Annotated in this window: 52 protein-coding genes (1 of these 52 running past the window's edge); 15 read left to right on the forward strand and 37 right to left on the reverse strand. The window is 54.9% G+C overall.

Annotation, left to right across the window (positions count from 1 at the left end):
- Nucleotides 1-453, forward strand: a 453-nt coding sequence (locus AC07O2_RS11260; protein WP_495075829.1) for a transposase, incomplete at its 5' end; no start/stop codon positions are given.
- A gap of 212 nt (nucleotides 454-665) precedes the next feature.
- Here AC07O2_RS11260 and ispH read toward each other — a convergent pair.
- A complete protein-coding gene (gene ispH / locus AC07O2_RS11265) occupies nucleotides 666-1607 on the reverse strand; it encodes a 4-hydroxy-3-methylbut-2-enyl diphosphate reductase (protein ID WP_495075830.1) in 942 nt (313 codons plus the stop codon).
- A complete protein-coding gene (locus AC07O2_RS11270; protein ID WP_495075831.1) occupies nucleotides 1604-2071 on the reverse strand; it encodes an FKBP-type peptidyl-prolyl cis-trans isomerase in 468 nt (155 codons plus the stop codon). The genes ispH and AC07O2_RS11270 overlap by 4 nt, the downstream gene beginning before the upstream one ends.
- Before the next feature lie 40 nt (nucleotides 2072-2111).
- On the opposite strand from AC07O2_RS11270, the gene radC reads away from it, so the two are divergent.
- A complete protein-coding gene (gene radC, locus AC07O2_RS11275) occupies nucleotides 2112-2807 on the forward strand; it encodes a RadC family protein (RefSeq protein WP_495075832.1) in 696 nt (231 codons plus the stop codon).
- A complete protein-coding gene (locus AC07O2_RS11280; protein WP_495075833.1) occupies nucleotides 2807-3457 on the forward strand; it encodes a Smr/MutS family protein in 651 nt (216 codons plus the stop codon). The genes radC and AC07O2_RS11280 overlap by 1 nt, the downstream gene beginning before the upstream one ends.
- 87 nt (nucleotides 3458-3544) lie before the next feature.
- Here AC07O2_RS11280 and AC07O2_RS11285 read toward each other — a convergent pair whose 3' ends face one another.
- The 5 genes from AC07O2_RS11285 to AC07O2_RS11305 form a co-directional block, all read right to left on the reverse strand.
- Complete coding sequence (locus tag AC07O2_RS11285) at nucleotides 3545-4441, reverse strand: dioxygenase family protein (RefSeq protein ID WP_495075834.1); 897 nt, start codon at nucleotides 4439-4441, stop codon at nucleotides 3545-3547.
- Nucleotides 4442-4463: 22 nt separating this feature from the next.
- Nucleotides 4464-6014 (reverse strand): hypothetical protein, encoded by a 1551-nt coding sequence (locus tag AC07O2_RS11290; RefSeq protein ID WP_495075835.1) that lies wholly within the window; start codon nucleotides 6012-6014, stop codon nucleotides 4464-4466.
- Nucleotides 6007-6861 carry a DUF6502 family protein gene (locus AC07O2_RS11295; RefSeq protein WP_495075836.1) on the reverse strand — a complete coding sequence of 285 codons (855 nt, stop codon included), beginning with the start codon at nucleotides 6859-6861 and terminating at the stop codon, nucleotides 6007-6009. Before AC07O2_RS11295 ends, AC07O2_RS11290 begins: the two co-directional genes overlap by 8 nt.
- Nucleotides 6862-7010: 149 nt before the next feature.
- Nucleotides 7011-7811, reverse strand: coding sequence for an NUDIX hydrolase (locus tag AC07O2_RS11300; RefSeq protein WP_495075837.1), 801 nt, complete (start codon nucleotides 7809-7811; stop codon nucleotides 7011-7013).
- On the reverse strand, nucleotides 7808-8800 hold the full coding sequence (locus AC07O2_RS11305) for a quinone oxidoreductase family protein (protein WP_495075838.1): 993 nt from the start codon (nucleotides 8798-8800) through the stop codon (nucleotides 7808-7810). Before AC07O2_RS11305 ends, AC07O2_RS11300 begins: the two co-directional genes overlap by 4 nt.
- Before the next feature lie 63 nt (nucleotides 8801-8863).
- Here AC07O2_RS11305 and AC07O2_RS11310 point away from each other — a divergent pair, with 63 nt between their 5' ends.
- On the forward strand, nucleotides 8864-9763 hold the full coding sequence (locus AC07O2_RS11310) for a DMT family transporter (protein ID WP_495075839.1): 900 nt from the start codon (nucleotides 8864-8866) through the stop codon (nucleotides 9761-9763).
- Nucleotides 9764-9782: 19 nt separating this feature from the next.
- On the opposite strand, the gene AC07O2_RS11315 is transcribed toward AC07O2_RS11310, so the two are convergent.
- The 19 genes from AC07O2_RS11315 to AC07O2_RS11405 form a co-directional block, all read right to left on the reverse strand.
- A complete protein-coding gene (locus AC07O2_RS11315) occupies nucleotides 9783-10748 on the reverse strand; it encodes a polysaccharide deacetylase family protein (RefSeq protein WP_495075840.1) in 966 nt (321 codons plus the stop codon).
- A gap of 3 nt (nucleotides 10749-10751) precedes the next feature.
- Complete coding sequence (locus tag AC07O2_RS11320) at nucleotides 10752-12056, reverse strand: putative O-glycosylation ligase, exosortase A system-associated (protein WP_495075841.1); 1305 nt, start codon at nucleotides 12054-12056, stop codon at nucleotides 10752-10754.
- A 17-nt stretch (nucleotides 12057-12073) separates the two neighbouring features.
- Nucleotides 12074-13420: a phenylacetate--CoA ligase family protein gene (locus tag AC07O2_RS11325; protein WP_495075842.1), complete on the reverse strand. Its 1347-nt coding sequence runs from the start codon at nucleotides 13418-13420 to the stop codon at nucleotides 12074-12076.
- 27 nt (nucleotides 13421-13447) lie between these two features.
- Complete coding sequence (locus AC07O2_RS11330; protein ID WP_495075843.1) at nucleotides 13448-14533, reverse strand: glycosyltransferase family 4 protein; 1086 nt, start codon at nucleotides 14531-14533, stop codon at nucleotides 13448-13450.
- Nucleotides 14530-15747: a TIGR04063 family PEP-CTERM/XrtA system glycosyltransferase gene (locus AC07O2_RS11335; protein ID WP_495075844.1), complete on the reverse strand. Its 1218-nt coding sequence runs from the start codon at nucleotides 15745-15747 to the stop codon at nucleotides 14530-14532. The genes AC07O2_RS11330 and AC07O2_RS11335 overlap by 4 nt, the downstream gene beginning before the upstream one ends.
- On the reverse strand, nucleotides 15744-17678 hold the full coding sequence (locus tag AC07O2_RS11340) for an XrtA/PEP-CTERM system amidotransferase (RefSeq protein WP_495075845.1): 1935 nt from the start codon (nucleotides 17676-17678) through the stop codon (nucleotides 15744-15746). The genes AC07O2_RS11335 and AC07O2_RS11340 overlap by 4 nt, the downstream gene beginning before the upstream one ends.
- A 5-nt stretch (nucleotides 17679-17683) precedes the next feature.
- Nucleotides 17684-18874, reverse strand: a complete 1191-nt coding sequence (locus AC07O2_RS11345) for a TIGR03088 family PEP-CTERM/XrtA system glycosyltransferase (RefSeq protein ID WP_495075846.1) — start codon at nucleotides 18872-18874, stop codon at nucleotides 17684-17686.
- Entirely contained in the window at nucleotides 18862-20142 is a 1281-nt protein-coding gene (locus tag AC07O2_RS11350) for a nucleotide sugar dehydrogenase (RefSeq protein WP_495075847.1), read from the reverse strand. Before AC07O2_RS11350 ends, AC07O2_RS11345 begins: the two co-directional genes overlap by 13 nt.
- Nucleotides 20143-20176: 34 nt before the next feature.
- Nucleotides 20177-21727, reverse strand: a complete 1551-nt coding sequence (gene xrtA / locus AC07O2_RS11355) for an exosortase A (RefSeq protein ID WP_495075848.1) — start codon at nucleotides 21725-21727, stop codon at nucleotides 20177-20179.
- Entirely contained in the window at nucleotides 21720-22952 is a 1233-nt protein-coding gene (locus AC07O2_RS11360) for a TIGR03087 family PEP-CTERM/XrtA system glycosyltransferase (protein WP_495075849.1), read from the reverse strand. Before AC07O2_RS11360 ends, xrtA begins: the two co-directional genes overlap by 8 nt.
- A 4-nt stretch (nucleotides 22953-22956) precedes the next feature.
- On the reverse strand, nucleotides 22957-24015 hold the full coding sequence (locus tag AC07O2_RS11365) for a FemAB family XrtA/PEP-CTERM system-associated protein (RefSeq protein WP_495075850.1): 1059 nt from the start codon (nucleotides 24013-24015) through the stop codon (nucleotides 22957-22959).
- 13 nt (nucleotides 24016-24028) lie between these two features.
- Nucleotides 24029-24868, reverse strand: coding sequence for an XrtA system polysaccharide deacetylase (locus tag AC07O2_RS11370; RefSeq protein ID WP_495075851.1), 840 nt, complete (start codon nucleotides 24866-24868; stop codon nucleotides 24029-24031).
- A gap of 8 nt (nucleotides 24869-24876) precedes the next feature.
- Nucleotides 24877-26028, reverse strand: a complete 1152-nt coding sequence (gene wecB / locus AC07O2_RS11375; RefSeq protein ID WP_495075852.1) for a non-hydrolyzing UDP-N-acetylglucosamine 2-epimerase — start codon at nucleotides 26026-26028, stop codon at nucleotides 24877-24879.
- The gene (locus AC07O2_RS11380; RefSeq protein WP_495075853.1) at nucleotides 26028-27110 is read right to left on the reverse strand and encodes an XrtA/PEP-CTERM system-associated ATPase; all 1083 of its coding nucleotides are present in this window, start codon (nucleotides 27108-27110) and stop codon (nucleotides 26028-26030) included. The genes wecB and AC07O2_RS11380 overlap by 1 nt, the downstream gene beginning before the upstream one ends.
- A gap of 3 nt (nucleotides 27111-27113) precedes the next feature.
- Entirely contained in the window at nucleotides 27114-28646 is a 1533-nt protein-coding gene (locus AC07O2_RS11385) for a TIGR03016 family PEP-CTERM system-associated outer membrane protein (RefSeq protein WP_495075854.1), read from the reverse strand.
- 36 nt (nucleotides 28647-28682) lie between these two features.
- The gene (locus AC07O2_RS11390) at nucleotides 28683-29606 is read right to left on the reverse strand and encodes an XrtA-associated tyrosine autokinase (protein WP_495075855.1); all 924 of its coding nucleotides are present in this window, start codon (nucleotides 29604-29606) and stop codon (nucleotides 28683-28685) included.
- Between the two features lie 3 nt (nucleotides 29607-29609).
- Nucleotides 29610-31193: an XrtA system polysaccharide chain length determinant gene (locus AC07O2_RS11395; protein WP_495075856.1), complete on the reverse strand. Its 1584-nt coding sequence runs from the start codon at nucleotides 31191-31193 to the stop codon at nucleotides 29610-29612.
- A 52-nt stretch (nucleotides 31194-31245) separates the two neighbouring features.
- A complete protein-coding gene (locus AC07O2_RS11400; RefSeq protein ID WP_495076085.1) occupies nucleotides 31246-31761 on the reverse strand; it encodes an XrtA/PEP-CTERM system exopolysaccharide export protein in 516 nt (171 codons plus the stop codon).
- A 731-nt stretch (nucleotides 31762-32492) separates the two neighbouring features.
- Nucleotides 32493-33359 carry a ThiF family adenylyltransferase gene (locus tag AC07O2_RS11405; protein ID WP_495075857.1) on the reverse strand — a complete coding sequence of 289 codons (867 nt, stop codon included), beginning with the start codon at nucleotides 33357-33359 and terminating at the stop codon, nucleotides 32493-32495.
- 60 nt (nucleotides 33360-33419) lie between these two features.
- On the opposite strand from AC07O2_RS11405, the gene AC07O2_RS11410 reads away from it, so the two are divergent.
- A complete protein-coding gene (locus tag AC07O2_RS11410; protein WP_495075858.1) occupies nucleotides 33420-34493 on the forward strand; it encodes a hypothetical protein in 1074 nt (357 codons plus the stop codon).
- A gap of 103 nt (nucleotides 34494-34596) precedes the next feature.
- On the opposite strand, the gene pepA is transcribed toward AC07O2_RS11410, so the two are convergent.
- The 5 genes from pepA to AC07O2_RS11435 form a co-directional block, all read right to left on the reverse strand.
- Entirely contained in the window at nucleotides 34597-35463 is an 867-nt protein-coding gene (pepA, locus tag AC07O2_RS11415) for a flocculation-associated PEP-CTERM protein PepA (protein WP_495075859.1), read from the reverse strand.
- A gap of 191 nt (nucleotides 35464-35654) precedes the next feature.
- Complete coding sequence (locus AC07O2_RS11420; RefSeq protein WP_495075860.1) at nucleotides 35655-36932, reverse strand: hypothetical protein; 1278 nt, start codon at nucleotides 36930-36932, stop codon at nucleotides 35655-35657.
- A gap of 4 nt (nucleotides 36933-36936) precedes the next feature.
- On the reverse strand, nucleotides 36937-37707 hold the full coding sequence (locus tag AC07O2_RS11425) for an outer membrane lipoprotein-sorting protein (protein ID WP_495075861.1): 771 nt from the start codon (nucleotides 37705-37707) through the stop codon (nucleotides 36937-36939).
- Between the two features lie 19 nt (nucleotides 37708-37726).
- Nucleotides 37727-39127, reverse strand: a complete 1401-nt coding sequence (locus AC07O2_RS11430) for an ABC transporter permease (RefSeq protein ID WP_495075862.1) — start codon at nucleotides 39125-39127, stop codon at nucleotides 37727-37729.
- Nucleotides 39124-39849, reverse strand: coding sequence for an ABC transporter ATP-binding protein (locus tag AC07O2_RS11435; protein WP_495075863.1), 726 nt, complete (start codon nucleotides 39847-39849; stop codon nucleotides 39124-39126). Before AC07O2_RS11435 ends, AC07O2_RS11430 begins: the two co-directional genes overlap by 4 nt.
- Before the next feature lie 324 nt (nucleotides 39850-40173).
- Here AC07O2_RS11435 and AC07O2_RS11440 point away from each other — a divergent pair, with 324 nt between their 5' ends.
- On the forward strand, nucleotides 40174-40647 hold the full coding sequence (locus tag AC07O2_RS11440) for a low molecular weight protein-tyrosine-phosphatase (protein WP_495075864.1): 474 nt from the start codon (nucleotides 40174-40176) through the stop codon (nucleotides 40645-40647).
- A 3-nt stretch (nucleotides 40648-40650) separates the two neighbouring features.
- Here AC07O2_RS11440 and AC07O2_RS11445 read toward each other — a convergent pair whose 3' ends face one another.
- Nucleotides 40651-41658: an NAD-dependent epimerase gene (locus AC07O2_RS11445; protein ID WP_495075865.1), complete on the reverse strand. Its 1008-nt coding sequence runs from the start codon at nucleotides 41656-41658 to the stop codon at nucleotides 40651-40653.
- Between the two features lie 183 nt (nucleotides 41659-41841).
- On the opposite strand from AC07O2_RS11445, the gene AC07O2_RS11450 reads away from it, so the two are divergent.
- Nucleotides 41842-42270 carry a ComEA family DNA-binding protein gene (locus AC07O2_RS11450; RefSeq protein WP_495075866.1) on the forward strand — a complete coding sequence of 143 codons (429 nt, stop codon included), beginning with the start codon at nucleotides 41842-41844 and terminating at the stop codon, nucleotides 42268-42270.
- A 73-nt stretch (nucleotides 42271-42343) separates the two neighbouring features.
- On the opposite strand, the gene garD is transcribed toward AC07O2_RS11450, so the two are convergent.
- Entirely contained in the window at nucleotides 42344-43906 is a 1563-nt protein-coding gene (gene garD, locus AC07O2_RS11455; RefSeq protein ID WP_495075867.1) for a galactarate dehydratase, read from the reverse strand.
- Between the two features lie 359 nt (nucleotides 43907-44265).
- Between garD and AC07O2_RS11460 the strand changes: the two genes are divergently transcribed.
- Complete coding sequence (locus tag AC07O2_RS11460; RefSeq protein WP_495075868.1) at nucleotides 44266-44760, forward strand: META domain-containing protein; 495 nt, start codon at nucleotides 44266-44268, stop codon at nucleotides 44758-44760.
- A gap of 78 nt (nucleotides 44761-44838) precedes the next feature.
- On the opposite strand, the gene gshA is transcribed toward AC07O2_RS11460, so the two are convergent.
- The 4 genes from gshA to AC07O2_RS11480 all read right to left on the reverse strand — a co-directional run bounded on the left by gshA (nucleotide 44839) and on the right by AC07O2_RS11480 (nucleotide 52682).
- On the reverse strand, nucleotides 44839-46425 hold the full coding sequence (gene gshA / locus AC07O2_RS11465) for a glutamate--cysteine ligase (protein ID WP_495075869.1): 1587 nt from the start codon (nucleotides 46423-46425) through the stop codon (nucleotides 44839-44841).
- A gap of 341 nt (nucleotides 46426-46766) precedes the next feature.
- Nucleotides 46767-48221 (reverse strand): efflux transporter outer membrane subunit, encoded by a 1455-nt coding sequence (locus AC07O2_RS11470; protein WP_495075870.1) that lies wholly within the window; start codon nucleotides 48219-48221, stop codon nucleotides 46767-46769.
- Nucleotides 48214-51363, reverse strand: a complete 3150-nt coding sequence (locus tag AC07O2_RS11475) for an efflux RND transporter permease subunit (RefSeq protein WP_495075871.1) — start codon at nucleotides 51361-51363, stop codon at nucleotides 48214-48216. The genes AC07O2_RS11470 and AC07O2_RS11475 overlap by 8 nt, the downstream gene beginning before the upstream one ends.
- 14 nt (nucleotides 51364-51377) lie before the next feature.
- Nucleotides 51378-52682, reverse strand: a complete 1305-nt coding sequence (locus AC07O2_RS11480; RefSeq protein WP_495075872.1) for an efflux RND transporter periplasmic adaptor subunit — start codon at nucleotides 52680-52682, stop codon at nucleotides 51378-51380.
- A 99-nt stretch (nucleotides 52683-52781) separates the two neighbouring features.
- On the opposite strand from AC07O2_RS11480, the gene AC07O2_RS11485 reads away from it, so the two are divergent.
- The 7 genes in view from AC07O2_RS11485 to AC07O2_RS11515 are tightly spaced (at most 45 nt apart) and all read left to right on the forward strand, a layout consistent with a single transcriptional unit that may run on beyond the window.
- Nucleotides 52782-53420: a TetR family transcriptional regulator gene (locus AC07O2_RS11485; RefSeq protein ID WP_495075873.1), complete on the forward strand. Its 639-nt coding sequence runs from the start codon at nucleotides 52782-52784 to the stop codon at nucleotides 53418-53420.
- A gap of 44 nt (nucleotides 53421-53464) precedes the next feature.
- Nucleotides 53465-53854 (forward strand): S-adenosylmethionine decarboxylase family protein, encoded by a 390-nt coding sequence (locus tag AC07O2_RS11490; protein WP_495075874.1) that lies wholly within the window; start codon nucleotides 53465-53467, stop codon nucleotides 53852-53854.
- A gap of 4 nt (nucleotides 53855-53858) precedes the next feature.
- Nucleotides 53859-54683: a glycine-rich domain-containing protein gene (locus AC07O2_RS11495; RefSeq protein ID WP_495075875.1), complete on the forward strand. Its 825-nt coding sequence runs from the start codon at nucleotides 53859-53861 to the stop codon at nucleotides 54681-54683.
- A 45-nt stretch (nucleotides 54684-54728) separates the two neighbouring features.
- The gene (locus AC07O2_RS11500; protein ID WP_495075876.1) at nucleotides 54729-55748 is read left to right on the forward strand and encodes an SPFH domain-containing protein; all 1020 of its coding nucleotides are present in this window, start codon (nucleotides 54729-54731) and stop codon (nucleotides 55746-55748) included.
- A 15-nt stretch (nucleotides 55749-55763) separates the two neighbouring features.
- The gene (locus AC07O2_RS11505; RefSeq protein ID WP_495075877.1) at nucleotides 55764-57284 is read left to right on the forward strand and encodes a DUF4178 domain-containing protein; all 1521 of its coding nucleotides are present in this window, start codon (nucleotides 55764-55766) and stop codon (nucleotides 57282-57284) included.
- An 18-nt stretch (nucleotides 57285-57302) separates the two neighbouring features.
- Nucleotides 57303-57521 (forward strand): DUF350 domain-containing protein, encoded by a 219-nt coding sequence (locus tag AC07O2_RS11510; RefSeq protein WP_495075878.1) that lies wholly within the window; start codon nucleotides 57303-57305, stop codon nucleotides 57519-57521.
- Between the two features lie 2 nt (nucleotides 57522-57523).
- A protein-coding gene (locus AC07O2_RS11515) for a polyamine aminopropyltransferase (protein WP_495075879.1) crosses the window boundary here: on the forward strand, nucleotides 57524-57671 show its 5' portion. 1406 nt of this gene lie beyond the right edge of the window; 148 of the gene's 1554 nt are visible here — the first part of the coding sequence; it begins with the start codon at nucleotides 57524-57526; its stop codon lies off the right edge, out of view.

Below are 57671 nucleotides of genomic sequence, written 5' to 3' on the forward strand. Positions count from 1 at the left end.
CGTTTTGATAAAACAGACTTCGTCTACATCGCCAAGCAGGACGCGTACCGTTGCCCAGCGGGTGAACAGGCGATCTACCGCTTCACCAGTGTCGAGAAGGCACTCAATGTCCATCTGTACTGGCCGAGCGCCTGTCCCAACTGCCCGCTCAAAGAGCAATGCACCACCAGCAGCTTTCGCCGAGTACGCCGCTGGGAACACGAAGACGTCTTGGAACGAATGCAGCAGCGATTGGACCGCAACCCCGACGCGATGACACTACGCCGGAGCACAGTGGAACATGTCTTCGGCACACTGAAGCACTGGATGGGCTGGACGCACTTCCTGACGAGGACCATCAAGCATGTGAGCACAGAGATGAGCCTGCATGTGGTGGCTTATAACTTCAAGCGGGTGCTGAGCATCCTGGGCATGGAAGGAATGATGAAGGCGATGAAGCTAGCGGGGGCATGAGGCCTTGCGGGCTTTATACGCCATCAAAAACGCGATTCTTGGCCCCTGCAAGCCACACCAGGTGCACCAGACGCACTTGGCGCGCTTTGTGGGATTGTGAGAAAGAAACCGGGTTTACGATGTCTGGGCCGAATCGCGAGAGCGATTGTTTAGCTGTTTTCACACAGCCTCGGCCGATAACCCCCCCTAATAGATAGAGGTGCCCATCCGCCTCACCCCTCCATCCGCAACCCCTTAGGCAGCGGAAACTTCACCGTCTCTTCAATCCCCTCCATCTTGCGCACCGCCACCGCCCCCAGCGCGCGGATGCGGTCGATGACCTGCTGCACCAGCACCTCGGGGGCAGAAGCGCCGGCAGTCAGGCCGACACGAGCCTTGCCTTCGAACCAGGCGGATTGCAGCTCTTCGGCGCTGTCCACCATGTAGGCGGGTGTGCCCAGCTTCTCGGCCAGCTCGCGCAGGCGGTTGCTGTTGGAACTGGTGGGGCTACCGACCACGATCACGATGTCCACCTGCGGGCTCATGATCTTGATGGCGTCTTGGCGGTTCTGCGTGGCGTAGCAGATGTCTTGCTGCTTGGGCTCGCGAATCAGCGGGAAGCGGGCCTTCACGGCGGCGGAGATCTCAGCCGCGTCGTCCACGCTCAGGGTGGTCTGCGTGACGACCGCTAACTTGGTGGTCTGGCTGGGCTGGACATTCGCCACGTCGGCCACGTCTTCCACCAGATGGATGCCGCTGTCGAGCTGGCCCATCGTGCCTTCGACCTCGGGGTGGCCCTTGTGGCCGATCATGATGAATTCATAGCCCTCTTTGGCCAGCTTGGCCACCTCGACGTGCACCTTGGTCACAAGCGGGCAGGTGGCGTCAAAAATCTGGAAGCCACGAGCCTTGGCCTCGCGCTGCACGGCCTGGCTCACGCCGTGGGCCGAGAACACCAGGGTGGCGCCGGGCGGCACGTCGTCCAGCTCTTCGATGAAGATGGCGCCGCGCGACTTCAGGTCGTTCACCACATAGGTGTTGTGCACGATCTCGTGGCGCACGTAGATGGGGCTGCCGAACTTGGCCAGCGCGCGGTCCACGATCTCGATGGCGCGGTCCACACCCGCGCAAAATCCACGCGGTTCGGCCAGGATGATTTCTTCTGCGGAACTCATAGCACACCAATCAGTTGTACTTCGAAGGTCACGGGCTGGCCGGCCAGCGGGTGGTTGAAGTCGAACAGCACGGCGTCCGGGCTGTCGGCATTGCCCACCTGCTGCACGGCACCAGCGTAGCTGCCCTGGCCGTCCGGTGTGGGGAACTGCACCACATCACCCACGTGGTACTGCTCCAGCGGGTCGCCCAGCTGGTTCAGCAGCTTGCGGGCCACCCACTGCTGCATATCGGGCTGGCGGTCGCCAAAGGCTTCACCGGCGGGAATATCGAACGAGGTGCGCGTGCCTTCCGGCAGGCCCAGCAGGCGCTGCTCCACGGCGGGCGACAGCTCGCCCGTGCCGAGAGACAGTGTGGCGGGCTTGTCGTTGAAGGTGTTGATGATGTCGCCCGTGGGGCCGCTCAGGCGGTAATGCAGGGTCAAAAAGGAACCGGGCTGAACCACGGGCAGAGAAGTAGAGGGCATAGGAGTCTCGGTAAACTGGGCTCTATTGTAAAAGTCCGCCATGCCGCTCAAAGACCTCCCCCCCGATGCCCGTCCGCGCGAAAAGCTTTTGGCGCGCGGCCCTGCCGCCTTGAGCGACGTGGAACTGCTGGCCCTGCTGCTGCGCACCGGCATCCAGGGCAAGGGGGTTTTGCAGATGGCGCACGAGCTGCTGCAAATTGCCAGCCCAGGCAGCATGGGTTTTGGCGGCATTGCAGGCCTGCTGAACGCAACCACTGACGACCTGAAGCGCGTCAAGGGCCTCGGGCCGGCCAAACGCGCCGAAATCAGCGCCGTGCTGGAGCTGGCGCGGCGTGCCATGGCCCAGCGGCTGCAGGAGCGGCCAGCCTTCAGCGATCCGGGCGCAGTCAAGCACTATCTGCAGCTACACCTGGCGGCCAAGGGGCACGAGGTGTTTGCCGTGCTGTTTCTGGACGCGCAAAACCGCCTGCTGGCGCTGGAGGAGCTGTTCCGTGGCACGCTGACACAGACCAGTGTCTATCCGCGCGAAGTGGTGGTCCGCGCCCTGCACCACCAGGCCGCCGCCGTGGTGCTGGCGCACAACCACCCCAGCGGCTCGGTCCAGCCCTCGCGCGCCGACGAGGCGCTGACGCAGACTTTGCGCGCCGCACTGGCCCTGGTGGACGTGCGGGTGCTGGACCACATCATTGTGGCGCCGGGCGAGGCCCTGTCCATGGCCGAAAAAGGACTGTTGTGATGAAGATCAGTTCACTACAAGACCTGAAGAAGATCCAGAAAGCCATTGCCGACGCGGCCGCGCTGCAAGCCGCGCAAAAGGCTGCCGAGCTGGAGGCCCAGCGCCGCAAAGCCGCCCAGAAGAATCTGTTTGTGAATGCCGCAGGTGCGGTACATCGCTTGCCGGAACAGCGCAAGGCGCTATTGAAAAAAGAGCAACCGCCGCCGCTGGCAATCCAGCTGCAGCGCGACGAGCAAGCGGTGCTGGTGGAGGCCATCAGCGACGGTTTTGATGCCAGCAACCTGCTGGAAACCGACGACACGCTGAGCTACCGCCGCCCCGGCATCGGCATCGACGTGCTGCAGCGCCTGCGCAAGGGTGAGTGGGCCATCCAGCGCCAGCTGGACCTGCACGGCCTGCGCAGCGACGAAGCGCGCGACACCCTCAGCGGCTTCATCCGCGAGGCCTACAAACAGGGCATACGCTGCGTGCGCGTGGTGCACGGCAAAGGATTGAGCTCGCCGGGCAAAACACCGGTGCTGAAGGCCAAGGTGCGCAACTGGCTGGTGCAGAAGAACGAAGTGCTGGCCTTTGTGCAGGCCCGGCCGATGGAAGGCGGCGCCGGCGCGCTGGTGGTGCTGCTGCAGCCCAGCCGTATTGGCCCGGCCTAAGAACCTATTTGCAATCTGCGATTTATAAAAAACAAGCCGCCAGCGCAGAATTTACCTGCGCCAGCGGCTATTTAAACCATAGCAAGCTCAGACCGAAATACCCACTGCCAGCGAGGCCGCGTAGCCGGCGCTGACGCTGCCGGTCACGGTGGCCATTTCGGTGGAGGTGCCGTCGCTGAACACGTTGTCGCTGGCAAAGCTGAAGCCAGCCAGATTGCTCGCGCTGCTGGAATAACCGGTGGAGGCATACACCGTGGTGCAGATGGCGGTTGGAAGCGCGATCTGCGAGGTCAACACCTGGTCGCCCGCCGGGTTGGTGATGGCCGCCGACAGGCTGGAATACACCTCGAAATGGATGTGCGGCATGCGCCCGGAATAGCAGCCGGGGAAGATGCTGGTGAAGGTCACGCTGCCGTTGCTGTCCGTCACCTGCAGGCCGCGCAGATAGTTCTCGCCGGTGATGCCGCTGGAGTACAGCGAGTACAGGCCGTCGCGGCTGCAGTGCCAGATGTAGATGGCATAGCCCGCCAGCGAGGCGCAGCTGGAATTGGTATTGCTCAACGTCAAGGTAATGGTCAGCGGCACGCCGGGCGCGGTGGTGGTGCTGCTGCCAAAGCTGGAGCGGATGTCGCTGCGGTTGATGCCGGACTGCGTCAGCACATTCACCGTGGTGCCGCTGAGCGTGTTGGTGCCGTCTGCCGGGTACGGGCCATTGGTTTCGCTGACGGTGTTGGTGCAGCTGCCGCTAGTGGTGGTGGTGGTAGTTGTTGTTGTGGTCGAAGTCGTGGAGCTGGTGCTGGAGCTGTCCGACGACGCCGTACTGCTGGAATCCCCCCCGCCACCGCCGCAGCCAGAAAAGCCCAACACGCCCAGCGGCGCCACACTACCCACGCCTAGCCAGCGCAGGGTCCGCCGGCGCTGTGCCAGCAAATTGTCGAGCATGGCCAAGTCCTGGGCCAAACCGTGGAGGTGTTCTTCATGCATGGGTTTTCTCCTGTAGTGGTGCTTATGGATTTGGTGGAGCCTGTGGAGCCTGTGCATCCAGCTGCACCGAGCGCAGCTGCAGGGTCTTGCCGTCAGATGCCAACAGGGCCTGCACGTCCACCTGCAGGCCGACCAGCGTGGCGGGGCTTTGGGAGAAATAGGTATTGCTGTCCCAGGTGGCGTTGACGTTGCCCAGGATGGTGCTCAGCACCATGCTGCTGGTGGCAGTCTGCACGCTGAGCACCTGGCCGCGGGTGTCCACCACCGCATTCGCTGGGATCGAGGTGCTGCACGTTACTTTGGTGGCGGTCACAGGCTGGCCGGGAGCCTGCAGCCGGCCTTCGACGTTCACGGTGACCTGGGCGGTCAGCGCTACGCTGCGGCAGTTGTTGTCTATCACCGACGCGGCAGCCTGCACGCTCACGCCGCGCAGGGTGAACTGCACGGTGCTGGGGGTCCAGTCAATGCCGCTGGTCACCCCCGTCAGCACGGTGACGGCGCCCTGGTCGTCATTGCCGCCCGAGCCCGTGCGGAGACTGGCCGCGCTGGCCACCAGGGTGTCGCCCACGCGCGTTACATCCAAACTCACAAACTGCCCCTGGGCCAGCGCGGACGTATCCACCGGCACATCGCTGGGCAGGTGCACCACGGCACCTTGCACCACCACAGTACGGGCGCTGGCGTTGTATTCTGTGGCCAGGCCGCTCAGACGCAGTGACTGGCCGCTGGTCAGGTCCAGCACATTGCTTTCCGAGCGCAACACGCGGACGGCCGGCACCGGAACGGTGGCCAGATCCGTAGCGTTGGCCCAGACCTGCACCACCTGGCCGTTAGCCAAGCCGCCGGGCAGGCTGCTGGACTGCACCAGGGTACCGGTGGCGCTGTTCAGGCGGAAGCTATTGCCCGACAGGGCTTGCACCACACCGCCCAGCTGCACCACGCTGGGCGTGCTGGACTGCTTGGCCAGCCGGGTCGCCACCAGCACATAGCTGGCGCTGCCGCCGTCCCAAACCCAGCAGCCGTACACGTCCACCGCGTCGCCCACGGCGATGTCGCTGGCCGCGCTGTAGCCATCCAGCACGGTGGCGGTGCTGCGAGTCGCATCGCTGCTGGTGCTGACCAGGCGCACGGTCTGGCCCAGCACCTGCAAGCGGCCATTGCTGTCCGGCACCGTGGTGACACTGCCCAGCAGTTGCGACACCACCTCGATGCTGAGCGCGGCGTTGCTGCCCTGGTATTGCAGCCGCACCCGCTGGCCCAGCTCGGCCGTGGTATTGACCAGGGCACCGCTGGCGTCGCGGCGCTGCACGGTGGCGCTGGTGTCGCTGTATTCCACGCCGTCCACGATCACGCTGCCAAAGCCGCTGACCGTGCCGCCGGCCTCACCGGTGCCACCGCTGCCCACACCGGCCACCGTGCCGCCGCCGCAGCTCTCCAGCAGCAGCGCCAGCAGCATGACGGCCAGACTGGCCAAAATGGCAGCCAGCCAACCCTGCCACTCCCGACTAGCGCCAGCAAAGCGGGCGGCGCCGTCGTTTGTATCCATCTGGATGCTGGTATCTGCTTTAGCCATGGTCGGGCGCGTCCTGCGGGCTGTTGTTCTTCGGGGGTGGGGGGGGCACAGGTGCCATGGGTGCGGTCAGGCAGAACATGCCCAACCGGATGCGCTGGTTACCGCCAGCGGGTTCGTCTTGTTCGCACAAAGGCACAGCCGCCTTGACCATGGCGGCCAGCACGTCGCGCCACAGGCTGTTGGCCAGTTGCTCCAGTTGCTGTACCGACTGCGGGCTGAGCCCGTCGGCAAACACGCTTTGCTCCAGAAAAGTCTTGCCGTCGCCCGCGCTGAGGTTGTGCACGCCAGCTTCGATATGGTCGGCCACGCTGCCGGCCAGCAGGCGGCGCGCCTCTTCCAGCGAGGTATTGGGTACAAAGGCCTGGCGCCGCAGGCACACTTGGCCATCAGATTCTTCGACCACATCCAGGCGCACCAGCTCCAGCAGCACGGAGCGCGGGTGGATGTCTTTGGATACGGAACGGGCCAGGCTTTCAAACGAGGCCAGGGCACCGGCAAACGGCAGCACGTCGGGCAGGTCGGAGGCCAGCCAGCGCGTCATCACCTGGCTGGCAGGCGTGGGCTTGCCCAGGCGGGCGCGCACATCGGCGGCGCGCTCGGTATGCGCGGCGGCCCGCACGTCCTTGCGGTGCAGGCCAGACAGCAGGCTGACCGCCGAGTCTGTCTGCTTGCCGCCTATGCGTGTCAGCTCGGTGCGCGCAGCCTCCAGGAACACCGGCTTCAGCGCGGCGGTCAGATCGGTATAACCGACCCCGGAACGCAGCAGCCACACTACCAACGGCTGCAGCATGGCGAGCACCTGCTCCAGCACGGGCTGGCCTGGCGTGGGTGGTGGAAGTTCTGACATGGCTGTATTGTAAATGGGAAATTTACCCACAACAACAAAAACCACGCTTGCCGCGGTCCGGCTCGGTATTTACTATGAATATCATAGCTACCAGCGCAGATTCTATCTGCGCCAGCAGCCTAAAAGACTGAGTATTTACACACTGGACATCATGCGTCCAAACCCAGGTAGTTCGCCAGTATCAGCGCCGCATCGTCGGTAAACAGGCCTTGCGCCAGTTGCTCGACCAACACTGTGGGGGGCAGCAGGGCGAAGCCTTGCACCTCACCGTCCTGGTTGGCCGGGGCCACGCCCTCGGCCAGGTTGCAGGCGTACCAATGGATGTGCTCCACCACATAGCCGGCGCCACCGCTGTCGGTGCTGGGGCGGCGGGTGGTGAGGCGACCACCAGGACGTAGGTCCAGCATATGCGGCGGTCGCAGGCCGGCCTCCTCCCAGGTTTCGCGCTCCAGCGCGGTGGGGACGGAGTCCGCCGCCGACACCATGCCGCCCACCAGGGTGTCCCAGCGGCCGGGGTCATTGGGTTTGCTGTCCGAACGCTGCTGCACCCAGACCCGGCCGTCCGGCGCGGCGCCCACCAGGTGCACGGCGCAGGTGGTGATGCCCAGGGCGCGCACCACGCCGCGCTCCACCGTGGCCACGACACGGCCATCGGCATCGGGCACGGCAAGTTGCTCGTCGCGCCAGACATGGGCCAGGCCGGCCTCGCGCAGCACGTGGGCCAGGTGTGCCAGGCTGTGCGTGGGCTCCCCCTGCAGCTGCCAACCCAGCTGACCGTATTGCTCTATTTTCAGGAGCACCTTGCGCAGGTAGGGTATGCGCTGCAGGTCGATTTTTGCCATGAACTCCGGCTCCACCGAGCCGATCTGTACCGCACCAGCCCACAGGGGCCAGCGCGGCCGCGCGGGCGGCTGGTCGGCCTCGGCGCGCAAGGTCTTCAACCAGTTCATAAGGTGAGGATGGTGCAGCCGGTGGTCTTGCGTGCCTCCAGGTCGCGGTGGGCTTGCTGTACCTGGTCCAGGGGATAGCGCTGGCCGATGTGGATCTGCACCTGGCCGCTTTGCACCACGGCAAACAAGTCATCGGCCATGGCCTGGGTGCTTTCGCGGGTGGCCATGTGGGTGAACAGCGTGGCACGGGTCAGGTACAGCGAGCCCTTGGCGCCCAGTATGCCGGGGGCAAACGGCGCCACCGGGCCGGACGCATTGCCGAACGAGGCCAGCAGGCCGAAGGGGCGCAGGCAGTCCAGCGATTTATCAAACGTGTCCTTGCCCACCGAGTCGTAGACCACCTTGACGCCTTGGCCGCCAGTGATCTCCTTGACCCGCGCCGCAAAGTCTTCTGCTGCGTAATTGATAGCATATGCCGCACCATTGGCAAGCGCCAACGCACATTTTTCTGCGGAACCTGCGGTGCCGATGAGCTGCAGGCCCATCGCCTTGGCCCACTGACACGCAATCAGGCCGACCCCGCCGGCAGCAGCGTGGAACAGCACGAAGTCGCCCGGCTGCAGGCCGCCCTGGGGCTGGGTCTTTTTCAGCAGGTACTGCGCCGTCAAGCCCTTGAGCATCATGGCCGCGCCGGTTTCGAAGGAGATGGCGTCGGGCAGCTTGCAGACGCAGGTAGCCGGCATGACGCGGCGCTCGCAGTAGCTGCCGGGCGGGTTGCTGGCGTAGGCGGCGCGGTCGCCTACCTGCAGGTGGGTGACGCCCTGCCCTACGGCCTCGACCACACCGGCGGCCTCCATGCCCAGCTGCACCGGCAAGCTCTGTGGGTACAAACCGCTGCGCTGGTAGACGTCGATGAAATTCAGGCCGATGGCGTGGTGGCGGATACGGATCTGGCCGGGGCCGGGCTCGCCCACCGGGATGGTGACCAGCTCCAGTTGTTCAGGGCCGCCATGCTGGCGGATTTGTACGGACAGGCTGCTAACAGACATAAAACACATTCCTCCAAAGGGTATGCCGCATGGTGCCATGAAAGCTTAGGTACAGTGCGCGCCATGCAACAAGGCCTGACGCTCCGTACCGCTCTTCTCCTGACCCTGGCCCCGCTGTTGTGGGCCGGCAATGCCGTCGTGGGGCGCATGGTGCATACCTTGGTGCCGCCCATCACGCTGAACTTCATCCGCTGGGTGCTGGCCTTTGCCATTCTGCTGCCGATGGCCGGCTGGGTGCTGCGGCGCGACAGCGGGCTGTGGCCACACTGGCGGCGGTTTGCGTTGCTGGGTCTGCTGGGCGTGGGCCTGTACAACGCGCTGCAGTACATGGCGCTGCAGACTTCCACGCCCATCAACGTAACCCTGGTGGGCGCCAGCCTGCCCATGTGCATGCTGGCCGTCGGGGCCCTGTTTTTTGGCGCCCGCGTGACACGCAGGCAGGTGCTGGGCGCGCTGCTGTCGCTGGCCGGCGTGCTGCTGGTGCTGTGCCGGGGCGAATGGCAGCAGTTGCTAGCGCTGCGCCTGGTGGCGGGCGACATTTTCATGCTGCTGGCCACCGTGTCCTGGTCGTTCTACAGCTGGCAACTCAGCCTGCCCAAAGACCCACCGGCCATACGCGCCGACTGGGCGGCGTTTTTGCTGGCACAGATCAGCTTCGGCCTGGTGTGGTCGGGCGCCATGACGGCAATGGAATGGGGTGTGGGCGCGGCCCCGGTGCAATGGGGCTGGCCGCTGGCCGCCGCCTTGGCCTATGTGGCGGTGGGTCCGGCGGTGTTGGCCTACCGCTGCTGGGGCGCCGGGCTGCAGCGGGTGGGGCCGAATGTGGCCGGCTTCTTCATCAATCTCACGCCGCTGTTTGCGACCCTGCTGTCGGCAGCCTTTCTGGGCGAGTGGCCGCATCTGTACCACGGGCTGGCGTTTGCGCTGATCGTGGGCGGTATCGTGGTGTCGTCGCGCCGTTGAACCATCGCAGAAAGGACGCTCAGGTCTTCCAGAGGTTGCCGGCGAAGCGGCTGCCAAAGCGCAGCTTGCTGCGGTCCCAGGGGGTGAAACGGGGAATCTGGAACGGGTCGGTGCCCGTACGGGCCGCGCCCCAGGTGGTAGACACGGCGGCGTCAAAGCCCAGTTCACGCACGATGTCCACGCTCTCGGGGATGTAGTCGGTGCCAGGTTTGCCATTCGGATAGGCAAACAGGCCCACGCGCTCTCCCAGCAAGTCCTGCAAAAACGCCCGGCTCTCGCCGATCTCGGCGCGCGCGGCATCGGCGCCCAGCTTGGCCAGAATGGGGTGGGTGCGGGTATGGGCGCCGATCTGCATGCCGGCCTGGCGCAACTCACGCACCTGCTGCGAGGTCATCATGAGGTCGTCGGGCGAACGCACCCCGGCGCAGGCAGCGATCTGCTCGGTCAAGGTCTTGCGCTGGGCCAGCGGCAGGTATTTGATCTGGCCGATGATGGCCTGGATGGCCTCGCGCTTTTGCAACGGGCTGCCTATGGTGTACTGGCCTAGATAGCCACTGCCGTCAGGCTTGGCCAGGGACGACAAATCCAGCTGTGCCTGGGTACACAGGCGCACGGATTCGATCACGGTGTCGTTCCACATGCGGCCGCCATCCAGGAAGTCGGTGGCGATGAAGAAGGTGGCCTGCAGGCCGTGGCGCGCCAGGATGGGCTGGGCCACGGTGCGGTTGTCGGCATAGCCGTCGTCAAAGGTGATGGCCACGGCCCGCTCGGGCAGGCTGCGGCTTTGCAACTGCTGGGCCGCCACATCCAGCGGCAGCACATTGCACCAGGATTTCATCCATTGGCAGATGGCATCAAAGGCCACGGCATCCACCTCGCCCGGAAAGATCGGGTCGGGCTCGGGCAGCACACGGTGGAAGATCAGCACCGACAGGCGGCCCCGCTCACCTGCGGGGGAAAGGTGTTTCAGTACCGTTTTAAACATGGATCACTTGGGTTTGACCAGCCGGGCCATGCCGGGGATGTTCTTCCAGCCCGGCACATAGGCCGGCTCGCGCAGCCAGCCCTTGGTTTGCACCCAGACCCGGGTCAGCACCACCAGCACCATCACGTTGTAAGGCAGGTCGAAATAGGCCAGGCTCAAGAAGGCCCCGCCCACGGCATAACCCAGCAAGCAGACCTGGCACATGGCACCCAGGTCCACGCACCAGGCCGCCTCGGGAATCTTGGTGCAATGGGTACGCAGCCAGCCGGCCGCACGCCAGGTCATCACCCAGATGGTCAGGAACATGAACAGACCGACGAATCCGTGGTTGCCCAGCACCTGAAAGTAAATGCTGTGGGCCGCATGGACGGCCTCCGGGTAAGGGGAATACTGCGCAAACAACTCAGGCCGGGCCGCATCAAAACCCACCCCCGTGGGATAGTGGAAAGCGATGTTCCAGGCATTCCACCAGGCAGAGATGCGGCCCATGGAAGATTCATCCTGCTCGTATTCGCCAATGGTGGACATGCGGCCCATCCATTCGCTGGGCATGAAGGCAATCAACAAGGGCGCTGCCAGCCCCAGCACCATGCCCACCACGAGTTTGTTCTTGCCGTTCCACCACATGAATGCAGCCATGGCACTGATGGCCAACAAGGCCCCCCGCGAATAGCTGCCGACGGCCGCCACGGCGCACAGCAATGACATGCCCGTCATGGCATGGCGGCCCCAGCGCGAATTGAGCTGCAGCTGCAAAAAGCGCAGCAACGGGATGGCCATCACCAGGGACAGAGCGAACTCATTGTTGTCTTCGATGAAGGAGCCCGGTGGCCCCCACACCCGAAAGTTGCCCCCTGTCAGCAAGGTGAACAAGCCACCCTTGGCGCCCAACAGGGCCAGCGAGCCCGCGCACACCCAGGCCAGGGCCAGAATATGCTTCTTGCTATGCAGCAGAACCAGCGCGACTAGGATCATCAGGTCCACCTTCATGACCTTGTTCCATTGCCAATAGTCGCCTGATGGGTCCAGGCCCAGCACGGTCGAGAGAGATATCCAGACCATGAACAACAAGAACACCACCACGACCGGCGCCTTGAATGGCGAAGCCCGATCCCGCGTCACCAGCAGGCCCAACACCGTAGCGCAAAAAGCCACCATGGCGACCGGCGCATCGTAGGCAAAACCATAGGTGTAGCGGTGCGGATTCATGATGCTCAGCCATGTCCACAACATCACGCCTATCCATGCCTGGCGCACAGCCGCGATGGCGCCCAGCAGCACCAGACCCACAATCAATATGTCACGCATGCTGGTCTCCTGTGGCCTTAAGCGGCGTGGCTCACGATATAGCGGAATTTGCCGGATTTTTCAGCGGGGATGGCGTCCACCAGGTCTACCTGCACCTCCACCCCTGCTCCTAGGCGGCGCTTGAAACCATCAACGATCTGCGCCGGAGCACCCGGCAGAAAACCTGGCCCAGCCACCAGCAGTACCCGGGTTTTTTCGCGCGACTCCTGCACCACCTTGAACGACTGGACGCCCGCGAGGTCGCGCAAAATATAGATCAGCGAAAGGCCATGCATCACAGTGCCGTCAGCGGCAATCACGAAGTCGGTGCTGCGCCCCTGGATCTCTTTCAACAAAGGCAGACCGCGGCCACAGCTGCAAGTGGCGGTGTCGAGCACGCCGATGTCACCCGTGCGATAGCGTATGAACGGGAAGTCCTGGGTCGCCAAATGGGTCACCACGATTTCACCTGCCACGCCGGGTGGCTGCACCTCACCAGCTTCGTTGATGATTTCCACCACCAGATCTTCGGTCGTGATGTGCATGCCGCCAGCCGGGCATTCATGGGCAATGAAACCCGCATCCCGACCACCATAGCCGTTCGCCACGGGGCAGGCAAAAGTCTGGCTGATGGTGGCGCGTTGGTCATCGTACAAACGCTCCGAGGTCACGAATGCCACCTTAATGCCCAAGTCATCCATGGCGATACCGCGCTTTTGCGCATGGCGGGCAATCAAGGTCAGCGCCGACGGGTAACCAAACAGCATTTTGGGCCGCGTGCTTCGAATGGTCGCAATGAAGCCGTCAAGCTTGCTCTCCGACATCTCAAATGCGGGCAGCAACTGGGTCCGCATCAAGGTATCGCGCACCAGCTTCACGCGGTCCTGCGTGCCCAGCTCAATCGGCGAACCCCACACCACGATTTCTGGATCGCCAATATCCACGCCCCACCAACGGGTCGCTCGCCACTTGGCGGCTACATCATGGCTTACGCGCTTGGTACCAATGAAAAACACCAAAGGCTCACCTGACGAGCCTCCGGTATTGAAACGGGTCAAGCCCTGGGCATCCACATGTCTGAGCGCATCGGTGTTGGCCTTGATGCTGGCTTTGGTAAGGAACGGTAATCCGGCAAGGTCTTTGACGGACGAAACCTTAGCCGGATCAAACCCGGTCGCCGCAAACAAGTCACGGTAGTAAGGCACGTTGACTGCAACCTCGGCCAAGAACGCACGCAATCTCTGCACCTGGTAATCCGCCAGCTGTGCAGAAGACCACCATTGGGCAGCTTCCATATGGCGGTGCACGGCAACGGTGGTGTGCTTTTTAAGCCGCTCTTGCAGCGGGAAAAGCACGTTGGAGATCAGCTTTGTGTACAGATCCATTTTTTGAATATTGCCAGGCAACAAAAATTAGCGGGAAGCGCTTATGGCACTCTTGTACTGGGCCGCCAGCAGAGGGCCGACCTGGCTCCAGGTATAGCGCTGCACCCTAGCCAGACCAGCGACATGCAGGCGTTCCCACAAGGGCGCCTCTTGCAGCAAGCGCAAACAGGCCTGTGCCATTGCGTCGGCATCTCCGGCGGGTACCAGCAGCGCCGTTTCCCCGTCCTCCACCATGTAGGGGACTCCGCCCACGCGCGTACTGACCACAGGCACACCACTAGCCATCGCCTCCAACAGGGAATTCGGCATGTTATCCGCAAGACTGGGATTCAACATGATATCGGCCTCGCGGTACAAGGCAGCCATGGCATCACGGTCTAAACGCCCCGTGAAATACACAGCATCATCCAGGCCCAAATCGGTCACGAGTTGCCGCAGTTCGGCTTCCTGTGGCCCACTCCCGGCAATAGTCAGGCGTGCTGCAGGCAAATGCGAGCGAACGCTATGAAATGCGCGTATCGCGGTAGCGTTGTCATACAAGGCTTCCAAATTTCGGGCTACCACCAGGTGCGCCGAGGCTCCCACGCGAGGGCCTCGCGAGTGAAAGCGTGCCAAATCAATGATGTTAGGCACGATCGTAGATGGCATGTGAAAGCGGGCAAATATTTCTTGCAGAAAAGCCGAGGGTACGAGCAGCAGCGCAGTAGCGGCCATGGAGGTGCGAACCATGAACTGTGCGTTTTTCAGAAACTCCGCTGCTTCACCGCCCCGGTAGTTCACCACCACCGGCACACCACGCAGGCGCCCCACCAAGATCGCGGGAGCCGCAAACAAATGCCAGGACCAACCTGAATTTGCCATGATATGCAACACATCGCTACGACCCGCCGCACGCCACAAAGCCCCAATATACGGAATCAACCGAAACAGCGCGCGGGCCCCAGGCAAACCTGCTGCCCACGCTGGACGGTACGGGGCATTGGTTTGGACCAAGGTCACCTCGGCTTGATCCGAACGCAGCAATTCAGCCAATTGCCGGGTTTGGTTGGCCATGCCGCCAGCGGGCGGCGGTAATGGTCCCACCAGCCCCACACGAATGCCAGCAAAGCTCATCCAGCCACGCGATCTGTTAGCGCAGCATAGGGGCCAGAATAATTCGCAATGCTCTTGGTCCAGTTGCGCTCAGTCTCGACAAACTTGCGGCCAGCAGCACGCAGTTGCGCCCAACGCTCGGGCTCTTGCAACAACTTGACGATAGCTTCGGCCAATGATTCAACGCTGCCGGCTTTGAACAGAACGCCCGTGACACCATGGCGGATAAGCTCCTTATGCCCCCCCACGTCGGATGCGACCAGCAAACGTCCCTGCGCCATGGCCTCCAAAGGCTTGAGAGGCGTTACCAGCTCGGTCAAGCGCATGGAATGGCGCGGATAGGCCAGCACATCCACAAGGTCGTAATAGCGCTGTACTTCAGTGTGCGGCACGCGACCGGTAAATACGATCTTGTCTTGCAAACCAAGTGCCTGGGCCTGGGCTTTCAAGGCCGCATCCTGCGGACCACCACCCACTAGCAGCACGCGAACCTGGGGCATTTTCTCCAGAATTGCAGGCAAAGCCGACAGCAAAACATCCAGCCCCTCATAGGCGTAGAAAGAGCCAATGAAACCCACGATGGTGCAACCCGCAAGACCCAGCTTGGCCTTCAAGGCATCATCAGGAACGCCGCCCACGTCAAAGGCGTCGATATCGACCGCATTTGGAATGACGGTTACTTTATTGGCCGCAATGCCCCGCGCCACAATGTCAGACCGCAGTCCTTCGCAGATGGTGAAGACATGGTTCGCCTGCTTGAGCGCCCGGGTTTCCAAGCTGCGCGTGAAGCGATAGCGCAAACTGCCCTCTTCCGTAGTACCGTGGTCCACGGCAGCATCCTCCCAGAAGGCACGTACCTCATACACCACTGGAATCCCCAAGCGCTTACCCACCCGCAGTGCCGGCAAGGCATTCAGAACAGGAGAATGGGCATGCAAGATATCCGGCCGCACCTGCTCGGCAACCTCTTGCAAACGGCGCTCTACATGGCGCATCAATGCCAACTCACCCAAGCCAGGCAAACGCATGACACTGGATTCCGGTGTGGGCGTCCGATAAAAATGCCAGCCATCCACCGTCTCCTCCAAGCCACTTTCGGCAGTGTGCTTCGGGGTGGTGAGATGGAAGGTTTCCCAGCCTAGTTTGCGCTGCTCCCGCAAAATGGACAGAGTTCGAAAGGTATAGCCGCTGTGCAGAGGGATGGAGTGGTCCAGTACATGCAATACGCGCGTCATACTGCCACGCCTTCAGCCTGCGCAGGCAGCGCAATATCACTCTGCATCACATTGCGCAAAAAAGCCTCAAACATCAACAGCGTCCACAAAGGGGCACTGTAATCACGGGCTCCAGAATCATGTGCATTGACCAGATGCTCCAGATATTCCCGGTTAAACCAACCAGTCTCCGCCAAGCGAGGCCCCAGCACCGCATCACGAACGCGCTGGCGCAAAGGCCCCCGGAACCAACGGGCCAAGGGCACGGAGAAACCCATCTTGGGACGGTACAAAATATCGTCCGACAAACGCGGCTCCATCGCCTTTTTAAGCAAGTACTTACCCTCTTGCCCTTTGATCTTGAGAGAAGAGGGCAAAGTTGCCATCCACTCAACCAGTTCATGGTCCAGCAAGGGTTCGCGCACCTCCAGCGAATGGGCCATGCTTGCACGATCCACCTTGGTGTTGATGTCACCCACCAAATAGGTTTTCAAATCCAAATACTGGATCAAGGCAAGAGGATCGTCGGTGTTCGCCTTTGCAGCGTGGTGATCAAACACCTCTTGGGCGTTGTAACCCGCAAGCTCACTCTTGAAGCGCTTACTGAACAGTTGCTCACGCATAGGGTCACGCAGTATCGAGACTGAATGGAAATAAGCCTCTACCGAACTGCGAGAAAGGCCTTCAAACGTAGTTTTGGCCCTGAAGATGCGAGGCGCCCAATCCGCCTTGGGATACAAGCGCCCTAATGTTTTGAACAAGGGTTGACGCAACGCCTGCGGCATGGAGGCGCGCATCTTTTCCTCCATCAAGTGCAAACGGTAACGCCGGTAACCACCAAAAGTCTCGTCCCCCCCGTCCCCCGACAACGCCACCGTCACATGCTTACGCGCCAACTCGCATACACGGTAGGTGGGAATAGCCGAGCTATCTGCAAATGGTTCGTCGTATAGACTGGCCAAGGTATCAATCAGATCGAAATCGTCGCTCTTCACCGTCTCTACACGATGGTTGGTCCGGTATCGGTCTGCCACGGTTTGCGCAAACGCTGACTCATTGAAAGCTGGATCATCAAAAGCGATGGAGCAGGTGTTGACTGGCTCGGCAGACAAATCAGCCATCTCCGCTACCACGGCGCTAGAGTCCACGCCCCCCGACAAGAATGCACCCAGCGGAACCTCGGCAATCATCCGCAAACGCACAGACTCTTTCAGCCGGACATCCAGCTCCGCACAAGCCTCTTCCACACTGATCTTGCTATCCAGACTAAAACGCACGTCCCAGTACTGCTCGGGTTCTGCCAAAGCTTGCCCTCTGCGCAAAGTCAACGTATGCGCTGGTGAAAGCTTTTTTGCCTGACGGAAAATGGTCCGCGGCTCGGCAACATAGCCTAAAGCAAAATACTCTTCTACGGCCAGCGGATCCATATCGCGCTTGAGACCACCATGGGCCAACAATGACTTGAGCTCGGAGCCAAACAGCAATGTGCCGTCGTCCAAATGGGCGTAATACAGGGGCTTGACCGCCAAACGATCCCGCGCCATGAAAAATGTCTGCTGGTTACGATCCCACAAAGCAAACGCAAACATACCGCGGAAGCGCTTGACGCAATCTTTGCCCCAAGCCTCCCAGGCATGAACAATCACCTCGGTATCGCTACGCGTACGAAATACATGGCCCAGGGCCTGAAGCTCGGGAATAAGCTGCTGGTAGTTGTATATCTCGCCGTTGAAGACCACCACAACAGAACCGTCTTCGTTGAAGAGGGGCTGCTGACCCGTAGCCAAGTCAATAATCGACAGACGCCTGTGCCCAAGACCCAAGCCGGGTTCCAGATAAAGATCACCCTCCACCGGTCCGCGATGGTGTTGCGATTCATTCATACGGTGAAGCACCGCGCGGTTGATATCTCGGCTGCCACGGGTATCAAAAATGCCAACGATTCCGCACATGGTATTTATTTTGTATTGAGAGGTGTTTGGACAGCAACCCTTGCCGCACCCAGGAGGCGATCGTACAAGCCTTGGTAGGTCGCAACCATGGCAGCCATGCTAAATTTTTCTTCGGCAAGCCGGCGCCCTGCTTGCCCCATACTCTTGCCCAATATAGGTGCCGTAGCAAGCTGCACCATACTGCGCGCCAGCGCCTCTGAATCACCAGAAGGCACGAGCAAACCGGTTTCCCCTTGCACAACCAAGTCAGCATTCCCGCCCACCTCCGTCGCAATCACAGGCAAACCGCTCGCCATCGCCTCCAAGATTGTGTTGGAAATACCCTCGGCTAGCGAAGGCAATACAAAACAATCCAGGCTGCGCATCAACTCCGCAATGTCCTGGCGCTCGCCAGGCAGCCAAGCAATATCGGATAAGCCGGCAGCATCCAAGACATCTTGACACTGCGCGCGCAACGGCCCGTCCCCCACCATAACCAGTCGCAAACGTGCTCTCAACTCTGGAGCGATTTCAATCGTTCGAACAAACGCTCTGGCCAAATTAAGCTGATCCTTTACCACCTGCATACGCCCGACAGTACCCACAATCCATTCACGTGGCTGCCGAAATGGAAAATCAACAGGTAAAGAATCCGAATTCGTCTCAAAAGGACGAAACTTGCCAGAATCAACGCCGTTGTATACCTGCGTGACACGCGAGCCAGAGATTTTGACTCTATCTATTAGATAGGCAGCCAAATCACGAGAAAGTGCCAAGTAGTGAGAAACGAATGGACTGTAAATTCGCCGAATCCATTGGTGCTTCTTACTCAAGCCCGCTAAATCCTCTTGATCACGACCATGCTCACCATGAACACGAACACGCACGCCTGCAAAAAATGCCGGGACTACCACTTCAAGGGCTGCCAAGTTCCGAGTGTGAACAATCGCCGGGCGTAAGGCTCGAAACAATTTGAATAAACGTGGATACAACCAAATCGCATGCCCTGGCGTTTTATGCAAGGCAATAAATTCCACATCAGATTGCACAATACGGTGGCGAAAATCGGTAACGTCCGTTAAAGCCAAGATAACATGGCGATAAACCGATACAGGCATTTTATTAATCAAATTAACAACGCCATTCTCTAGGCCACCTGTATCAAAACGGTACATTACATGTACCACAACTGGACGTGAATCAACTATAGACGCCACAACTTATAACCGGCAGCCTGTATAGCATCACCATCAAAGGCCGCCTTAACGTCGATAAAGGCTCCACCCTTAACAAGTTTTTTGGAGAAATCCTCGACAGAAAGCGCTGCATACTCTTTGTGTGCAACTGCCGCAACAATAGCATCAGCCCGTGGCAAATCATCCCACTTGGACAAATGCACACCATATTCATGCACAGCCTCCTCTACATCGGCTTGAGGATCTGTAACAAATATTTCAACACCGTAGGAACGCAACTCTCTAATAATATCGATCACCTTAGAGTTTCGCAAATCACCACAATTTTCTTTAAATGTCAAACCCAAAATATTAACTTTAGCACCCTTAATATAACTACCAGAAGCAATCATATTTTTGATTGTTTGCTCAGCAATGAATTTCCCCATACTGTCATTGATACGACGACCGGCCAAAATAACTTCGGGCTGGTACCCCAACATGGCGGCCTTATGGGTTAAATAATAGGGATCCACACCAATACAATGCCCACCCACTAACCCGGGACTAAATTTTAGAAAATTCCACTTGGTACCAGCGGCAGCCAAAACCTCCGAAGTATCGATGCCTATTTTGTCAAAAATAATAGCCAACTCATTCATCAGTGCAATATTCAAATCTCTCTGTGTATTTTCAATAACTTTCGCCGCCTCGGCAGCCTTAATAGACGATGCACGATGCACACCAGGCACAATAATAGTTTCGTACAGCCGAGCAACTTTTTCAAGGGTTTCGGGTCCGTCGCCAGATACCACTTTTAAAATCTTAGTCAGCGTATGCTCTTTGTCACCGGGGTTAATTCGTTCAGGTGAATAACCCACAAAAAAATCTTGCTTCCACTTCATTCCCGATTCGCGCTCAAGCACAGGAATGCAAACCTCCTCTGTTGCACCGGGATAAACGGTCGATTCGTATACAACGATCGCACCTTTTTTCATGTTTCGGCCAACACTAGTACTGGAACCAATTAATGGCTTGAAATCCGGTATATGCGCGTCATCAACAGGTGTAGGCACTGCAACAACAATAATATCGGCCTCACCTAACATTTTAGGATCGGCGGTATATACCGCATGAGGAGATGCTCGCATTTCCTCATCAGACAGTTCCCGAGAAGGATCTATACCGCGATTGCAAGACTCCACTTTAGGTAAAGATATATCAAATCCAATCGTTCGGAAATGCTTACCGAACTCAATGACTAATGGGAGCCCGACATAACCCAAACCAATTACAGCAACAACACTCATAAATCACTCCATTTATCAATATTAAATAAATACATCAATTATTTTTAATTTTGTAAAGAATAGACTTCAACCCAACATAATTATCCAAAAAAAATCCATTCAACACATCATCAGCATTGACACCTTCAACAATTCTTGTACTCAAGATAACTACAGCCGAACCATCCCCATGCCCTAAAATTTTTTGAAACGCACTATAAACTATAGCAATGTAATCATTGTTCGTAACAAAACCATTAATCCAATAAAATTGCCAAACAGCAAGCCGCACCTCCCCCTCTGGAAAACCGACGCCTCGAAGCACTGTGGTACGTATTGGGATAGATTGCGAATCTATTTCAAGAGACTGTACACCCGAGGCAACTTTTGACCAATGCGGATCTGCACTAGTTACCAGTACATTGTCCGAAGAAATCATCTTGTGGCCATAACTTTGCCCGACATAATATCCCAAAAAAGTATCAACAGTTTTACCGTTTTTTTTAAAACTTCTAGAAAAATTAAGTGCAGTATTTTTGTACGACGGCAAAAAATTAGAGTGAGTTTCCTGCCTGGATACCCAATTAAATTTAACATCCGAAAAGCTAGCCAAACCCTTTAAATTATATGGAGCAACATTATCTATAGCAGCCTTCAGCAAGAGGGGGCAGGTTAACAGAAAAATAATTGCAGCAAAAATACCAACGAATTCAGCAAACATATTCGGTTGCAATCTCGTCGCAATTGCATTAGAACGCGGATAAAACTCAATAGATGCTTCCGACCATCGTGCCCCTACCCAAAACATCACTGCAATAACAAATCCAAAAAAAAGCCAGCCATAAATAATATGATCCACACCAGTAGCAATTTTATTCGCGGATAAATGCCCTAAAATAACAATAAGATATGCACGAATCCAATTCGCAAAAATAGGCACAGCAACGGATATCAAAAGAAAAATAAATCTTCGATAAATAGATTTATAGTTTAAATAAGCGAATAATGCACCAACGGTCACCGATGCAATTAAATATCGAATTCCACTGCATGCTTCCACGACTGACCAATTCCCGGAGGGAATAACAAATTGCAATCCCTCGCGATATACGGGAACACCACTAAATCGCAACGCAATCACAGTAAAGTCCGCCGTCCATTCCATCAATTGAGGAAAAAGAAACTCCCCCAATGGAACAGCAAAAAATAAAAAACAGAGTGGAAATAAGATAATTCTAAATATCGTGTAGCCGAACAATGCAGGAACAAGCAACACAATGGATGCCATCGCCATCAGTTGAGTCACAGAATTCACCGCAACTACATCACCCAAAATCCATGCAGTAATAACAAAAAATAATGGGATCAGAAACCAAAAATTAGGCCGAGGAACTTCAACAGCAATGACTTTACGCTTCCGCCAAATTAACCACAAAGAAATTGGTGGCACAACAAAGCCGTGAGCAAATGTTTCGGAACGGGACCATATAGCTAGCATTCCGGAAAAGCTATTTTTAAAAACAATGAAGTCAATAAAAACAAGAAGCATCAACGAAATTAATGCATTTCGCCAAATCTGCGAAGAGTACATCTTGACGCTATTCATGGAGTAAATGAAAGGTTGGCTCATCAAGATACTGATCGATTTGGGATAAATGGGCCGTCCAACTATATTTTTCCTGAACCTTGCAACGAGCGGCCTCACCCACTGAATGAGAAAGATCCACGGAGTTCAATAATTTATTAATTTGATAAAAGAACTCATCAGAACTCTCCGCAGAAAGCAGATCCGTTTCTGACTCAACGGCCATACTATTAACACAGATTGTCGACGCAACAACAGGACAACCCATAGCCATCGCTTCTAAAATTTTATTTTGAATACCGCGTGCGATTCTTAAAGGCGCCACTACAACCGAAGCAAACTTCAAGTAAGGCCTAACGTCCGCAACCGTACCAGTCACTACTACAGAGTCCGATGCCAATGCTAAAACCTGGGTACTAGGGTTTCTGCCTACTATATAAAAGTATAGATTTTTACGTACACGCTGTAATTTAGGAAAAATTTCGTTAACAAACCAAACTACCGCATCAATGTTTGGCCAATAATCCATTGCACCAGTAAAGACCAAGAACCGAGAATCTGGCCCGAAACTCCCCGTCTCAAATGGAGATGAACATGAAAAATCTGAAGAAAAATATTCCGAATCGACCCCGTTATTAATAGTCGAAATTTTATCAATACACTCTGGAGCTAGATCTTTAAAAAGCGAGGACTCATTATCGGTCACAAAAAAAGATTGTCTTGAGCGAGTAGCAACAAATCGCTCATACTGGAGTAATTTGGTAGCTTCTCGACGATAAACCAAAGACATTGGGAAAATATGCTTCAACGCATATTCAGACCATTTCAAAGAATCCACATCCACAAAATCTACCAATATATCTATATCATTTACATGATCCACATACTGAGACATCGCAGAAGAAAAGATGATTATCTTATCAATCTTCTTTTTTAAAAGAAGATCTCCAACCCACTCCCGAAGAGAAGTATTAAAATAATAACTCAACGTTAACGGCGAATCATGAAAAATTCCGAATACACTTTTAAATTTAGATTTAAAAGAATTTATTTCCAAAAATAATGAATCGACACAAAATTTCTTAACCTCCGGAATATATACTACATCAAGTGGGTCATCAATAAATGCTCCCAAATATATATTATGACGAAGCGACAGATATTTTAATAAATGAAAAGATCGAACCTTATCTCCTTTATTGGGAGGAAAAGGTATTCGATGCACAAGGTAAAGTATATTACTCAAGACATCAGCCCAAATTTCTAACAATAAATGGACCGATAAAATTAGCAGCACCGATAGGAAGCTTCCGCCAGGCAGCAATCAGTAACCTGTATTTTGAATTCAATGGATTATTTTGTGGAACCGAGTCTCGATTCAGCAAGCGATACTCATAGGCCAACGGCGTAGCTTCAAAACCCCAATTCCTTTTAAAGAAAAATGAACCTGTACCTATCTTACTTCGACCAAAGTCAAATATCTTATTTCCACGCAAACAAGATCTACGCAACAACTCCCAATACTTGAAATCATTTGCCGCGAGATCTCGTGCCTTTTCATTATCACCCGCATAATAAGGCAAAACTTCATCTCGAAAATAAAAGCTAAAAACACTACTAACGGGATTGCCAGCGTCATCTACCACCGTTAAGATTTCACAAGCCCCTTCAAACTGTTTGAGTAATGCATCAAAATATTTTTTTGACATAGGTGGTGTACCATGCCTATGAACATTATCTGCATATAAGCTAAAAAACCTGTCTGACTTAGTATCAAGTTGACTAGTCAGATTATTTTTTATACCCTTTCTAACCATTGCCCGTTGCTTACGCGGAATTTCAAGTAGATTACCTTCGACATCAGGCAATATTTTCTTTCGAAAAGTAACATAGATATCCTGAGATGGCCAATCAGAATGGCGAGGATAGATATTTTTAAACTCTACGTAATCAACACCAATTTTTTGAGAAATCTTGTATGCCTCATCCTCCAGTAAAATAGCGGCATCAGTATTTTCAAAAGCCACCCCAGCATAAACGGCAAAAGGCAAGCTCGTTAAAGATTTTCCAAACAAAAAGCTATTTACATGCGCAAGGGGAAGCACCGCAACAATCAAATCATCGATTTCCGCATACAAGTAATATGTTTGATGCTGAAAAACGTCATTTATAATATTTTGCCATCCTGATCGATGGAAAAAAGTTGCGTTTTGACATTTTTCGACAAAAACATCCCACGCATTTTCAGTAAACACATCACCTCGAACAAGTTTTTTTATACTTATCGAAGGCGTAGAAATATCTATCATCTAATTTATTTTTTCAAAGACTTAGAAAAATTTTATCCATTCGACTCCAATCGAAATCAGACAATAATCGCTTCAATTTACCCTCTGTTTTTTCAAGATTTACATAATGCCTAAATTTCGACTTCCAGTCAGCCCCAGGAATACGAGGCTGCATGGCATCAATTTCCCAAGGGTGAAAGTAAAATATAGCCGGCATTTTCTCCCTTGAATTAACTCGATTCAACATCCAGTTAGATAGTGCATATGGAAACAATCTAAAATATCCGCCGCCGCTAGATGGAAAATTTTTATTCAAAAATCTTAATGTTGTAATTGGAATTTCCAATAAACCTTTTCTTGACTCATAAGGAAAACGTGGAGAATTCGGCATTCCATAATGATCATGTTGAATCGGATAAATGCTAGAACTATATTTGTAGCCTGCTTCCAACAGAGAATCAAACGCCCAGAGATTCGCTTCCCCAATTGAAAAACTGGGCGCTCTGTAGCCACGAACTTCAACACCACCGATATCTTCTAAAATATTTTTAGACAAAACAATATCAGACAAGAACTTCGAAGCAGTTAGATCACTAACGCGTTCATGGCCATATCCGTGGCTAGCTAATTCATGACCTTGATCGACTATAAGTCGAACCATATTGGGATAACGTTCGGCAATCCAGCCCAACGTGAAGAACGTAGCCTTAACATTGCGAGCATCAAGTAAGGTCAGTATGGAGTCGATATTCTTTTCCACCCTACAATCCAAACTATCCCAACTCGAACGTGAAATATAAGGAGCAAAAGCAGAAACTTGAAAATAGTCCTCCACATCGATGGTCAATGCATTAAAGATCTTTTTTTCAGCCATAGATCAATTCAATTTTGAGGAAATGAAGATATCCAAGTCCATAAATCTGCAGCAATTCTCTCAGCGGCATGCCCATCCCACAATTCAGGCATTCTCCCTTTTTTACCATTGCCAGCAAGCACCTGATTAACACAGTTCATAATGGCATCGTGATCAGTGCCAACCAGCGTATTGGTTCCCTGTTCAATAGTAATCGGGCGCTCAGTATTCTCACGTAAGGTTATGCAGGGAACACCCAGGGCGGTGGTTTCCTCCTGCAAACCGCCGGAATCTGTCAGAACTAATGCAGCATTGCTCATTAGGCCAATCATTTCCAAGTAACCTTGCGGTGGCAATAAAACAATCTTGTTGGTATCAATTGCACGCAGCAAATCAAATTTCTCAAGATTTCCACGAGTTCGTGGATGCAACGCAAAAATCAAGGGCAATTTTTTAGAGATCAAAGATAAATCGTCAACTAATTTAGATAAAGTCTCCTTCTCGTCAACATTGGACGGGCGGTGCAGTGTAACTACGCCATAACCATTTTTACCGCTCAAAATATCGGGAGAAATGCCATAAGAACTCAAAGTATCAGATGCGCTTCGGGCAATTTTTTGACTGAACTTAAGAGTATCAATCATTACATTGCCAACAAAACAAATACGAGCAGAGGGTATGCCTTCTAAATGTAAATTTCCTTCCGCGTTGCGTTCAGTTGTATACAACTTATCCGCTATCTGATCGGTCAAGATACGATTAATCTCCTCAGGCATTGAGCGATCGTGGCTCCTCAAACCAGCCTCTACATGGGCAACCGGAACGTGCTTCTTTACAGCGACCAAAGTGCAGGCCAACGTCGAATTGACATCTCCAACAACCAGAACACATGATGGATCATTTTCGTCCAGAATAGGCTCAAATCGACGCATAACCTCGGAGGTCTGAATTGCATGACTTGCGGAGCCAACTTCAAGATTAATATCCGGTTTAGGTAACTGCAAATCCTCGAACAAACGATCACTCATGTCTTTGTCGTAATGCTGTCCTGTATGAACAAGTAACACTGGAATAACGGGGACATGAGAAGAAAATGCCCTCAATATCGGGGCCATTTTCATGAAATTGGGCCTTGCTCCAACTACACAAATTACGGGTTTTTGTGAAGGCAATTTTTCCATTATTTTAGATCTTTCGAATTATTTATTACTGCATCAAAGTATTGTTTTAGCATGAAAAGTATTTCACTATTTGACTTTTCCAACCTTAGCAGACTTTGTTCTAAGCGCTCAGCATGCAGATCATTACTTATACAATCTATTTTCTTGGAAAATCCATCTAGTAAATTATGAACTTCTGATGATTTAATATCATACGAAGTAAGTACCGAATTTCCAAATTCATTTAATGAACCATTTGAATTTTCTCCGTTCAACGAATTAAACGAAGATCCGGACTCCTCTCTCATCTCTCGCGAAACAGTAGCCACATCATCTGATGTCAATATTTCTTTGTTTTCTAAAAAACCCAATAATAATAATCGATCGCACACTGCATTTATTCGACGAGGAACTCCTCCACTTATATTAAAAATTTCGTCAAACGCAGCACTCTCAAATTCAGGACGACCGGTACTCCCTGCGCATTTCAATCTATGCTGTATATAACCTTGTGTTTCGTCCAGATCCATGGGACCAATATGACAAGCAGCAATTACTCTCTGCCGTAATTGCTGCATCTGCGGATGCTGGAGAACCTCGCGAAACTCAGGCTGCCCAACTAAAAAACTCTGCAACAATGCTTGCTTACCATATTGAAAATTCGATAGCATCCGTAATTCTTCAACAGCACGGGGAGTTAAATTTTGCGCCTCATCCACAATCAGTAAACACCGTTTTCCTTGAGTTGCTTGACTTACAAAAAATGCCTCCAACGCCAATAAAAGATCCGCTTTCGATACATCTTTAACCCGCACACCAAAAGCTGCGGCTACCAAGCGCAATGTATCATCAGCATCTAATTGCGTACTGACTAAACTTCCGGCAATTACTTTGTCAGCATCAAGGCTATCAAGCAAGCCACGAACAATTGTGGTTTTTCCAGCACCGATCTCACCGGTGATAACAATAAAACCTTCATTTCTGAGTACCCCATACTCCAAATATGCTTTGGCTCTATTGTGTTGTTTGCTTGAAAAATAAAATGCCGGATCAGGATTAAGCTGAAAAGGCTTAATATTTAAACCATAAAATGATTCATACATAGATTAAAACTGCACTGATAATCCACCATTAATGGAGTTAGCGTTGTAAGGAGAAATGCCACCAGAATAAATAGTTCGACGAACCCCAAATGTAGCTATAGTTTTCAAATTCAGTTTAGTTGAGGCATCAACACTAAAAGATTTCAAGTTTGAAGTTAAATTAGAACCATCACTGCTAGTCTTTTGGCTAGTAAGCTGAGTATTTAACGACGTATCTGGATTAAGACGGTGCGTCAGACTGAAAGTAATTGCGCGTTGTGTTATAGCATTAGCACCATCAAAACCAATTGATGATTGGTTTATTTTTTGCCCAACACTTTGCATGGCGGTAAATGTTAAGATATCTCTTACACCTAGCAACGAAAACGAAAAATCTCGAGTTCTTTGTATTGACGCTCCGGAAGTTAAATATCCATTCAAAATACTTCCGGACGAGGTTCCATAATTTGTTAAAAGCAAATTATTCACCATTTCAGCACGTTTTATAGGGTCGGGCTCTATTGATGCAAGCTGGCTAAACAGTAGATCATACGTATTTCCTTGTATTGAATTAGACGTAATAGAATTTGTCAAAGATACGCTCTTGGCATCACTAACACGCCAGCTTGTTTTTGGTGTTCTATGTTCAAAATTCAACTTATGCATCTTACCTGCATAAGCATTTTCAATATCTGCAGAAACAGTTGTTCTCTCAGAAGGAGTCCAGATTGCTCCAATACCTGAGGTATTTTTATAACTATTCTCAGATGGAGAGTAATTTCCATACTCTCGCCCAAAAGAAGCTGTTAGATTGAATTGCGGATCAATTAAATATCCTAAAGTATTTTTAATACTGTCAGATCTAGATGTTTGATTTGAACTTTGTTCGACTTTATTCGTCGATAATTGAGAACCCCAATGAAGACGTCCATTTAAACCGACACCATTCAGTTTAAAATTTGCGGACTGTCCATTTGTATTTGCGAATTGTGCATCTTTTGCACGAGTAGTTGATGCCTCGTATCTTGCCTCATAATCAGCAAAATAACTTAATCGCCCTTTAATATATGGAGAAACCCTATATGACGAAACTTCAGTTTTATTTGCGTTAGAGAAACCATCTACGGTTGATTGTGTTCCAAATGCAGAAATAGTTCTTTGTGAAACTTTCCCATTTGCGTCAACAAACGCCCATTTATCTATAATCTCAACAGATCCTGTAGCATCAAGTGCATTTTGTAGTTCATTTTTACTTGAATCATTAGATTGAATTATTTGATGCAAAGAATAATCTAGGGAGCCCACTATTCTTCCGGTAGAACTACTCAGATGCACTCCAGGACTAACATCTGTTGTCCATCCAGATTGTTTATTTTCATTCGTACGATAATAATTATCTGTATAGTATTCAGTTATAGATATTCTGGGAACAATAGATGCAGCTCTTGCTGAACTTCCAGCATCTACATTTGATGAATTTTCCTGAGAATAACTTGGAGATGAAAATAAAACCACCATCCATAAATGCAATGTTTTTTTATAGATATTTTTTTTCATTTTCAAAACAACAAAACAATTTATCTATACTAAAGTTCATGTATCGGATTGCGCATAGCCGTATCCATATCCACCATATCCAGCATATCCACCTTGTGAGCCATTTCGAGCTTGATTCAGTACCATCATTTTCACGGGGCACGACTCAATTGATGTAAGTGCATGCTGAACACTTGTCTGCAATGTTTTTTCTGCATGAACAACTATAACAATTTGACCCATATGCGTAGCCAAAACACGAGCCTCTGTAGTTAATAGCAATGGAGGTGAGTCAAATATAATAATTCGATCAGAATATCGATTGGCAATATTTGTAATTAATGCACTCATTGCATCACTGGCTAACAACTCTGTCGCACGCAGATGGGGGGTGCCACTAGGTAACAGAGTTAATTTATCTATATTTGTTTTTAATAAAACGCTTGATAGATCTTCAACTTCGCCAACCAATAAATCCAATAAACCAGGACTAGCTGGCAAACCCAGCATTCTTAAAACGGAAGGACGAGCAACGTCCGCATCGACCAACATCACAGTATTGTCTAGCTCGGTTGCAATGCTCATCGCCAAATTAATTGCGGAAAAACTTTTCCCCTCCCCAGCTAATGCACTTGTAACCATAATAAGGTTACCATTTTCTATCTTTGATGCCCCCCTCCCCATCGCATTGCTTATTAATGGTCTCTTAATTACTCGATATTGATCCGCGATCTGTGAACGAGGGGCATTTGGACTAACTATACCCGCTGCATTTAGTGCATCCAAATCCAAATCAACTTTTCTCGAGAAGCTCTTATTTGTAGTGTTTACTTTTTCATCTAAATTGCTAGCCGTTGCCAAACCTATTTTCGTATTTTCTTTAGTTAGTTGTACATCTGCAATAACTTCTTCAGGTACAGCAACACCAGCTCGCCGAAGTTGTTCCAAACGCCGTGTTGCTTGCTCAATCAAGCTGCTCATAAATTACCCTACCTGTCCGGAAATAATAGTCAACGCAGCAATCGCAATAATAAAAACTCCGACAAGACCACCCGATGCTAAAAAGAATTTTTTAAGATCAGATCGCTCGCGCGCTTTAGCAGTTTCACTCATAACAAGTGTGACCACTCCTAATATTGGCAAATCAATAACACTACGAAGCGTACGTGCGTCGTGAAAAACGGGTTTCAATTGACTTGAAGCAAATGCAGTAAATCCTCCCACAGCCAATGCTACACACATAACAAGCAACAATAAAAGGACTCTATTTGGAGCTACCGGTTTTGGCGAAACTCTTGGTGGATCAATTAATCGGAAATCTGCTACTCCAGCAGCCGACTCCAAGTCGCCTGATAAAGATGCCGACTCACGCCGCGTGACCAAATCTTCATAATTTTTCTTATTAATCGCGTAGTCTCTATTTAACTGCGCATATTCGGCTTCGGTTTGAGGTGCAGTTTTCATTGTTTCACGAGCCCGGTCGTAGCGCGCTGAATACTCAGACACACGAGCACGTAATGCGGCTACTTGCACCTCAGACGAGGCCAACAACCGCCCCATTTCTTGCGCAGCAAGGCTATTGCCACCACCACTGGCAGCCGAACTATTTAGCATGGCAGTTTTTCTTAGTTCCTGCACTTCTTTACGCTTTTGCTCTTCTAGTTCTTTTATTAGCTTTCGCGCGCTTACGATATCTGGATGCTGCTCGGTAAATCGCTGTAATAAGCCATCTAAATTTCTCTTTTGTGCCTCAATTCGAGAATCTATTTCAGGCGTGGCAAGAGATTGCGCAGACTCTTGTAGCAAACTCTTCGAAGTAATACTTGAATTTTGAGATTTCTCATTTTGTAACTGCAATTTTGCTGCGTCTCGAGCATTTTCCGCCTCGCGCAACTCAAGTTTTGCCTGATTTAATTGAGATGATATTTCTCCAAGTTTTCCAGCTATATCGGTACCACCACCTGCAGTTTGAACATCTATATTTCGCAACTTAAATTCTTTCAAACGAGCTTCAGCAGCTTCGAGTTTTGATTCATAGGTTTTTATTTGTTCATTAATAAATTTCTTAGCTGCATCGGTGTCTTTTCTACTATCACCCATACTAGATTCCACGAAAATAGAAACAAGAGACTGGACAACTCTTTTTGCCTTTTCCGGATTCGGGTCTTGATAAGATAATGTATAAAGATTATCTCTTGCAGTACTTTTTATTTGTAATGTACTCATTAATCGCTCAATTAAACCATCTTGAGCCGATTTGGATGAATTTGATAAATCAAGATCAGCCATGCGAATTAATTTCTCAACATTTGGACGTGTTATTAATGTCCGACTTAACATTCCGACTTGTTGATCAACGTTTGGCTGAACCGCTAAACCAGACATTAGGGGTTTCAAAATCGATTGAGTGTCTACATAGATGCGGGCGGATGCCTCGTAACGGTCAGGAACACGCAACACCACACCAACGCCAACTATTCCAATTAACCAAGCGACAACCACGCCGAGCCATCGATATTTCCACGCACCTTTAGCATAGGTTAGTATTTGACTAATTATTTCATCCATTAGATAATTCTTTGCTGAATATATTTACTTATCGAATGCGTGGAAATCATTTTCAAAACCATCCCTGCGGTATTATCAATATATCTCCAGGTCGCATTTCAACATTTAATGAAACGTCACCGCGCTTAATAAGATCCTTCAAGCGAACAGCATATCGTTTATCACCCTCTGCTGTTCTTAAAATGGTTGCTGCATTGCCATCAGCGAAATCAGTCAATCCACCGACCGCAATCATTACATCCAGTACAGTCATTTTATTTTTGTAAGGTAGCACCTGAGGTTTCATAGCCTCACCAACCACTCGTATCTGCTCGCTGTACGGCCCTACAAACCCTGTGACGATCACTGTTACGACTGGGTCACGTACGAACTTAGCCAGCAATGTTTCCACCTCTCGTGCAACCTCCACCGAGGTCTTGCCTTGAACGCTCAACTCATCGATCAACGGCGTAGTCAATTTTCCATCGGGACGCACTGGCACTGTCATAGACAACTCCGGATTTCGCCATACGATGATGTTGAGTGAGTCCCCTGGTCCAATGATGTAGTTGTAGTCGGTCGAGGGCATTGCGATTGCCGGAGCGGCAGGAAATGCAGGTGAAAACCATGAGCAGGCGGTCACAAGAGACGCTACTAAAGCAACCAAGGCCCACCGAACTGCGGCCACAAAAAAAACGTTAAAAGTTTTCAAAATTATTCCCCGTACTGAATTAATTGCTTGCACATACCTAGTTTGAATATAACCTAGTTCGACACATCTCTATAGTCAAAAATCATGGTTGTGAGCAGTCTAATTTAGATAGCCAAGCACACTCTCAGAGACAAAGCAATGCGTTTTTTGCTGACTATGAAGAATAAGATATGGCGGAAGCCGTGGTTCAAGTCCACGCCTGATACCCTTTCCAGCACAGCACCATGCAGTCACAAAGAGGTGGTTGGGTCAATTTTGTCGATGTCTTACCTTACATATCCCAAATACTAGTTTCATAGCGTTCCAACCATGGGATCAGTGCCAGACTGTGGTCATGGTCACGTCTAAGGTCACAAGTTCTAACATGAAATATTCCCCTACATAGGCTGAATTTCCCTAGGGGGGGTCCCACCTCGTTGCTGAGCAACAATTTGAAACACAGCCACTCCCACCCAAACAAAAAAACAATAGTCTATAAAAATATAACGCTTGACATTTTCGCAATCGCAAGACAATTGCATCACATTCAATTTAACTAGAGAAATGAATAATTTGTATATTTCACCAATAAATAAGACCACTTAGTCATTTAATGAAAATAATGACTGTTATTTTTCAACTCGCCCCTGCAAAATAGGTCTGATAAATCTTAGTAGAAACAGTTGAAGTGGATTTGAGTTCCCCCATGGTCTCCAAGTAAATTTTAGCTTCTGATGATATGCATCAAATTGCATTCCCCACGGAGCCGCTTTCATTGCACCACGACTCAGCAGCAACTTCAAAACAGATGTTCCTATTACACCTGCACATAGGTCGCAAGCCATCACCGTTGAAGGGCCACGTTTTTCTCGGAAATTTACTGCCTCCGGTGCAACCAAATAGTTACGATTGAGCATTGCTGGAGATAAGCCGGCTATGAAACGAGCATATTGCTCCTGCACACTATGACCTTCCATTTTAAAATATTCCTCAAAACTCATACCATTTGGATTGAAATATAAAAGTGCTGTACTCATCCCCAGGGGGGCCGCAGTTAATGCAGGAATTCCTTTTTCACGGCACTTGGCAAACACCATACGGCGTGCAGGCAAGGCAAAGAAGTCAAGCGCATCAACATACACATCTACGTCGCGTAAAAACTCATCTACATTATCTAATTTAATGCCATCGGGGAAAGTTTTAATATTTATATCTGGATTAATATCTGCCGCAATAGTCGTCATAGTTTCGAGCTTCGCCCTCCCCATAGAAGACATGAATGCACCAGCCTGCCTATTCAAATTGTGAACATCAAAAGTATCAAAATCTGATATATTAAAATTACCTAACCCTAACCGCACAAGTGTCAATAGATGCGTTCCGCCTACGCCACCCAAGCCAGCAATTGCAACCTTAGAATTTTTCAATTTCAATTGTTCATCCGAAGTAAGCCATCCTATATTTCGTGAGAATGCTTTTTCGTAATTAAATATCATATCTACACCTTAAATAAGCTTGACCGAATGTCACTAAAGTAAAAGAAATGGAGCGCACAGATGAGAGAAGATATTTTAAAAATTGCACACAGTGGCGTGCTCGCACCATCTGCAGACAATCAACATGTATTTCAGATGGAAATCTTAGACTCCGCTATCCGATTGTGGCCCTCACTTGCGTTTGCTGCAACAGTTGAGCCCATTCGTTTGACGCTGGGCCTTGTATCTATTGGCGCCGTAATAGAAAACATGCGAATACAAGCTCTTGCACTTGGCCTGAGCAGCGACATCACCTGGCTCTATAAGCACAACAGCTCAAACCCATTTGCAGAATTACAATTTCATAACATTACCGAACCTATTATCGACGAACTTGCAGACGCAATTCCCCATAGGCATACCAATCGGCGAATGTATCGAGGTTCAAAGCTTAATGACCATCAAGTCAATTCTTTAAATGATGCAGCCGCCAGCATTGATGGAGTACAGCTAATATGGTTGACAGGCATGCAACGAAAAAAAGCGCTTCAGCTTATTTGGCGTGCTGAGAGCGAAAGATTTTTGCAAAAATCATTGCATGAGGATCTTTTTTCATCTATTCGCTTTGACCTAAAGTGGAACGAAACAGCAGAAAATTTACTCCCGCCAGGCGCACTAAGTATTGAAAGTCCCATGCGACCAATTTTTAAGGCTCTCCGAAGCTGGAATTTAATGCGGTCATTAAGTTTCTTTGGCGCGCATCACATTATCGGATTAAGGGCTGGCCTCTTACCTTGCTGGCAAGCCCCTGCGCTGGGTCTGCTGACTACAACGATAGGAATAGAAAAAGGTGCCATCTCCGCAGGTGCAGCCTTGGAACGTATATGGTTAAAAGCAACACAATTAGGAATGGCCATGCAACCATTGGCTGCCTCAGCCATGTTGGCACTTCCTAATAACTCAGGCCAAGGCGCATCCGATAAACTTAGATCAACGCTGGTTTCTGGTTGGAGAGAAATTACTCCTGAAAGTTTGCCAATCATGGTGTTTCGCATGGGGCGGGCCAGTGCGCCCAGCATCAGAACATCAAGATTACCTCTCACCCAATACATCAGAAGAGATCTAATAAAATCCCCCCTCTCGACGCCAACTTAGAAATATATGTATTTCCCTATATAGTAGGCAAAAAAAAGCGAGGTAAAACCTCGCTTTTAATTTAGTTCAAACTTGATTCAAATTTGAATAGAAGACATTTACCTTACTTGGCAGACTTGCGGCGGCTTGCGGATGCAGCCAAACCAGCCAAACCTACACCAAACAATGCTAGTGAGCCTGGCTCAGGCACGCTGTTGAAGTCAACAGCACCTGTAGCTTGAGTAATAGCAACCAAATTGCCATTGCTTGTAAGGCCCTGAGTCGTGTTATTCATCTCCGTGAAGGCAAATGTGTAAAACGGATCAGGATCAACAAAGAAACTCTTGCCAGTTCCGCTGGTGCAATCTGCAGAAGGTATCGCGGTTGCGCCAATTTCTGCAGTGCCAGCACCCGTGCACAGAGCAAAGGTATTAACAGCATTGACATATGCACCACCCAGGCTGTTAAAACCGGTCACGCCGTTCAATAAAGAACCATAGCCCAACAGGATGTCGTCACCAGTACCAGAAACGCTTGCTTCAGTACCAGTTCCAGCGGCGCTTGCTGCAGTGAACGAGTTGTTGTTCGACGGATCAGCCCACACCTTGAAATTCAGCAGGGTCAATTGGTTAACGCTGTTCGGAGTATTTACACCACTGCCGCCACCCACATAAGTATCAACCAGATCAAAAGTCACATACAAACCGTAGGAGCCGAGCACGCTACCAAAACCTTTTACTGGCGAACCCAGCAAATCCAGCGTGCTAACTTGCAGCCAACCGGAACCGGTGTGACCAGTTGCGGTGGTGTGCAGAAGTTCCGACGACGTGCCAGAAAACTTGTCGCCAGTTTTCAACGCAGTTGCACCGCCAATGATCGCGCTGCTATCGATAGTGAATGTTGGGACCGCAGACGCAGAACCTGCGCTCAATGCGAGCACAACACCAGCCGCCATTGCTGCAGCGGAGACTTTTGGCATTGAAAATTTCATGATGTACCCCTTAGAGTGAAAGTTAAACAGTCTGGTCCACTGCGGAATCGACCGTTGATTACTTAAAGCACGCAGTATGCCAATCACAAAAAAACCATAAGAATCAATGACTTATAAAACAAAATGCAGCTTTTCAACATCAATGTGTAAGATTTTCCGACAGGACGCCTCATAGGCTCAAGCCGCAGAAGCTAGAAAAAGTAGGTACCCAAGACTTGCATGGCTCGACGGTCCGGCAGGCTTCCGAAGTCACTACCTGTACGCCCCATGTTCTGCTGTAATTGAAACGTCAAATCAAACTTAGCCCAATGGTGTCGCAATTCCAGCCAAGCAAGTCGGCTGCTATCGCCCATGTTGACCCGCAGGTAAGCTGTCAAATCCAAGTCCTTGAGAAAAAGGCCCTTTTGCGTTACGTAAACCAAGTAGGCTTGACGAGAAGCAAGTTCTTGCAATCGCAAAGATTCGCTTAGATAGGCTTGTTGGGCCAAAGCCCCCCCCATTCCTGGTGCAGACCAGTCAGGCTTGTCGGGTGCGAAGCCGTTATATTCATATTCGGCGGTTACGGACAACTTACTCAACGTGGTGTAAGTTGCCCCACCCGCAAATCGGTTACGTGTTGAAGTACTGGTTGGCAGACCCGCAACACGGCTCAATAAATCAGACTCCTTACTGCGCGACCACTCCAAATGCGCCACGGCAGCGTCCGACAACAAAGCTGTCAAATTAGCCCCCAGAGCAGACGAAAGACCATCTTGCTTATAGACGAAGAATTGACTACTTACCCGCTGAGAAAATTGACTCCCGAGCACCACTAAAGCCCTATCCCGATTATTGGTAGACCCAAGGTCTAGGCTCCAGGTGTCCTGACTAGGGTTGTCTGCCATCTTGGGAGCAAATGCAACAGACAAAGAGCCGCCAGCCCATAGGCTTTGCGCCCTCAGCATGACAGTGCCCAACCGATTCTCTCGCAGAGCGAAAGGATCGGCAGTGGTTACCGCACGCAAGCTACCATCGCGGAAAAAATCTGTTGGGTTGTAGCCATAGCTAGGCCCATAGCGCAAATTAATGCGCCCAGCTTCTGCGATTACCCCTCCGTCATCCGACTGCCAGCTTATATAAGCCTCACGCAAGCTGTTGACGCTCTCATCAAGACCCGCATCCCTGGGATGAATTTGATCGAACCGGTCAGAGATCACACCCCGCCAGCCTGGGGCAAGACGCTCCGTATGGGTAAAGTCGATAGACGCGCGAGATGTGTTCACACTGCTCGACTTATACCGCTGGCTAGCATTGCCAACTGCGCCCTCAACAAAAAGCTTGGTGTCCCGAGTGCCCTCGGCTGCGGCACTCATATCGCTTTCGAGATTAAGTGCATCTACCTCGGCACCACTTGCACTCAAAGATGGCAGGGGCTGCATCATTAACAGCGTGACAGCCGACAAAAAAATGGAACGAGAAACGATAGTCATCGGATTAATCAGGTTGAAAACGGGGCAGAAAATCTCTTTGCATCCAACTTTCAGGGATGTTACGGGCTTTGTAATCAGAAAAACGCATGAGCGTCACGGATTGGGGATCCAGCCCGTCAATGATCACACTCTCCGTTGGTCGCTCGGCACCTAGCTGCGGTTGGAACCTCCGGTAATAAACCGTTTTAAGCAGCCGAGAGGATTCGGCATAGAACCGCCCCTTGATAGGTCGGTTATTTTCCTTATCCACCCACATTTCTATGCTGGCATATGTCACTTCGGGAGTTGCTGCAGTCAAAGCCAATTTATACGCCTTGCGCATATGCTTTTCACCATCCTGAACTTCCTCTTCGCCAGCAAGCGTTGCCTTGTAATCTTTGGCCAAATTAACGGTAGCTACATCACCATTGGATGCCTGTCCCAATAACCGCTGCTGAGGAGACAGGCGAACACTGGCTTTACTGCTAGGGTCATAAAACCACATATCGTTGCCGCTTTTAAGCATCAACTTACCAGCATCACGAGCAGGTAAAACAAAGCGTATCAGGCTAGAGAATTGCCCCCCCTGATGCTGGTTCAACGAGTAACTGGTCAAGGTGCTGCTGTCTGCTTGCTTACCGCCCTGAAACTCCGTCAGCGTAACAGTGACACTGAATGCACGGCCAGGATTGCGGATAGCATCACTGGCGACAAGTATCTCCTCCGCCGATGGTGCGGCCCAAGCCGAAGTAGTGCACAGCACACAAAAGTATAGGAATATGCGTAGTGACTTCATGATGACTGCCTTGATGAATTCAAACGTGGCGCAATGCTTCTACGATCTTGAGTTGTGCTGCTCGGTAAGCAGGCCACCAAGCAGATAGTATGGCGATGCCAATCAGGCCCAAAGTCGTGCCAACGATCATTTTCAGCTCTCCAGCTACCAAAATGGTCAGCGGTACCGGCTCTACCGTACTAGGTGGAACCCAAGGAATATCCAGCCGATTAATGATTGCCGAAATCACCAAAGCCAGTACGACACCCAAAACTGCACCACACACACCAAGCAAAGCCCCTTCTGTGACAAACAGCCCCCGGATGCCAGCACGTCGCAAACCAATTGCGCGCAAGGTCCCAATTTCTACCGTGCGCTCAACCACAGCGGTATTCATGGTGTTACTGACAGTAAATAAAACAATCGCACCAATCAGCAAAAAAACAAAACCGAATATGGTGTCAAACATTTGCACCGTTTGCACATAGAACGGATTCAACATGCGGAAGTCGAGCACCGCCAATGGTTGGCTGCTGGAATACTTTGCCAATATGGGCTCCAGGCGCGCTACGGCTGCGGGTATCTGATCGGAGTGTCTTAACTGAAGAATGATGGAAGTCACTTTGGGAGCAGATTTGCCGTATACCAATTGCTGAATTTTTGCCAGGTGCATGATGAGAGCGATTTCGTCCAGCTCCTTGACACCCTGGTCTTCGGCCCGAACCACCTCCAGAGAAGTTACATTGGGCGCACCTCTGGAATTCACCAAGAGCACTTCAACCCTGCGCGGGCTGGAATTGCTAGCGCTGGAGACAGCTTTTGACTCCTGCATGCTGAGCTGAGCGATATCGTCCGGCACGGCCTCGCCGTCCCCTGATCGCTTCTTATCCGGCTTGGGGCAGTGCTCAACCTTCAAGGCATCACATAACTGCAACACCCTTGCAACCCCGACCCCCACCACAGCAGAGTCCAACGCCGTCCCCTCCAGGGTCGAAATTGGAGCCTTGGAACGCAGGCCAAAATCATTCCATTGCCGCATGCGGTTGATATCTTCGGCGACAAACCCTGTTCCAATCACAGTACGAGAAACACTGGCTGCATAGTTGCCGGCAATGCCGCCGAACTGCAAGGTTGGCGTGGCGACCAGTACCATTTTGCGTAGCACTTCATCCTGCTGAATATCAGTCAAAATTTTGGCGTAGTCACTGATGCCGTAGTCGGTGGGATTCCCGCTGCCATAGAGATAAAAGTCGCGGTGCTGGATCTGCAAGTGCCCGCCCCGCTGCACGATGCGGGTGTGCATCTCGTAATTGATGTTGCCGCTGAAGCCACCAAACAACAAAATGGCAGCACAGCCAATCGACATCGCGACCAAAGTAGCAAGAGAGCGACGCCGGTTGCGCAGCAAATTGCGCAGAGCCAGATTCAGGGTTCTTCTCATTTTGACGCACCCATGTTCTTGCGCTGAACGTCACGGATCACACCATCGTGCAGAAAAATAGTGTCATCCGCCGCTTTGATAACTTCTGGATCGTGGGACGAAAAAATAAAAGAGATCTGGTAGCGGTCCACCATACGGCGCATCAAAGACAAAATGGCAGCCCCCGTCTGGCTGTCCAGATTTGCCGTAGGCTCATCGGCAATGACCAATTTGGGTTTGCGGGCCAAAGCCCGGGCGATGGCCACGCGCTGCCGCTGGCCGCCAGACAACTGGCCTGGCAGGTTCTTGGCCCGATCTTCCAAACCCACCGCCTCTAACAACTTGGGTACACGGGTACCGCGCGTTTTGGCAGACACCCCCGCCAGTAGCAACGGATATTCGATATTCTCGTAGGCACTCAACACCGGAAGCAGATTGAAGTTCTGGAAAATGAAGCCGATGTTCTTGGCGCGAAAGTCAGACAAAGCATCGTCGCTCAGCTCACCCACCTTGCAGTCCGACACGAGAATTTCGCCCTTGTCCGGTCTATCGATGCAACCGATCATGTTGAGCAAAGTGGTCTTCCCGCTCCCGGATGGCCCCATCAGCACCGTAAAACATGCTGATCGCACCATCACATCGATACCTTTGATGACGGGGACGCTCACCGAATCGAGCCTGTAGGTTTTCTCGACTTGCGTAAGCATTGCCACTGGCTGCTGACTCAAGGTTTCTTCTGTCATGTATCCCTCGTTCCTACGGTTGCAGGCCACTCATCCACGCTTGGCTACGGGCGCCCATTATCACCACGCCAGGGTACGTCGTACCCACAATCAAGGTCAAGATAACCCACCATATGCAGACATCGAAATACTGCCTGTTGGACGCCGCGTTGACCAAGATATGGCGTTAGCACACAAGCAGCCTGGAAGGATGAAATCGCCGCTCAGATAATGGGTAACATGCAGTGCGCACAGTCCATCGCGCCAGGGCCTCTGGTGGCGTACCACGGTTGGTTTCAGCCCATTTTCAGCCCCATCGAAATTGCACCGTTACAGTATCGTCCGATGCTCAAAATATTGATAGTCTGCAAGGCCAATATCTGCCGTTCGCCCATGGCGCAAAGCGTCTTGCTCAAATTTGCCGAAGATGCGGGACTGAAACGCAAGTTGCGGGTGGACTCGGCAGGCACCCACGCAGGCCGCATCAGCGAAAAAATGGACGGACGTGCCAAAAATGCGCTGTCTGCCCGCGGCTATGCGGCCGGCAAGGACCGTTCACGCAAAGTCACGGAAAGTGACTTCAATACCTATGAATTGATACTGGCGATGGACCAGTCCAATCTGGCTGATTTGCGACAGATATGCCCCGGCCACCTGACGCACAAGGTTCAGTGCTTTATGGCGTATGCACGCAAGACGGATACAGATGAAGTACCAGACCCGTATTTTGGCAATGCCCAAGGTTTCGAGCGAGTGCTGGATCTCTGCGAGGCTGGCGCGCGCGGCGTGGTTGCGCACTGCCAAAGCCTCATCCGATAAGTTTCAAACTTTATAGTAATCGCGGTACCAGGCGACAAAGTTGCCGATACCAGTCTGCACACTGGTACCCGGCACAAATCCCACCCAGTCCTGCAGTGCGTCGGTATTGGCATAGGTTTCTGGTACGTCACCGTCTTGCAGCGGCAATAGACGCTTCTCGGCCTTCTTACCCAGTGCGTCTTCAATGCAACCGATGAAGTCCAGCAAACGAACAGGATTGTTATTGCCGATATTGAACACGCGGTAAGGTGCGTTGCTTGTGGCGGGGTCGGCCAATACAGCGTCGTAATCCGGATTGGGAGCAGCCACACGATCCAACACACGCACCACACCTTCGACGATATCGTCTACATAGGTGAAGTCCCGCTGCATGTTGCCATGGTTGAAGACATCGATCGGGCGCCCTTCCATGATCGCCTTGGTAAACAGAAACAAAGCCATGTCGGGCCGGCCCCACGGACCATAGACCGTGAAAAACCGCAGGCCCGTGGTAGGCAAGCCGTATAGATGGCTATAGGTATGCGCCATCAGCTCATTGGCCTTCTTGGTTGCGGCGTACAGGCTGACAGGGTGGTCCACGCTGTCATGCTCGGAAAATGGCATCTTGGTGTTGCCACCGTACACACTGGAGCTGGACGCATACACCAGATGCTGGACCTTGCTATGACGGCATCCTTCCAGAATATTGATGAAACCCACCAAGTTGCTGTCTACATAGGCCAGCGGGTTCTGCAGGGAATAACGCACACCCGCCTGGGCAGCAAGGTGGATGACGCGGTCAAACTTCTCGCGGGCGAATAAATCGGCTATGCCTGCACGGTCGGCAACGTCCATCTGCACAAAGCGAAAGTTGCTCTGTGGCGTCAGGCGCTTCAGGCGGTTGTGCTTCAGATTGACATCGTAATAGTCATTCAGATTGTCCAGGCCGACGACCTCATCTCCGCGCGCCAACAGCTTCAGCGACGCAGTCATACCAATGAAACCTGCCGCCCCCGTGACCAATATTTTCATGACCCAATCCTTCTGCTCTATGCTTGTGAGGGGCTATCTTAGCCTGTGTTACTGCTGCGTTCGACCAGGAGCACCGGTGAGTACGGCACGTCAACCCCAAACCTCTGCCTGCCGTTGTATGCTGGCTATTGAACGCTTCTGCCGCGTTGGCATGCGGCGCTCATGAACTTAAAGGAAAAACCTATGTTGAAGAAGATTCTGGCCATTCTGGCCATGCTGACTGCAGCCCTGGCTTTCGCCGCGGTGGACGTAAACAAGGCAAGCGTGGCCGATCTCGACGGTGTCAAAGGCATAGGCCCGGGCATTTCCAGCAAGATCCTGGATGAACGCAAAAAAGGCGAGTTCAAGGACTGGAACGACTTGATCGAGCGTGTCAAAGGCATAGGCGACAAAAACGCCGCCAAGTTTTCTGCCGGCGGCCTGACCGTCAATGGCAGCACATTCAATGGTGCAGCTGCTCCCGCCGCCAAGGCAGCACCAGCCGCAGCCGCCGCGCCAGCAGCATCGGATGCAAAAGCCGATGCCAAGAAGGCCAAGGCCGATGCGAAAAAAGCCAAGGCTGACGCCGCCGCCGACAAACCCGCAGCAGCTGCCAGCGCCGCCAAGAAATAGGCAACCCAGCTCCCTCCTCCCAAACCCGCTTCGGCGGGTTTTTTCATGGCCCCCGCGCTGGGCTAGCCCCAGCTCAGGTCACTGGCGCCGGGTTGAACAACACCAGCGAATTTTGCAGACCCCACTGCTCCGCCCAGGTTTTCTTGCCGCTGGCCACCGCCAACATCAGGTGGAACAGCTCCCAGCCCACGTCCTCGATGGTGGCCGATCCGTCGGCTATACGGCCGGCATTGACGTCCATCAGGTCATGCCAGCGGCGTGCCAGGTCCGTGCGTGTGGCCACCTTGATGACCGGCACCTCGGCCAGACCGTAGGGCGTTCCTCGGCCGGTGGTGAAAATATGTACGTTCATACCGGCAGCCAGTTGCAGTGTGCCGCAGATGAAGTCACTGGCCGGGGTCGCGGCATAGACCAGACCTTTTTGCTTCAGCTTCTCACCGGGCGACAGCACACCCGAGATCGGCGCGCTGCCGGACTTGACGATGGAGCCCATGGCCTTCTCAACGATATTCGACAAACCGCCCAGCTTATTGCCCGGCGTGGTGTTGGCGCTACGGTCCACCCGGCCTTTTTGCAGGTAGTTGTCGTACCAGGCCATCTCGCGCACCATGGCATCAGCCACCTCGGTGCTGCTGGCGCGTGAGGTCAGCTGGGCAATGCCGTCACGCACTTCGGTGGTTTCGGAAAACATCACGGTGGCGCCCGCACGCACCAACAGATCGGTGGCAAAGCCCACGGCCGGGTTAGCCGTCACGCCCGAGAAAGCGTCGCTGCCGCCACACTGCACGCCCACCACCAGCTCGGACGCAGGCACGACCTCGCGGCGGCGCAGGTTGAGCCGCTTCAGATGCACCTCGGCCTGGCGCAGGATGGCGTCGATCATGGACATGAAACCCACGTTTTCCTCAGCCTGCAGGCAGACCACGTCTAATGCAGCGTCGCGCTGGTCTTCGATCGGGATCACGCCCGGCGGTAGCAGACGCTCGGGCTGCAGCTTCTCGCAGCCCAGGCTCAGCACCATCACCTCGCCGCCAAAATTCGGGTTTAGGCTGATGTTGCGCAGGGTACGGATAGGAATGATGGCATCGGGCGCGTCGATGGCGACGCCGCAGCCGTAGGTGTGTTCCAGCCCCACCACGTCGTCCACATGCGGATAACGTGGCAACAGGTCGGACTTGATGCGCTTGACGGCAAAGTCCAGCACACCGGCCACGCACTGCACTGTGGTGGTAATGGCCAGGATGTTGCGGCTACCCACCGAACCATCGGCGTTGCGGTAGCCCTCAAAGGTATAGCCCTCCAGCGGCGGCAGCACGGGGGGCGGCACCACCCCGGCATCGCCGGGCATGGGCAGGCCTTCCAGCTCGCGGGCTGCAGGCATTTTCAGCAGGCGCTCATGGACCCAGCTGCCGGCCGGGATATCGCGCTCCGCATAGCCAATAACCACGTTGTAACGCAACACGGGCGCGTCGGCGGCCAGGTCTACCAGGTTGACTTTGTGGCCCTGCGGCACCTTGTCGCGCAGCACCAGGCCGCTGGGCAGCACGGTGCCCGCGGGCAAACCACCGTCGTTCGCCACGATGGCCACGTTATCCCGCGGATGCATGGAAATGGTCAGCGGGGTGGAGGAAGTCATACGGGCGGTCCTTAAAGTGAGGCGGTGCGGGCGCGTGGGAACATTGGAATCTGGAGTGTCATCAGTTGTCAGACAACACCCAGGAATGATGCCCCAAGCCCGCCGCGGCGTCAAGCTGGAGAAACGCGTAGCGGCACGCCATAACCGCCCACAAAGTTTTACCCGTCGGCACTGGACAAACTTGTGGATAAGTTTGGAAATCCGCTGTATGGGGCAGCTAAGTGTTTGTTTTATAAAGACAAAGCTTGCAACGCCTAAAATTTAAGCAGCCCAAGGAAAACGATTGCCCAAGCTGCAAGTCAGGCAAAAGGCCTACCATGGCAAGCTGCCATTTCAAAATACGCAGGAGAAATTTTTATATGTTGAACCGTTCTGCCGGCCTGCTGGCCATCGCCTGTTTCCTGGTTTTCGGTGGCGCGCTGACTGCCTGCGCGACCAAGGCCAACGCCCCGGCCATGCCCCACGCCAGCCCGCCCACCGCCAGCCAGCTGCAGGATTTTCGATGGACGCTGGACTCGGCCAGTGACGGACAAGGCCAGGCCATGGCGGTACTGTTCCCGCGCGCTGACCGCCGCTTTGTCATGGAATTCATGGCCGACCGCATGGCGGTAAGCGGTGGCTGCAATGGCCTGGGCGGCAACTACCGGACGCTGGATGCAGGCATGCTGGAGGTGGGCCCGCTGATGGGCACGCGCAAGGGCTGCGAAGCGCCGCTGATGGAAGCAGACAAAGCCATCAGCGCCCTGCTCGCCCAACCTTTGCAATTGCTGCTGGCAGCAGGCAGCCCGCCGGTCCTGCGGCTGGTATCCAGCCAGGGCCAGACCCTGGTATGGACTGGCACACCCAAGCCCTGACTCGAAATGCTACATATTTGATAGCCACCAGCGCAGTCAAATTCTGCGCTGGCGGCCTATTTCATCAAACACCAAGAATCAGGCGGACTGCACGGCTGCGGGCGTACGGCGGTGTTTCACTTCCAGCCGCTCGGCGGAAAGGTACTGCGGCAAATAGACGTCGAAGGGCATGGTGTCGGCCGCTTCTATATCTTTCTGGGCCTGGACGGACTGCACGGCCATGGCCTCAAAACGGACTTGCTGCTCGGCGCTGAACGGCAAATCCAGCAGCGTCTTGCGGGTGCGTTGCGACTGCTCGGCAATGAACGGCACAAAGGCACCACCGTGACCGCTTTGCATGGCGGCCAGCACGCGTGCAGACGACAGCAGGCTGGGATCAACCAGGGCCGCGTCGGCAGCATCCAGCGCCTCGGTGTACAGGCGGCCGCCATGGGTGGCGTCCAGCGCGGCAGCAATCGGGCGACAGGCGGCCACCAGATCCTGGCCCCAGGCGGTCAACGACACTTCTGCGCCAGCGCGCTCCAGGGTCAAGCCAGGTTCACGGCCACGGGCCGCCACGCGGTGCTGGTTGTGGGCCAGCTCGGTAATTTCCTGCGGGCTGTCGGGCGGGCTGTCGGACAGCAGGCAGTGCAGCAGGAATACATCGATGAAACGCATGGTCTGCGCGGTGATGCCCACGGGCACGAACGGGTCCAGGTCCAGCAGGCGCACTTCCACATACTCCACGCCGCGCTCACGCAGCGCGTGCAGCGGACGCTCTCCGGGGTGAATGACGCGCTTGGGGCGGATGGTGCCGTAAAACTCGTTCTCGATCTGCAGCAGGCTGGTGGCCAGCTGGTTGTAATCGCCGCCGGTACCGCGCACGCCCACCGCCTTGTAGGCCGGGTACGGGCGGGTCAGCGCTTCTTGCAGGGACGCGCCATAACCTTCCAGGCTGTTGTAACTGACAGCCAGCGAAGCCTGGGCATCGCTCTGGTAACCCAGGCGACCCATGCGCAACGAAGTGCCGTGCGGCATGTACATGGTGCGCTCATTGAGCTGCTGCAACTCGTGCTGGCGGCCGGCCACAAAGCTGGAGCACACGGCAGGCGAGGCGCCGAACAGGTACAGCAGCAGAAAGGCATGGCGGCGAAAGTTGCGGATCAGCCCGAAATACTCCTCGCTGGACACGCCCGGCAACGACCAGTTGTAGTGGATGCCAGAGATGGTCTGCATGCGCCGGCCGTAGCGGTGGCCCAGGCCCATGCGGTACACGCTCTTGGCGCGGCCCACATTCGAGCTGCCGTAGCGGCCAATGGGAATGGTCTCGTCGGTGGGCAGACCGCAGGGCATGCTGGACACCCACAGCATCTCGTCGCCCACGGCCTGCATGGCGCGGTAGGTGAACTGGTGCACCTCGGTGAGCTCGTCCAGGCAGGCCTCCACACCGGCATGCACGCCGGTGATCAGCTCAACCTGCGACTCGCTGAAGTCGGTGGTGATGTGCGGATGCGTGAGCGCCGAGCCCAGTGCAGCAGGATGCGGCGTCAATGCCAGGCTGCCGCCGGGTTGAGCGCGCAGGCTTTCCTTCTCCAGCCCACGGCGTATGCCCTGAAGCCGTTCGGGCGCGAGTGCCTGCAGGCGCTCCAGCAAGGCGGCGTGGGACGGTGTGGGCAAACTGGGCATGTCGTGGGTATCCGTAAGAGGACTCACGCAGCACCCGGTGGCGGCCTGCGGCCTCGGCTGCTACGTCAATCAAGCGTAAATCTATTCTGAACTGGGCACGGAAGGTATCACAGGCGGCTGCAGCCTGCATGGCCACCAGAGACAACCTCGGCCCCAGCGGCCTATGGAGGGCAGGCTGAACGCCTAAGCCATCTCTGTGCATGGATGCAGCAAGCACACCAGCACCTCCGCATTGCTACAAATAAAATAGCACCCAGTACAGATATTATCTGCGCTGGGTGCTATTTTGATGCTTCAAGACAAGCTGCTGCCCGTAGGCAAACAGGCCGCCCAGCGGGGGCTCAGGGCTGGGTGCCTTGGGCCACCAGGCTGCTGGCATCCCAGCCGCCGCCGAGAGCCTTGTACAGGCTGACCACCGCGTTCAGCTGGGTGCGTTGCGCGTCGATCAGGCCGGACTCGGCTTGCATCAGATCGCGCTGCGCATTCAGCACATCCAGATAGCTGGAATAGCCGCCCTTGTAGCGCAGGTCCGCCAGGCGCAAGGTATCGCGCAATGCCGCGATGCGCTTGGCCGTGGTGGCGGTGATCTCGTTGCCGGTAGACACGTTGTTCAAGGCGTCATGGACATCGCGGAAGGCGTTTTGCACCGTCTGCGTGTACGTTGCCACGGCCTGCTGCTGGCGCGCATTGGCGGCGGCTTCCACCGCTTTCAGCGCACCGCCACGGAAAATGGGCTGGGTCAAATTGCCCACCAGGCTCCAGAACAAAGATGCCGGATCGAACAGGGTCGACATGTCTTTCGACTGCTGGCCCAAGCTTGCCGTCAAGCTGAACTTGGGGAAGTAGGCAGCGCGGGCCTGGCCGATGTCGGCATTGGCCGCAATCAGGCTTTGCTCGGCGCTGACCACGTCGGGCCGGCGTGTCAGCACGTCGGACGGCAGGTCCGCAGGAATCGGCTGGGCGGCGTATAGCTTGCCCAGTTCCGCACCACGTGCCAGCACCGGATGCACGATGTCGCTGGGCTTGCGGCCCAACAACACGGCCAGGGCCGACTCGGCATTGCTGCGGCTTTGGCGGGTCTGTTGCAGCGTGGCTTCGATGCTGGCGGCTTCGGACTCGGCTTGGCGCATGTCCAGCTCGCCGATCACACCGGCGTCGAAGCGGCGCTTTTGCAAGCGCAGGTTCTCTTGCCGGGTGGCCAGGGTTTGTTCGGCCAGCGTTGTTTGCGCATCCAGTCCGCGCAGTGCAAAGTAGCTTTGCGCCACGTTGGCGTACAGCGAGGTCAGCACCGTTCCGCGGCTGGCGGCCTGGCTGAGCAGGCGGGCCCGCGCGGCCTCGTCGGCACGTGCATACCGGCCCCAGAAGTCGATCTCGTAGCTGGCGGTCAGGCCCAGCTGGCGGTCATTCGAATGCGGGTCTGCACCGGGGGTGGAAAAGCTGGCTGAATTCTCGCTGGCACGCCGGCGCGTGGCACTGGCATTCAGGTCCACCGTCGGGTAGAAGTTGGACAAGTTCTGGTCCACAGTGGCACGGGCTTCGGCGATACGGGCCGTGGCCAGGGCCAGGTCCTGGCTGTTGCTGGAGGCTTCCTGCAGCAAGCTGTCCAGCACCGGGTCCTGGAAGCCCTTCCACCAACTCAGCCAGTCCACATTGGTGGCTGTGCCGTTCACCGACAGCGTGGCGGGCACATCCAGCTCAGGCCGTTTGTAGTCAGGGCCAACAGGTGCAATACCGCAGGCAGACAGTACGCCAGCCGCTATCAGAGTTATAGCAAATTTAGGCATGCGCTTAAACATGGGCCGCTCCTTCGCCGTGGGCGGGTTTGTTCACGCTGTCGAAGTCTTCCGGATTGCTGCGGAAGTTCCAGTCGTTCACCAATTTAAAGAACAGCGGCACCAGGAACACCGCCAGGAAGGTCGCCGCAATCATGCCGCCGACCACGCCCGTACCAATGGACTGGCGCGCTGCCGCGCCAGCGCCGGTGGAGATGGCCAAGGGCACCACGCCCAGAATAAAGGCCAGCGAGGTCATGATGATGGGCCGGAAGCGCAAGCGTGCGGCTTCCAGGGCCGCAGCCACTGGCGTCATGCCGTCGTGCACCTTCATCATCGCGAACTCCACGATCAGAATAGCGTTCTTCGCCGATAGCCCCAGCAGCGTGACCAAACCGATCTGGAAGTACACGTCGTTCGCATGGTTGCGCAAGTACACCGCCACCAAGGCACCGAAGATACCGAAGGGCAGAGCCAACAGCACCGAGAACGGCAGCGACCACTTTTCATACTGCGCGGCCAAGATCAAGAAGATCATCACAAAGCCCGCGCCAATGGCCAGGCCCGCCGCGCCGCTGCTACGCTTTTGCTGGAACGCGGTACCGCCCCAGTCGAAACCCACGTCAGAAGGCAGCACCTTGTTGGCAGCGCGTTCCATGGCGGCAATCGCCTGGCCCGAGCTGAAACCGGGCTTGGGATCGCCCAGTATCTGGATCGACGGCAGCGCGTTGAAATGCTGCACGGACTCAGGACCGGCTACGAACTTCACGTCCGCCACCGAGCGCAGCTGGATCATCTTGCCGGCGTTGGAACGCACATACAGCGCGCCAATATCATCTGGCTTGGAGCGGAACTGACCCTCAGCCTGCATCAGTACCTGGTAGATACGGCCGCTCTTGTTGAAGTCGTTCACGTAATAGCTGCCCAGCGTGGCCGCCAGCGTGTTGTAGATGTCGGCCACGGCGATGCCCATGGAGCGCGCCTTTTCGGTATCCACGCTCACAAACAGCTGGGGCGAGTTGGCTTGCCACAGCGTCTTCACGCCTTGCAGCTCGGGCTGCTTGTTGGCTTCTTCCAGCAGGGCTGGCAGCAACTGGGCCAGGCGGCGCACACCACCGTCACCCTTGTTCTGCATGTAGAACTCGAAACCACCGGTCTGGCCCAGGCCCTGGATCGCCGGAGGGCCGAAGGCCAGCGGCAAACCTTCCTTGATGCCGCCCGTCTTCATGTAGTACTCGCCCACCAATTGTTGGGCGGACTGGTCACGCTCGGCCCAAGGCTTCAGCGGGAAGAACATGGTGGCCGCCGACGACTTCAAGCCGCCGCCACCCAGGAAGTTCAAGCCCACCAGGCTGAACGTGGTGTCGATGTTCTTGTTACCGCCCACGGCGGCTTCGACCTGCTTGACCACCTGGTTGGTACGGTCCAGCGACGAGCCTTCCGGCAGGATGACCGCGGCAATGTAGTAGCCCTGGTCTTCGTCCGGCACCAGGCTGCTGGGCACGAGCTTGAACAGCACGCCGGTCAGCGCGCCCATGGCAACGAACAACACCAGACCCAGCACGCCACGCTTCAGGAAGAAGGCCACACCCTTGGTATAGCGGTGGGTCAGGTTGCTGAAGCTCTTGTTGAACCAGGTAAATACCTTGTTCTTGCGCTCGGCACCCGGCTTGAGCAGCACGGCGCAGAGTGCCGGCGTCAAGGTCAACGCCACAATGCCAGACAGGCAGACGGCGATGGTGATGGTCACCGAGAATTGGCGGTACAACTCGCCCGCCAAGCCGCCCAGGAAGGCCACTGGAATAAAGGCCGCGCACAGCACCAGCACGATGGCGACCACCGGGCCGGTCACTTCACGCATGGCTTCAATCGCGGCTTCGCGCGGCGTCATACCCTCTTCATGCATCAGGCGCTCGACGTTTTCCAGCACCACGATGGCGTCATCCACCACGATACCGATGGCCAGCACCATGCCGAACAGGGTCAGCGTGTTGATGCTGTAGCCCAGCAGATGCAGACCCGCCATGGTGCCAATCAGCGACACCGGCACGGCCAGCGTCGGGATGATGGTGGCGCGCCAGCTTTGCAGGAACACATACACCACGATGAACACCAGCACCATGGCTTCCGCCAGGGTCTTCAGCACTTCGTGGATGGACTCCGTCACGAAAGGCGTGGTGTCGTAGGGGGTGGAGTAGGTCAGGCCTTCAGGAAACTTGGCCTTGAGCTCCTGCAGGGTTTTTTCCACCGCTTCACGGGTTTCCAGCGCATTCGCGCCGGTCTGCAAGAAGATACCGACAGGCACCGTGGGGTGGCCGTTCACGCGGCCGTAGAAGTTGTAGTCCTTGGCACCCAGCTCAACACGTGCCACGTCCTTGACGCGAACAATGGCACCATTGGCGCCGCTACGCACCACGATGTTGGCAAAGTCCTCCGGCTCCAGCAAGCGGCCCTTGGCGGTGACCGTGAGCGTCAGCTCTTCGGTATTGTTCGGCGGCGCGCCGATCTTGCCTGCCGCGTACTGCGCGTTCTGCTCGGTGATGGCGCCAGAAATATCACCCACCGTGATGCCCAGCTGGGCCATGCGGTCCGGGCGCAGCCAGATACGCATGGCGTAGTCCTTGGCACCGAAGATCTGCACATTGGTGGTACCGGGCACGCGCTTGATGGCGTCCAGCACGTTTTGCGTCACGTAGTTGGAGATGTACAGCGCGTCATAGCGGTCGTCGGGCGAGTAGATCGCCGCCACCGTCATGAAACTGGCCGAGCTCTTGGCCACGGTCACGCCCTGGCGCTGCACCTCTTGCGGCAGCTTGCTCAGCACCTGGTTCACGCGGTTGTTCACGTTCACCGCGGCGATGTCCAGGTCGGTACCGACGTCGAAAGTGATGCTGATGGACACCGCGCCGTCACCGGACGAGGTGGAGCTCATGTAGAGCATCTTCTCGACGCCGTTGATGGCCTGCTCGATAGGTGCAGCCACGGTGGTTTCCAGCACTTCGGCCGAAGCACCGGGGTAGACCGCACTGACGCTCACCACCGGTGGCGAAATTTCCGGGTAGCGCGAGATCGGCAGCACACGCATGGCCGCCAACCCGGCAAGCACCAGGAACAGCGATAGCACCGTCGCGAAGATCGGACGGTCAATAAAGAACTTGGAAAACATGGGTCAGTTGCTCCTTATTTCGAAGCAGCTTGCGCAGCACTGGCGGGCGCTGCAGGTGGTTTTTCTGCGGAAGCAGGCGCGGCAGCAGGCTGACCGTTGGCGGCCTTGGCCACATAGGGCACAGGCTTCACAGTCATGCCGGGCTCATGGGCTTTGATGAAGCCTTCGACCAGTACGCGGTCGCCGCTTTGCAAGCCCTTGGTGACGATCCATTCGCCCTTGCTCCAGCCGTCCAGCTCCACCGGGTGGGGTACCAGCTTGTCGTCCGGCGACACGGTGAACACCATCTTGCCCATGGGGCTGTCGATCACCGCGCGCTGTGGCACAGTGATGGAGTTCGGACGGCTGGCGCCGCTGAGCAGCACGCGCACGAACTGGCCGGGGCGCAAGCTGCCATCGGGGTTAGGGATCTCGGCACGGGCGTCAAAGCTGCCGGTTTGCGGATTCACCTTTTCGCTGGCGAAATTGAGTTTGCCGGCGCGTGGGAAGATGCTGCCATCGGCCTGCTTCACATTGACGGTAAAGCCCAGGCTGCCGTTGGCCGAGCGTTGGCCGGGCACGCTAAGCTGGCCCGTACTCACTTGCTTGGTCATGCGCAGCAAATCGCTTTCCGATACGCTGAAGTTCACATACATCGGGTTGGTTTGCACGATCGTGGTCAGCAGGCTGTCGCTGGCCGACACCAGGGCGCCATCCGACTTGGATGCCGTGCCGGTGGTGCCGCTGATGGGGGCCACCACCTTGGTGTAACCCAGGTTCAGGCGGGCTTCGTTGGCCTGGGCCTGGGCCTGCTTCAGCGACGCTTCGGCGGATTCCAGGGTCGACTTGCTGTCATCAAATTCTTTTTGGCTGATGGCTTTTTCAGCCGCCAGCGGGGCCAGGCGGGCCTGGTCGCGGCGGGCCTGGTTGACCTTGGCCTGGGCTACAGCCACATTGGCCTCTGCCGACGCAACCTGGGTCTGGAAGGTACCAGGATCGATCTGGAACAAGGGCGTGCCGGCCTTGACCAGCGAACCTTCTTCGTACAAACGCTTTTCCAAAATACCGGCCACACGCGCACGCACCTCGGTTTCACGCGAACCAGCGGTCTGACCTACATATTCCAGCTCAACCGAATGGGCCTGGGCCTGCACCGTGACCACGGACACCTCGGGCGGCGGCATCGCGCCACCCGGACCGCCCGCCGCACCGGTGGACTTGCCGCAAGCCACCAGCGCCAAAGGCAGGGCCGCCAACAAAAATGGGGATATCCAACGCCGGCGCGCAAAGCGGGCGTTGCGGTTGTCGGTCGATGAAGCGCGAGGAGATGCGATGGACATAGACATAGATGGTTTAATTGGATGGTGTAGTATCACATACATTCACGTATGTTTGTTTCAACTACGTTACTAACTATTACAGCAGCAAGAGACACGACCATGGCTAGAAAAACCAAAGAGGACGCAGAGCAAACCTATGCCGCGTTACTGGAAGCCGCGGAGCAGATGTTCTTTGACAAAGGTGTTGCCCACACCACGCTGAATGACATCGCCGCCGCGGCAGGAATGACGCGGGGCGCTATTTACTGGCACTTCAAGGACAAGGCCGACGTACTGCAAGCGCTGATTGCACAGGCCATGTTACCGATGGAGGCCATGCTTGTCGAACTTGATATATGCGCCGACGCCAATCCGCTGGCCGCGCTGCGCCAGATGTGCGTACGGGCACTGACAACGCTGGCCGGCTCGCCCCAGCAGCAGCGGGTGTTCAGCATCATGTTTTTCAAGTGCGAAAACATCGGCGAAGTCGTCACCGTAATGGAGAACAAGCTGGCACGGCGCGATGAATGCTTCACCCAGATCCAGGGTATTTTGGTACGCGCAGTGGGCAACGGCCAACTGCCAGCCGACACCGATGTATTCCTGGCTCAGCAAACCATCAATTTCTTTATCGCCGGCACCATGCGCGAATGGCTGCTGTCGCCTGACAGCTTCTCGCTGGAGAAAGCTGCGCCATCGATGGTGGATATGGTGATGGCCGGCCTGCAAACCAATCCGCCGCGCACCCCAAGCAACTAACACAGCGCGAAGTACCTCGCAAAAGGCCGCTACAGTCTGGCCCCATGCAAGGCCTGCACCTTACCGCCGATCTCCACCACTGCCGCTGCGCCAGCGCCTGGCTGCTGGATGCACAGCTGCTGGGCGTGGCCTGCCGCGATGCCGTTCAGGCCGCTGGCCTGCAGGCCGTGGGCGAACTCTTCCATAGTTTTCCGGCCACAGCGCAGGGGCCAGGTGGGGTTACAGCTACTATTTTGCTAGCAGAATCACACTTGTGCGTGCACACCTGGCCCGAGCAGTCGGCCGTGACGCTGGATGTGTACGTGTGCAATTTCGGCGCCGACCACTCGGCCAAAGCCCAGCTGCTGCTGGACAGCCTGATCGCACTATTTATGCCCGGCCGCACCGAGCACCACCGCCTGCAGCGCGGCACACTGGCCCCGCAGCCGGGCTGACGCCATGCCGGCCCTGCCCCACCTACGCCCCTACCAACGCATTTACGCACTGGTGTGGCTGCGCCGTGTCAGCGCCCTGCTGGTCTTGCCGATCTGCGTCTGGGGCCTGGCCCGCCACCAGTGGTGGCCGGCGCTGGTCCTGCCCATGGGCGCCATGCTGTGGACAGCCCTGCGCGCCTGGGAGCAAAGCCTGCGCCGCCAATTCATACGCGACGCGGAATTTCCACGCTTTCTGGCCGCCAAAGTTCTGGAAGCCCACCCCGGCCTGCAGCCGCGCGATGCCGAGCTGGTGCTACGGGGCCTGCGCCAGTTCTTCATGGCCTATCTGCGCAGCGGCCGGCAGTTCGTAGGCATGCCCTCCAAGGTGGTGGACAGCGCCTGGCACGCCTACATCCTGCACACCCAGGGCTATGCGCTGTGGTGTGAACGCGCATTCGGCCACATGCTGCACCACACCCCCGCAGAGGCCATGGGCAGCAATGCCCGGCGCAACAACGGCCTGCGGCGCACCTGGTACTGGGCCTGCAAGGAAGAAAGCATCAACCCGCGCAAACCCGCGCGCCTGCCACTGCTGTTTGCACTGGACTCCAAGTTCGGCATCGAAGGTGGCTACAGCTACACGCCAGACTGCCACGCCGTAGGTGCGCAAAGCGATGCCGGCGGCTATTGCGGCACCGACTTTGGCGGCAACAGCAGCGATGGTGGCGGCTGTGGTGGCGGCGATTTCGGCGGCTCCGACAGCAGCTCCGACAGTAGTTCCAGTAGCAGCGACGGCGGTAGCTCCGATGGAGGCGGCTGTGGCGGTGGATGCGGTGGCGGAGGCGACTAGGCGCCGGGTATCATTCCCTTTCAACACAAGCTAACGGAGCACACCATGGCCTTGATGGACTTCATCCGCAAACAGTTCATTGACATCATCCAATGGACTGAAGACAGCGACGGCACGCTGGCCTGGCGCTTCCCCATGGCCGACATGGAAATCCAGAACGGCGCCGCACTGGTAGTACGCGCGTCGCAGGTCGCCATCTTCGTCAACGAAGGCCAGGTGGCCGATGTGTTCGGCCCCGGCACCCACAAGCTGACCACCCAGACCCTGCCGGTACTGACCTACCTGAAAAACTGGGACAAGCTGTTCGAGTCGCCCTTCAAGAGCGATGTCTACTTCTTCAGCACGCGCCAGCAGATCGACCAGAAATGGGGTACGCCCCAGCCCATCACCATTCGCGACAAAGACTTTGGCGCGGTGCGCCTGCGCGCCTTCGGCAATTTCAGCTTCCGCGTGGCCGACCCTAAACTCTTTCACACCGAAATCTCCGGCACCCGCGACAGCTATGGCACGGCCGACCTGGACGGCCAGCTGCGTGGCCTGGTGTTGCAGAACATCAGCGCGGCAATAGCCAGCAGCGGCATCCCCTTCCTGGACCTGGCGGCGAACCAGCAGGTCTTTGCCCAGGCGCTGAGCACCCAGCTGGCGCCGGAATTCGCCAAGATCGGCCTGCAGCTAGGCGGCATGACGGTGCAAAACCTGTCCCTGCCCGAAGACCTGCAAAAGATCCTGGACCAGAAAATTGGCATGGGCATGGTCGGCAACGACATGGGCAAGTTCATGCAGTACCAGACAGCGCAAGCCATCCCCAAATTCGCCGAGGGCGCGGGCTCGGGCGGCGGTGTGGCAGGCGACGCCATGGGCCTGGGCGCTGGCGTGGCCCTGGGCCAGGTGCTGGCGCAAAACCTGCAGACTGGCCTGCAAGGCGGTGCGGCCGCCGCCGCAGGCGTGAAGCCTGAGGAAGTCATGGCCACACTGGAAAAGCTGGGCGAGCTCAAATCCAAGGGCATCCTCACGCAAGAAGAGTTCGACGCCAAAAAGACTGAACTGCTGAAAAAACTGGTCTAGCCGCAACTTAGCTTCGTGGCGACACCCAACCTCCAGCGCGCCTACCGCGCGCCTTGCCCTGGCTGCGGCGCGCCGGTTGACTTCCTGAGCGCGCAATCGACACACGCCGTCTGCGCCTACTGCCAGAGCACGGTGGTACGCAACGGCGAAGTGCTGCAGCGCATCGGCAAGATGGCCGAGTTGTTCGACGACCACAGCCCGCTGCAGCTACAAGCCAGCGGCCGCTGGAAGAACCAGGGCTTCACCCTGGTCGGTCGCCTGCAGTACAAATACGACGAAGGCCGCTGGACCGAGTGGATCGCCCTGCTGGACGATGGCAGCAGCGCTTTTCTGAGCGAAGACAACGGCGCCTATGTCTTCAGCACGCCGCTGCGCGCCGAGCGCGAGCTGCCGGATGCCGAACACCTGCGTGTAGGCGCCACCACCGCCATCAACGGCAAAAGCTGCAGCGTCGCCTCCCAGCAAACCGTGGCACTGATGTCAGCCCAAGGGGAGCTGCCGCGCCTGCCCGCACTGGGCCAGCCCTTTGCCATGGTGGATCTGCGCAGCCCCGAGGGCGAGGTGCTGAGCGTGGACTACGGCAGCCAGCCGCCCAGCCTGTCCATAGGCACATCCGTACAGCTGGAAGAGCTGCAGCTGGTGGGCCTGCGCGAGGAATCGGTCAAAGACGAGCAAGGCCGCCAGTTCAACTGCCCGCAATGCGGCGCCTCGATTACCCCACTGCTGGCCAGCAGCAAAAGCCTGGCCTGCGGCTCTTGCCACAGCCTGATCGACTTGACGGCTGGCGTGGGTGGCGAGCTGCGCCATGCGGTGCAAGACGAGCCCGTGCAGCCGCTGATCCCCCTGGGCACGGTCGGCAAGTTGCAGGGCGCCGACTGGCAGGTGGTGGGCTTCCAGCACCGCATGGGCACCGAGCCCGGCGAGGAAGACGAGCAATTCGGCTGGGAAGAATACCTGCTGTACCACCGCAAGCGCGGCTTCCTGTTCCTGGTGGATGCGACCGACGGCTGGAGCGTGGTCAAGCCCGCCACCGGCGCACCCACGCTTGCCAAAAATGGCCAGAGCGCCAGCTACCTGGGCACCCAGTACCGGCTGCAGAGCACCTACCGCGCCGAAACCACCTATGTAGCCGGCGAGTTCTACTGGCAGGTGCGGCGCGGCCAGGTCACATCCAACCAGGACTTCAGCAGCGGCAAGGGCCTGCTGTCGCGCGAGCAGTCGCCGGGTGAAGTCACCTGGTCGGTGGGCAGCAAGATCGACAGCAGCCTGGTGGCCAGCGCCTTCAAGCTGGAGACCAAGAAAGACCTGCTCAAACGCAGCGATGCCATGCCCTTGAGCCTGAACGGCAACAACATCAACATCAGCATGGGCACAGCGATATGGGTGTTCGTGATCCTGCTGCTGGTGTTATTCATGGTGACGCGCTGCTCCGACTGCGACCCGAATGTGCAGAACTGTAGTTCGTCGTCGAGTGGCGGCACCCGCACCTCGGGTGGCTCTTTCGGCGGCTTCTCGTCGGGCGGCGGACACAAGTAATTTTTGAAGGAGATCTCCATGGATATTGAATGGTTGAAAGCCGGGGTCGTCTTCGGCTCCATCGTGTACGCACTGATAGGTGTGGTGATCTTTGGCCTATGCTTTGTGGTGATGGACAAGCTCACACCCTACAAGCTGTGGGAAGAAATCATCGAGAAGCAAAACCTGGCGCTGGCGCTCGTTGTGGCCGCCATGTCTCTCGGCATCTGCATCATCGTGGCGGCAGCGATCCATTGAACTTGGCGGACAAACCCGGGCCGCGCCCGGTCGAGGTGGCGCTGCTCGCCTCGGTCTTCATCGTGTCGGCCTGCGGCCTGGTGTACGAGCTGGCGGCGGGCGCGCTGGCCTCCTACCTGCTGGGCGACTCGGTGCTGCAGTTTTCGACAG

The organism is Rhodoferax sp. GW821-FHT10B06, assembly GCF_059415605.1.

Excerpts from the sequence above, each read along its gene's own strand:
- ispH (WP_495075830.1), bottom strand. The coding sequence starts at position 1,607 with ATGAGTTCCGCAGAAGAAATCATCCTGGCCGAACCGCGTGGATTTTGC.
- AC07O2_RS11270 (WP_495075831.1), bottom strand. The coding sequence starts at position 2,071 with ATGCCCTCTACTTCTCTGCCCGTGGTTCAGCCCGGTTCCTTTTTGACC.
- radC (WP_495075832.1), top strand. The coding sequence starts at position 2,112 with ATGCCGCTCAAAGACCTCCCCCCCGATGCCCGTCCGCGCGAAAAGCTT.
- AC07O2_RS11280 (WP_495075833.1), top strand. The coding sequence starts at position 2,807 with ATGAAGATCAGTTCACTACAAGACCTGAAGAAGATCCAGAAAGCCATT.
- AC07O2_RS11285 (WP_495075834.1), bottom strand. The coding sequence starts at position 4,441 with ATGCATGAAGAACACCTCCACGGTTTGGCCCAGGACTTGGCCATGCTC.
- AC07O2_RS11290 (WP_495075835.1), bottom strand. The coding sequence starts at position 6,014 with ATGGCTAAAGCAGATACCAGCATCCAGATGGATACAAACGACGGCGCC.
- AC07O2_RS11295 (WP_495075836.1), bottom strand. The coding sequence starts at position 6,861 with ATGTCAGAACTTCCACCACCCACGCCAGGCCAGCCCGTGCTGGAGCAG.
- AC07O2_RS11300 (WP_495075837.1), bottom strand. The coding sequence starts at position 7,811 with ATGAACTGGTTGAAGACCTTGCGCGCCGAGGCCGACCAGCCGCCCGCG.
- AC07O2_RS11305 (WP_495075838.1), bottom strand. The coding sequence starts at position 8,800 with ATGTCTGTTAGCAGCCTGTCCGTACAAATCCGCCAGCATGGCGGCCCT.
- AC07O2_RS11310 (WP_495075839.1), top strand. The coding sequence starts at position 8,864 with ATGCAACAAGGCCTGACGCTCCGTACCGCTCTTCTCCTGACCCTGGCC.
- AC07O2_RS11315 (WP_495075840.1), bottom strand. The coding sequence starts at position 10,748 with ATGTTTAAAACGGTACTGAAACACCTTTCCCCCGCAGGTGAGCGGGGC.
- AC07O2_RS11320 (WP_495075841.1), bottom strand. The coding sequence starts at position 12,056 with ATGCGTGACATATTGATTGTGGGTCTGGTGCTGCTGGGCGCCATCGCG.
- AC07O2_RS11325 (WP_495075842.1), bottom strand. The coding sequence starts at position 13,420 with ATGGATCTGTACACAAAGCTGATCTCCAACGTGCTTTTCCCGCTGCAA.
- AC07O2_RS11330 (WP_495075843.1), bottom strand. The coding sequence starts at position 14,533 with ATGAGCTTTGCTGGCATTCGTGTGGGGCTGGTGGGACCATTACCGCCG.
- AC07O2_RS11335 (WP_495075844.1), bottom strand. The coding sequence starts at position 15,747 with ATGACGCGCGTATTGCATGTACTGGACCACTCCATCCCTCTGCACAGC.
- AC07O2_RS11340 (WP_495075845.1), bottom strand. The coding sequence starts at position 17,678 with ATGTGCGGAATCGTTGGCATTTTTGATACCCGTGGCAGCCGAGATATC.
- AC07O2_RS11350 (WP_495075847.1), bottom strand. The coding sequence starts at position 20,142 with ATGAGTGTTGTTGCTGTAATTGGTTTGGGTTATGTCGGGCTCCCATTA.
- xrtA (WP_495075848.1), bottom strand. The coding sequence starts at position 21,727 with ATGAATAGCGTCAAGATGTACTCTTCGCAGATTTGGCGAAATGCATTA.
- AC07O2_RS11365 (WP_495075850.1), bottom strand. The coding sequence starts at position 24,015 with ATGATAGATATTTCTACGCCTTCGATAAGTATAAAAAAACTTGTTCGA.
- AC07O2_RS11370 (WP_495075851.1), bottom strand. The coding sequence starts at position 24,868 with ATGGCTGAAAAAAAGATCTTTAATGCATTGACCATCGATGTGGAGGAC.
- wecB (WP_495075852.1), bottom strand. The coding sequence starts at position 26,028 with ATGGAAAAATTGCCTTCACAAAAACCCGTAATTTGTGTAGTTGGAGCA.
- AC07O2_RS11380 (WP_495075853.1), bottom strand. The coding sequence starts at position 27,110 with ATGTATGAATCATTTTATGGTTTAAATATTAAGCCTTTTCAGCTTAAT.
- AC07O2_RS11385 (WP_495075854.1), bottom strand. The coding sequence starts at position 28,646 with ATGAAAAAAAATATCTATAAAAAAACATTGCATTTATGGATGGTGGTT.
- AC07O2_RS11390 (WP_495075855.1), bottom strand. The coding sequence starts at position 29,606 with ATGAGCAGCTTGATTGAGCAAGCAACACGGCGTTTGGAACAACTTCGG.
- AC07O2_RS11395 (WP_495075856.1), bottom strand. The coding sequence starts at position 31,193 with ATGGATGAAATAATTAGTCAAATACTAACCTATGCTAAAGGTGCGTGG.
- AC07O2_RS11400 (WP_495076085.1), bottom strand. The coding sequence starts at position 31,761 with ATGCCCTCGACCGACTACAACTACATCATTGGACCAGGGGACTCACTC.
- AC07O2_RS11405 (WP_495075857.1), bottom strand. The coding sequence starts at position 33,359 with ATGATATTTAATTACGAAAAAGCATTCTCACGAAATATAGGATGGCTT.
- AC07O2_RS11410 (WP_495075858.1), top strand. The coding sequence starts at position 33,420 with ATGAGAGAAGATATTTTAAAAATTGCACACAGTGGCGTGCTCGCACCA.
- pepA (WP_495075859.1), bottom strand. The coding sequence starts at position 35,463 with ATGAAATTTTCAATGCCAAAAGTCTCCGCTGCAGCAATGGCGGCTGGT.
- AC07O2_RS11420 (WP_495075860.1), bottom strand. The coding sequence starts at position 36,932 with ATGACTATCGTTTCTCGTTCCATTTTTTTGTCGGCTGTCACGCTGTTA.
- AC07O2_RS11425 (WP_495075861.1), bottom strand. The coding sequence starts at position 37,707 with ATGAAGTCACTACGCATATTCCTATACTTTTGTGTGCTGTGCACTACT.
- AC07O2_RS11430 (WP_495075862.1), bottom strand. The coding sequence starts at position 39,127 with ATGAGAAGAACCCTGAATCTGGCTCTGCGCAATTTGCTGCGCAACCGG.
- AC07O2_RS11435 (WP_495075863.1), bottom strand. The coding sequence starts at position 39,849 with ATGACAGAAGAAACCTTGAGTCAGCAGCCAGTGGCAATGCTTACGCAA.
- AC07O2_RS11440 (WP_495075864.1), top strand. The coding sequence starts at position 40,174 with ATGCTCAAAATATTGATAGTCTGCAAGGCCAATATCTGCCGTTCGCCC.
- AC07O2_RS11445 (WP_495075865.1), bottom strand. The coding sequence starts at position 41,658 with ATGAAAATATTGGTCACGGGGGCGGCAGGTTTCATTGGTATGACTGCG.
- AC07O2_RS11450 (WP_495075866.1), top strand. The coding sequence starts at position 41,842 with ATGTTGAAGAAGATTCTGGCCATTCTGGCCATGCTGACTGCAGCCCTG.
- garD (WP_495075867.1), bottom strand. The coding sequence starts at position 43,906 with ATGACTTCCTCCACCCCGCTGACCATTTCCATGCATCCGCGGGATAAC.
- AC07O2_RS11460 (WP_495075868.1), top strand. The coding sequence starts at position 44,266 with ATGTTGAACCGTTCTGCCGGCCTGCTGGCCATCGCCTGTTTCCTGGTT.
- gshA (WP_495075869.1), bottom strand. The coding sequence starts at position 46,425 with ATGCCCAGTTTGCCCACACCGTCCCACGCCGCCTTGCTGGAGCGCCTG.
- AC07O2_RS11470 (WP_495075870.1), bottom strand. The coding sequence starts at position 48,221 with ATGTTTAAGCGCATGCCTAAATTTGCTATAACTCTGATAGCGGCTGGC.
- AC07O2_RS11475 (WP_495075871.1), bottom strand. The coding sequence starts at position 51,363 with ATGTTTTCCAAGTTCTTTATTGACCGTCCGATCTTCGCGACGGTGCTA.
- AC07O2_RS11480 (WP_495075872.1), bottom strand. The coding sequence starts at position 52,682 with ATGTCCATCGCATCTCCTCGCGCTTCATCGACCGACAACCGCAACGCC.
- AC07O2_RS11485 (WP_495075873.1), top strand. The coding sequence starts at position 52,782 with ATGGCTAGAAAAACCAAAGAGGACGCAGAGCAAACCTATGCCGCGTTA.
- AC07O2_RS11490 (WP_495075874.1), top strand. The coding sequence starts at position 53,465 with ATGCAAGGCCTGCACCTTACCGCCGATCTCCACCACTGCCGCTGCGCC.
- AC07O2_RS11495 (WP_495075875.1), top strand. The coding sequence starts at position 53,859 with ATGCCGGCCCTGCCCCACCTACGCCCCTACCAACGCATTTACGCACTG.
- AC07O2_RS11500 (WP_495075876.1), top strand. The coding sequence starts at position 54,729 with ATGGCCTTGATGGACTTCATCCGCAAACAGTTCATTGACATCATCCAA.
- AC07O2_RS11510 (WP_495075878.1), top strand. The coding sequence starts at position 57,303 with ATGGATATTGAATGGTTGAAAGCCGGGGTCGTCTTCGGCTCCATCGTG.